General features: G+C 67.3%; 54 protein-coding genes (2 of these 54 cut by a window edge). 31 read left to right on the top strand and 23 right to left on the bottom strand.

Features of this window, described 5'->3' with window-relative positions; translation table 11 throughout:
- From AB0H61_RS01795 to AB0H61_RS01775, 5 genes are all read right to left on the bottom strand, one after another.
- Positions 1–412: the 5' portion of a methionine ABC transporter ATP-binding protein gene (locus AB0H61_RS01795; RefSeq protein WP_357297952.1), read on the bottom strand. It extends 605 nt beyond the left edge of the window; 412 of the gene's 1017 nt are visible here — the first part of the coding sequence; the start codon lies at positions 410–412; the stop codon falls past the left edge of the window.
- A complete protein-coding gene (locus tag AB0H61_RS01790; protein ID WP_357299800.1) occupies positions 409–1227 on the bottom strand; it encodes a MetQ/NlpA family ABC transporter substrate-binding protein in 819 nt (272 codons plus the stop codon). Before AB0H61_RS01790 ends, AB0H61_RS01795 begins: the two co-directional genes overlap by 4 nt.
- A gap of 349 nt (positions 1228–1576) precedes the next feature.
- The gene (locus tag AB0H61_RS01785) at positions 1577–2560 is read right to left on the bottom strand and encodes a 2-oxoglutarate and iron-dependent oxygenase domain-containing protein (protein ID WP_357297950.1); all 984 of its coding nucleotides are present in this window, start codon (positions 2558–2560) and stop codon (positions 1577–1579) included.
- A 147-nt stretch (positions 2561–2707) separates the two neighbouring features.
- Entirely contained in the window at positions 2708–3238 is a 531-nt protein-coding gene (locus AB0H61_RS01780; RefSeq protein WP_357297947.1) for an SRPBCC family protein, read from the bottom strand.
- The gene (locus AB0H61_RS01775; protein WP_357297945.1) at positions 3235–3570 is read right to left on the bottom strand and encodes a metalloregulator ArsR/SmtB family transcription factor; all 336 of its coding nucleotides are present in this window, start codon (positions 3568–3570) and stop codon (positions 3235–3237) included. The genes AB0H61_RS01780 and AB0H61_RS01775 overlap by 4 nt, the downstream gene beginning before the upstream one ends.
- Positions 3571–3787: 217 nt before the next feature.
- Here AB0H61_RS01775 and AB0H61_RS01770 point away from each other — a divergent pair, with 217 nt between their 5' ends.
- On the top strand, positions 3788–4408 hold the full coding sequence (locus AB0H61_RS01770; protein WP_357297943.1) for a hypothetical protein: 621 nt from the start codon (positions 3788–3790) through the stop codon (positions 4406–4408).
- A gap of 11 nt (positions 4409–4419) precedes the next feature.
- Here AB0H61_RS01770 and AB0H61_RS01765 read toward each other — a convergent pair whose 3' ends face one another.
- The gene (locus tag AB0H61_RS01765) at positions 4420–5253 is read right to left on the bottom strand and encodes a helix-turn-helix domain-containing protein (RefSeq protein ID WP_357297941.1); all 834 of its coding nucleotides are present in this window, start codon (positions 5251–5253) and stop codon (positions 4420–4422) included.
- Positions 5254–5341: 88 nt separating this feature from the next.
- On the opposite strand from AB0H61_RS01765, the gene AB0H61_RS01760 reads away from it, so the two are divergent.
- Positions 5342–5740: a nuclear transport factor 2 family protein gene (locus AB0H61_RS01760; RefSeq protein ID WP_357297939.1), complete on the top strand. Its 399-nt coding sequence runs from the start codon at positions 5342–5344 to the stop codon at positions 5738–5740.
- 95 nt (positions 5741–5835) lie between these two features.
- On the opposite strand, the gene AB0H61_RS01755 is transcribed toward AB0H61_RS01760, so the two are convergent.
- Positions 5836–6396 carry a GNAT family N-acetyltransferase gene (locus AB0H61_RS01755; protein ID WP_357297937.1) on the bottom strand — a complete coding sequence of 187 codons (561 nt, stop codon included), beginning with the start codon at positions 6394–6396 and terminating at the stop codon, positions 5836–5838.
- Positions 6397–6492: 96 nt separating this feature from the next.
- Between AB0H61_RS01755 and AB0H61_RS01750 the strand changes: the two genes are divergently transcribed.
- Positions 6493–6996, top strand: coding sequence for a GNAT family N-acetyltransferase (locus tag AB0H61_RS01750; protein ID WP_357299797.1), 504 nt, complete (start codon positions 6493–6495; stop codon positions 6994–6996).
- Here the strand turns inward: AB0H61_RS01750 and AB0H61_RS01745 are convergent.
- The 5 genes from AB0H61_RS01745 to AB0H61_RS01725 all read right to left on the bottom strand — a co-directional run bounded on the left by AB0H61_RS01745 (position 6993) and on the right by AB0H61_RS01725 (position 12202).
- Complete coding sequence (locus AB0H61_RS01745) at positions 6993–8549, bottom strand: polyamine aminopropyltransferase (protein ID WP_357297935.1); 1557 nt, start codon at positions 8547–8549, stop codon at positions 6993–6995. The genes AB0H61_RS01750 and AB0H61_RS01745 overlap by 4 nt on opposite strands.
- A 5-nt stretch (positions 8550–8554) precedes the next feature.
- Positions 8555–8974 (bottom strand): DUF4247 domain-containing protein, encoded by a 420-nt coding sequence (locus AB0H61_RS01740; protein WP_357297932.1) that lies wholly within the window; start codon positions 8972–8974, stop codon positions 8555–8557.
- A gap of 76 nt (positions 8975–9050) precedes the next feature.
- Positions 9051–9962 (bottom strand): Ku protein, encoded by a 912-nt coding sequence (locus AB0H61_RS01735; protein WP_357297930.1) that lies wholly within the window; start codon positions 9960–9962, stop codon positions 9051–9053.
- Between the two features lie 211 nt (positions 9963–10173).
- Entirely contained in the window at positions 10174–11325 is a 1152-nt protein-coding gene (locus AB0H61_RS01730; RefSeq protein WP_357297928.1) for a lycopene cyclase family protein, read from the bottom strand.
- A 112-nt stretch (positions 11326–11437) separates the two neighbouring features.
- Positions 11438–12202: an SDR family oxidoreductase gene (locus AB0H61_RS01725; RefSeq protein WP_357297925.1), complete on the bottom strand. Its 765-nt coding sequence runs from the start codon at positions 12200–12202 to the stop codon at positions 11438–11440.
- Positions 12203–12461: 259 nt separating this feature from the next.
- Here AB0H61_RS01725 and AB0H61_RS01720 point away from each other — a divergent pair, with 259 nt between their 5' ends.
- The 3 genes from AB0H61_RS01720 to AB0H61_RS01710 all read left to right on the top strand — a co-directional run bounded on the left by AB0H61_RS01720 (position 12462) and on the right by AB0H61_RS01710 (position 15094).
- Complete coding sequence (locus AB0H61_RS01720; RefSeq protein WP_357297922.1) at positions 12462–14093, top strand: ABC-F family ATP-binding cassette domain-containing protein; 1632 nt, start codon at positions 12462–12464, stop codon at positions 14091–14093.
- 83 nt (positions 14094–14176) lie between these two features.
- Positions 14177–14410 (top strand): helix-turn-helix domain-containing protein, encoded by a 234-nt coding sequence (locus tag AB0H61_RS01715; protein ID WP_357297920.1) that lies wholly within the window; start codon positions 14177–14179, stop codon positions 14408–14410.
- Between the two features lie 117 nt (positions 14411–14527).
- Complete coding sequence (locus tag AB0H61_RS01710) at positions 14528–15094, top strand: dihydrofolate reductase family protein (protein ID WP_357297917.1); 567 nt, start codon at positions 14528–14530, stop codon at positions 15092–15094.
- Positions 15095–15101: 7 nt separating this feature from the next.
- Here the strand turns inward: AB0H61_RS01710 and AB0H61_RS01705 are convergent, their stop codons facing one another.
- From AB0H61_RS01705 to AB0H61_RS01690, 4 genes are all read right to left on the bottom strand, one after another.
- Positions 15102–16061, bottom strand: coding sequence for a hypothetical protein (locus AB0H61_RS01705; RefSeq protein WP_357297915.1), 960 nt, complete (start codon positions 16059–16061; stop codon positions 15102–15104).
- Positions 16062–16073: 12 nt separating this feature from the next.
- Positions 16074–16532 carry a hypothetical protein gene (locus AB0H61_RS01700; RefSeq protein ID WP_357297913.1) on the bottom strand — a complete coding sequence of 153 codons (459 nt, stop codon included), beginning with the start codon at positions 16530–16532 and terminating at the stop codon, positions 16074–16076.
- A 259-nt stretch (positions 16533–16791) separates the two neighbouring features.
- Positions 16792–17208: an acyl-CoA thioesterase gene (locus AB0H61_RS01695; RefSeq protein WP_357297911.1), complete on the bottom strand. Its 417-nt coding sequence runs from the start codon at positions 17206–17208 to the stop codon at positions 16792–16794.
- A gap of 73 nt (positions 17209–17281) precedes the next feature.
- Positions 17282–17695, bottom strand: coding sequence for a cupin domain-containing protein (locus AB0H61_RS01690; RefSeq protein ID WP_357299795.1), 414 nt, complete (start codon positions 17693–17695; stop codon positions 17282–17284).
- 204 nt (positions 17696–17899) lie between these two features.
- Between AB0H61_RS01690 and AB0H61_RS01685 the strand changes: the two genes are divergently transcribed.
- Both AB0H61_RS01685 and AB0H61_RS01680 read left to right on the top strand, forming a co-directional pair.
- Positions 17900–18406 carry a MarR family transcriptional regulator gene (locus AB0H61_RS01685; protein WP_357297909.1) on the top strand — a complete coding sequence of 169 codons (507 nt, stop codon included), beginning with the start codon at positions 17900–17902 and terminating at the stop codon, positions 18404–18406.
- Positions 18407–18519: 113 nt separating this feature from the next.
- Positions 18520–19314, top strand: a complete 795-nt coding sequence (locus AB0H61_RS01680) for a hypothetical protein (protein WP_357297906.1) — start codon at positions 18520–18522, stop codon at positions 19312–19314.
- A gap of 29 nt (positions 19315–19343) precedes the next feature.
- Here AB0H61_RS01680 and AB0H61_RS01675 read toward each other — a convergent pair whose 3' ends face one another.
- Both AB0H61_RS01675 and AB0H61_RS01670 read right to left on the bottom strand, forming a co-directional pair.
- A complete protein-coding gene (locus AB0H61_RS01675) occupies positions 19344–19910 on the bottom strand; it encodes a helix-turn-helix domain-containing protein (protein WP_357297904.1) in 567 nt (188 codons plus the stop codon).
- Between the two features lie 126 nt (positions 19911–20036).
- Positions 20037–22853 (bottom strand): aconitate hydratase, encoded by a 2817-nt coding sequence (locus tag AB0H61_RS01670; RefSeq protein WP_357297902.1) that lies wholly within the window; start codon positions 22851–22853, stop codon positions 20037–20039.
- 347 nt (positions 22854–23200) lie between these two features.
- On the opposite strand from AB0H61_RS01670, the gene AB0H61_RS01665 reads away from it, so the two are divergent.
- From AB0H61_RS01665 to AB0H61_RS01620, 10 genes are all read left to right on the top strand, one after another.
- Positions 23201–23776, top strand: coding sequence for a DUF6676 family protein (locus tag AB0H61_RS01665; protein WP_357297900.1), 576 nt, complete (start codon positions 23201–23203; stop codon positions 23774–23776).
- 265 nt (positions 23777–24041) lie between these two features.
- Positions 24042–25460 carry an NlpC/P60 family protein gene (locus AB0H61_RS01660; RefSeq protein WP_357297898.1) on the top strand — a complete coding sequence of 473 codons (1419 nt, stop codon included), beginning with the start codon at positions 24042–24044 and terminating at the stop codon, positions 25458–25460.
- 103 nt (positions 25461–25563) lie between these two features.
- The gene (locus tag AB0H61_RS01655) at positions 25564–26754 is read left to right on the top strand and encodes a MoxR family ATPase (RefSeq protein ID WP_357297895.1); all 1191 of its coding nucleotides are present in this window, start codon (positions 25564–25566) and stop codon (positions 26752–26754) included.
- Between the two features lie 32 nt (positions 26755–26786).
- Entirely contained in the window at positions 26787–27737 is a 951-nt protein-coding gene (locus AB0H61_RS01650) for a DUF58 domain-containing protein (RefSeq protein ID WP_357299791.1), read from the top strand.
- Positions 27734–28738: a VWA domain-containing protein gene (locus AB0H61_RS01645; RefSeq protein WP_357297894.1), complete on the top strand. Its 1005-nt coding sequence runs from the start codon at positions 27734–27736 to the stop codon at positions 28736–28738. The genes AB0H61_RS01650 and AB0H61_RS01645 overlap by 4 nt, the downstream gene beginning before the upstream one ends.
- A gap of 77 nt (positions 28739–28815) precedes the next feature.
- Complete coding sequence (gene fabG1 / locus AB0H61_RS01640; protein WP_357297891.1) at positions 28816–29538, top strand: 3-oxoacyl-ACP reductase FabG1; 723 nt, start codon at positions 28816–28818, stop codon at positions 29536–29538.
- 52 nt (positions 29539–29590) lie between these two features.
- Positions 29591–30424 (top strand): NADH-dependent enoyl-ACP reductase InhA, encoded by an 834-nt coding sequence (gene inhA / locus AB0H61_RS01635; RefSeq protein ID WP_357297888.1) that lies wholly within the window; start codon positions 29591–29593, stop codon positions 30422–30424.
- Positions 30425–30429: 5 nt separating this feature from the next.
- Positions 30430–31506 (top strand): ferrochelatase, encoded by a 1077-nt coding sequence (locus tag AB0H61_RS01630; RefSeq protein WP_357297886.1) that lies wholly within the window; start codon positions 30430–30432, stop codon positions 31504–31506.
- Positions 31507–31583: 77 nt separating this feature from the next.
- Positions 31584–31778 (top strand): hypothetical protein, encoded by a 195-nt coding sequence (locus AB0H61_RS01625; protein WP_357297884.1) that lies wholly within the window; start codon positions 31584–31586, stop codon positions 31776–31778.
- Positions 31775–32143 (top strand): hypothetical protein, encoded by a 369-nt coding sequence (locus AB0H61_RS01620; RefSeq protein ID WP_357297881.1) that lies wholly within the window; start codon positions 31775–31777, stop codon positions 32141–32143. The genes AB0H61_RS01625 and AB0H61_RS01620 overlap by 4 nt, the downstream gene beginning before the upstream one ends.
- Positions 32144–32202: 59 nt before the next feature.
- On the opposite strand, the gene AB0H61_RS01615 is transcribed toward AB0H61_RS01620, so the two are convergent.
- Together AB0H61_RS01615 and AB0H61_RS01610 are read right to left on the bottom strand one after the other, a co-directional pair.
- Positions 32203–33492, bottom strand: a complete 1290-nt coding sequence (locus AB0H61_RS01615) for an SPFH domain-containing protein (protein ID WP_357297879.1) — start codon at positions 33490–33492, stop codon at positions 32203–32205.
- Entirely contained in the window at positions 33492–33923 is a 432-nt protein-coding gene (locus tag AB0H61_RS01610; RefSeq protein ID WP_357297877.1) for an NfeD family protein, read from the bottom strand. The genes AB0H61_RS01615 and AB0H61_RS01610 overlap by 1 nt, the downstream gene beginning before the upstream one ends.
- Positions 33924–34133: 210 nt before the next feature.
- On the opposite strand from AB0H61_RS01610, the gene AB0H61_RS01605 reads away from it, so the two are divergent.
- The 13 genes from AB0H61_RS01605 (at position 34134) to AB0H61_RS01545 (ending at position 54538) form a co-directional block, all read left to right on the top strand.
- Positions 34134–35348, top strand: coding sequence for a hypothetical protein (locus AB0H61_RS01605; RefSeq protein WP_357297874.1), 1215 nt, complete (start codon positions 34134–34136; stop codon positions 35346–35348).
- A 57-nt stretch (positions 35349–35405) separates the two neighbouring features.
- Positions 35406–36230: a DUF3097 domain-containing protein gene (locus AB0H61_RS01600; protein WP_357297873.1), complete on the top strand. Its 825-nt coding sequence runs from the start codon at positions 35406–35408 to the stop codon at positions 36228–36230.
- A 141-nt stretch (positions 36231–36371) separates the two neighbouring features.
- A complete protein-coding gene (locus AB0H61_RS01595) occupies positions 36372–37184 on the top strand; it encodes a hypothetical protein (RefSeq protein WP_357297870.1) in 813 nt (270 codons plus the stop codon).
- 117 nt (positions 37185–37301) lie between these two features.
- Positions 37302–37535, top strand: coding sequence for a hypothetical protein (locus AB0H61_RS01590; protein ID WP_357297868.1), 234 nt, complete (start codon positions 37302–37304; stop codon positions 37533–37535).
- A 410-nt stretch (positions 37536–37945) separates the two neighbouring features.
- Positions 37946–38464 carry a hypothetical protein gene (locus AB0H61_RS01585; protein ID WP_357297865.1) on the top strand — a complete coding sequence of 173 codons (519 nt, stop codon included), beginning with the start codon at positions 37946–37948 and terminating at the stop codon, positions 38462–38464.
- A 150-nt stretch (positions 38465–38614) separates the two neighbouring features.
- Complete coding sequence (locus AB0H61_RS01580) at positions 38615–39910, top strand: ABC transporter substrate-binding protein (RefSeq protein ID WP_357297863.1); 1296 nt, start codon at positions 38615–38617, stop codon at positions 39908–39910.
- Positions 39907–41724 carry a hypothetical protein gene (locus tag AB0H61_RS01575; RefSeq protein WP_357297861.1) on the top strand — a complete coding sequence of 606 codons (1818 nt, stop codon included), beginning with the start codon at positions 39907–39909 and terminating at the stop codon, positions 41722–41724. The genes AB0H61_RS01580 and AB0H61_RS01575 overlap by 4 nt, the downstream gene beginning before the upstream one ends.
- Positions 41721–43334 (top strand): tetratricopeptide repeat protein, encoded by a 1614-nt coding sequence (locus tag AB0H61_RS01570; protein ID WP_357297858.1) that lies wholly within the window; start codon positions 41721–41723, stop codon positions 43332–43334. The genes AB0H61_RS01575 and AB0H61_RS01570 overlap by 4 nt, the downstream gene beginning before the upstream one ends.
- Positions 43335–43846: 512 nt before the next feature.
- Positions 43847–44035 carry a hypothetical protein gene (locus AB0H61_RS01565; RefSeq protein ID WP_357297857.1) on the top strand — a complete coding sequence of 63 codons (189 nt, stop codon included), beginning with the start codon at positions 43847–43849 and terminating at the stop codon, positions 44033–44035.
- Positions 44036–44037: 2 nt separating this feature from the next.
- On the top strand, positions 44038–44988 hold the full coding sequence (locus tag AB0H61_RS01560; RefSeq protein WP_357297854.1) for a CorA family divalent cation transporter: 951 nt from the start codon (positions 44038–44040) through the stop codon (positions 44986–44988).
- A gap of 375 nt (positions 44989–45363) precedes the next feature.
- Entirely contained in the window at positions 45364–51696 is a 6333-nt protein-coding gene (locus tag AB0H61_RS01555) for an SDR family NAD(P)-dependent oxidoreductase (protein WP_357297851.1), read from the top strand.
- Positions 51693–53111 carry an MFS transporter gene (locus AB0H61_RS01550; RefSeq protein WP_357297849.1) on the top strand — a complete coding sequence of 473 codons (1419 nt, stop codon included), beginning with the start codon at positions 51693–51695 and terminating at the stop codon, positions 53109–53111. Before AB0H61_RS01555 ends, AB0H61_RS01550 begins: the two co-directional genes overlap by 4 nt.
- Positions 53112–53143: 32 nt before the next feature.
- A complete protein-coding gene (locus AB0H61_RS01545) occupies positions 53144–54538 on the top strand; it encodes a condensation domain-containing protein (protein ID WP_357297846.1) in 1395 nt (464 codons plus the stop codon).
- A 65-nt stretch (positions 54539–54603) separates the two neighbouring features.
- On the opposite strand, the gene AB0H61_RS01540 is transcribed toward AB0H61_RS01545, so the two are convergent.
- The 3 genes in view from AB0H61_RS01540 to AB0H61_RS01530 are tightly spaced (at most 50 nt apart) and all read right to left on the bottom strand, a layout consistent with a single transcriptional unit that may run on beyond the window.
- Positions 54604–55749, bottom strand: coding sequence for a ferredoxin--NADP reductase (locus tag AB0H61_RS01540; protein WP_357297844.1), 1146 nt, complete (start codon positions 55747–55749; stop codon positions 54604–54606).
- Between the two features lie 50 nt (positions 55750–55799).
- Positions 55800–56819 carry an SDR family NAD(P)-dependent oxidoreductase gene (locus AB0H61_RS01535; protein WP_357297842.1) on the bottom strand — a complete coding sequence of 340 codons (1020 nt, stop codon included), beginning with the start codon at positions 56817–56819 and terminating at the stop codon, positions 55800–55802.
- Positions 56816–57671, bottom strand: the 3' portion of a protein-coding gene (locus AB0H61_RS01530; RefSeq protein ID WP_357297840.1) for an NAD(P)/FAD-dependent oxidoreductase. Its footprint extends 689 nt past the window's final position; the window shows 856 of its 1545 coding nt (coding positions 690–1545); the start codon falls outside the window, past its right edge — the gene reads right to left on this strand; its stop codon occupies positions 56816–56818. Before AB0H61_RS01530 ends, AB0H61_RS01535 begins: the two co-directional genes overlap by 4 nt.

Genomic DNA, 57671 nt, shown 5'->3' with positions numbered 1-57671 from the left:
AGAGTCCGACGAATTCCAGGAGTTCGGTGACCCGGGCCTTACGCGCGGCCCGCGGCCACCGTGCCACCTTCAGCGGATATTCGATATTGCCTGCTGCGGTGCGCGACCGGAAGAGATTGAACTGCTGGAACACCATTCCGATATCGCGCCGCAGCCGCCGCACCTCGGACTCCGGCACACCGGTAATGGGCGTGCCGGAGATCTCGATGGTGCCTTCGGTCGGCTTCTCCAGGGCGTTGACCAGTCGCACCAGGGTGGACTTGCCCGCGCCGGAATAGCCGATCACACCGAAGATTTCGCCCTGCTCGATGCGCAGGTCGATAGCGTCGAGCGCGACGTGACGATTCGCGCCCTTACCGAAAACCTTGGTGACGGACCGGAACTCGACCGCGGGAACGTTCGTGCCGGTCACTTGCCGTCGCGGATGGTCTGCTGCACCCGCGCCAGGATCTGTTCCAGCTCCGCCGCCGGACGGTTCACCGGGGCGGCCGTGCCCTTGGTGACGTCGCTGTGCGCCTGCTGCACGGCCGGATCGCGCCAGATCTCCACGAGCTGGAGGTAGAGCGGGTTGTTCTTGTCCTCGGCCCGGGTGACCAGCGCGTTGATATACGGCTCGGCGGCCGGGTTCTTCGGGTCGTCCTTGTACAGCGCCGAATGCGGGTCGACGCCGGAACGCTCCAGGAAGGTGTTGTTGATGACCGACCCGTCGACGGAGGCCAACGACAGCGCCGTCTGAGCGGCATCCACCGGGGTGACCTTCACCTTGGAGGCGCCCTTGTCGATATCGGCGGGGGAGGGCTGACGGGTGTCCGAGGACAGCTTCAGCAGCCCGGCCGCCTGCAGCACGAACAATGCCCGGGCCTGGTTGGTCGGGTCGTTCGGGATGGCGATCTCACCACCCTGGGGGATATCCGCGACGGACTTGTGCTTCTTCGAATACAGCCCCAACGGCACGATGTAGGTCGAGCCGATGGGGGTCAGGGTGTCGTTATTGGCGACGTTGTAGGCCCCGAGGAACTGCAGGTGCTGGAAGAGATTGATATCGATCTGCTTCTGGGCCAGCGCGAGATTGGGCTGCTTGTAGTCGGAGAAGTTGGTGATCCGCAGCGTGATGCCCTTGTCCTTGGCCTTCTGCTCGAAGACATCCCAGGCCTTGTCCTTGTCGGTGGTGCCGATGCGCACCACCCTGTCGGAGGAAGCCGCGTCGTCGTTGCCGCACGCCGTCAGGGTGACGGCCGCGGTCGCTACCAGGACCGGGATCACCAGTACCCGATGGAATTTCACTCGTGCTCCCGAAATGCTTGTCGCAATAGGCGGTGACTCGGACCTGCGTCCGACCGCTCTCTGAACCGGGGTAATCCAAGCGACACGCGCCCACCCTCGACAATGGTTTGGATTTCCTCGAGTCGAATCCTGACCTGGAGTTGGACGGTCGTCTAGGTTGCCGATAATGCGACTTCTGCGCCGTCTTTCGCGCAGTCCCTGGAGAGTGTGGACGTCGCATTCGTCGACGCCACCTTCGCGCTGGCTTGCGCCGGGCACTCGCGGACCGACGCTCCGGGCGGCGGTTATCGGGTCAGTGACGCACCAGCGGCGGCTGCGCGTGGGTATTCGACTGCGGCGCAGACGAACCCGCCGACCGCGCGCCCCGGTGCTCGGCGACCGAGATCGGCGAGTACCGGCGCCCGGTGGCTCGACAGGACGGGAGCGTCTCGAGCACCGCATCGGCATTGCCGTTGTAATGAAACGCGGCGCTGCGTCGGCGTTCGATCGTGCCGCGCACCACCGGCGGCAGCACCCGGTGCGGGGTCGAGAGCCACCGATTGTCGGTCCAGCGGGCCATCAGATCGCCGATATTGATCAGCAGCGCGTCGTCGGCGGGCTGCACATCGTGCCAGCGTGTGTCGAGTCCGAGGATCTGCAGGCCGGGGACCTGATCGGCCCACAGCAGGGTGACCAGGCCCTGATCGGTGTGTTCGCCCATGCAGCGGAAGCCGGTGTCGGCCGAGTCGGCGGGCGGCGTGTAGTTGTGCATGCGCAGCGCATCCGCCGAGTGGTCGGTGAAGCGGTCGAAGTAGCCTCGGGGCAGGCCGAGGGTGTCGGCGAAGATCGTGGTCAGGGTGCGGGCCACCCGCGCCGCCTCGGTGTAGTACGTCCACACTCGCGCCCGGAAGCCCGGAAGCCGTTGCGGCCACACATTTTCCGGGTAATCGGCGGGTGACAGATCCAGGGTCGGGTAGTCGGCGGCGCCGGCGCCGACCCGGAACGCCTCGAAGTAGTCGTGGGCGTCGAGAGTCTCGCCGCGCGGTGGGCAATACCCGCGACCGACCTCCGGCGCGGTCCGGTATTGCCGCTTCTCGGCCGGGTCGAGCGCGAAGAAATCGTCGAGGGCGTCGGCGAAATCGTCGAACACCCGCGGCCGGATACCGTGTCCGCGCAACTGCATGAACCCGACCGTGCGGGCGGCCTCGTCGACGCGACGAGCAACGCCCTCGCGGGCCTGCGCGCCCCAGTTGTCGACGTAGGGCGTGATATCGATGACGGGAACCCGGAACACCATGGTGCTGTCCTTCCGGCCGACGCTGACAGGTAACCGCTATCAGGATGTCGGCCGATGGCTGCGGCGAGCGGTCATCGGCGTCACGATCTCGTGAATCCGGATGACCACCCGCCGACCTTGCCGTTCCGTCGCCGGTGAGCTCCGGATCTACTCCGGGATGCGGGCCGCGTACTCGGCCTCGAGCCGGGTGAGCTGGGTCCAGAACGGTTCCGGGGTCCGCCCCGAGACCTGGGCTACCAGCCGGTCGAGGTGGGCGTGCCAACCGCCGGAGACACCGAGCACGGCCGAGCGGTCGGGCAGCTTGCGGTGGGTCAGTTCGAGATGGACCCGGTCGGAGGTGGGCGTCAGGGTGAAGGTGACGACGGAACCGTCGCTCCAGGTGAAAGACAGCAGATTCGGGGGATCGCAGGCGAGGACGGTGCCAGGCTCGCGGTGTTCGCCCGCGTACTTCTCGGGTGCCGGGTCGTCGGGTCCGGTCATTTCGCTATTGCGGAAGACCAATTCGACGTGCCCGCCCTCGTGCAGCTCCATATCGCCCGCGGCCAGCCAGGTTCGGCGCAGCTCGGCGTCGGTGATATAGCGCCAGACCCGCTCGATGGGGCCGGGCAGCAGGCGCTCGAGCCGGACCGCGCCCGGTTCGGTCAGGGTGCCGTAGTCGGAGAGTTCTTGTGCCGTCATATTTCATCCTCGGTTCGCAGGAGTTCTTCGAGGCGGTCGAGCCGCTCGGACCAGAAGCGCTCGTAGTAGCGCATCCATTCGGCGCCCTCCCGGATCGGCCGGGCGTCGAGGCGGCAGAGATGAACCCGTCCGTGCACGCTCCGCTGCACCAGCCCGGCCCGTTCCAGCACCTGCACATGCTTGGACGCGCCCGCGAACGTCATCGCATACGGTTCGGCCAGCTCACCCACGCTGCACTGCCCACCCGCGAGCTGCCGGAGCATCGCCCGGCGGGTCGGGTGTGACAGGGCGTGGAACAGGCTGTCCAGTCGCCCGGATTCATCTTCAACCACATGGTTGAGTATGCACCCATGTGGCACGACGGTCAACCACTTGGTTGAATGTTCATCGCCTTCGCCTCGCGGAGCGTGAGGAGAGCGGGCCGAGCGGCCGTCCCCGCACTGTGGGGTCTGGTCCCGGCGCCCGGGCAACCGATGCTGTCGGCCAGCACATCGCCGCGGAATTCGCGATTAGCGTCGGAGCGCGGTCGCTGTCGGAGATGATTCGGTGGTGGACGAGGCAAGGTATCGGGAGACGCGCGAGTCGCTACACGGCGTGGCGGAGTTGTTGATCGCGGGACCGCAGTATCGGGCGCACGGGACCATCCGGCTGCGCGTGGTGCTGGGGGGATTCGGGGGTGCGAAGCTACCGGTGTCGGTGGTGGGTGCGGCGCTGGTCGGACGCGGTGGTCGGGTTCCGCTGGACGGGAGTTTCGACGCGATCGCTAAGGCGGCGGGAATCGTGCCGGGCGCGCCCGAGGGGGTGTACGCGGATACCACCGGATTGCGCCTGACGGATGAGGTCAGGGTGGATGCCGACGCGGCATCACTGATCGAGGATTGGTTCGCCACCGGTGATGCGGCGCTGCGCTGCCTGGCGCCGAGCATCACGCCCGTGCTGTGGCCGGAGCATTTCGATCTGTCCAGCAGTCTGGCCGAGGTGAATTACGGTGTGTCCCCTGGGGATAGCGCGCATCCGGAGCCGTACGCGTACGTGGGACCGTGGACGCCGCGCACCGGCGATTTCTGGAATGCGTCCTTCGGCGCGCTGCGTCCATACACTCAGGTGAGCACGGCAGCGGAATTGCTGGCGTTCTTCGAGGAAGGACGGGCGCGCGCCGCTGCGGACTGAGCCGCCCGAAGTCAGCGGGATCGCGCACCATTGCAAGACATAGATGGTGCCGGAGCATAATCGGTGTCCCGGGCGAGCGCGTGCAGGTGGTCGGCGGTGACCGCGTCGGCGGGGAAGTAGGCCTCGATCGCGATCTCGTCGAGTGTGACATCGAAGGCCGCGCCGAAGGTCGTGATCGTATTGAAGAAGCACAGGCTCGCGCCACGATGCCGGATCTGGATAGGCAGTGCCACCTCGGCGGGGTCGGGTGCCGCCGGTGCGGATTCGGTCGCGTAGGCGATCAATTCCTCGTGCAGCGAGGCGAGTTCGAAATCACCGGTCTGTGCGGCCTGGCGGGCCAGCCGCGGCAGCAGGTAGCCGCGCACCTGATTCAGATTTCGCAGCCGAGACGCAAATCCTTTGGGATGCAGTCCGAGCCGCATCATATTGATCGGTGGCCGCAACAGGTCCGCGTGCACGCCGTCGAGGAAGATCTCGAACGCCGCATTGGCGAACAACAGATTCCAGCGGCGGTCGACGGCGAGCGCGGGATACGGTTCGTGTCCATCCAATACGCGCCGCACCGCCGTAAGGGCCGTATCCAGGTCGGGATCGTCCAGTGGCCGATGCCGATACGAGGGCGCGTGACCGGCCGCGACCAACAGTCGATTGCGCTCGCGCAACGGAATGCTCAGATGCTCGGCGAACCGTTCGAGCATGGCCGGGCTGGGGACGGTGCGTCCGGTTTCCACGAAACTGACGTGCCGGGTGGAAATGCCGGACTGCACCGATAATTCGAGCTGGCTGAGCCCGCGCCGCAGCCGCCACTCGCGCAAGAGAACACCGACCGGACGATCCTGCTCCATCGCTCCAGTATTACCGCCGGTATGGCGGCGTGGCCATGACATACCTGGTAATCGACAGGCACACCGTGCTGCTGCGACGGTTTCTCACATGACGAACAAAGTCACATCGAATGATTCGGATCCGTCCACCCGCAACAAGGAACTGGTGCTACACGGCCTCGCCGAGTTCGCCCGCGGCAATACCGAGGTCCTGCGCGACCTGCTCCGCGAGGATTTCATCGAGCACAGCCCCGGCAATCCCTCCGGCCGTGACGAATTCCTCCGGTTCATCGCGAACTCCCCGGTCGCCCGTGCGCGCCTCGATATCAAACGCGTGATCACCGACGCCGAATACGCGGTCGTCCACTACCACATGGTCGAACCGGACGATGACCGCGGCACCGCGGTGATCGATATCTGGCGGCTGGTGGACGGGCAGATCACCGAACACTGGGACGTCGTGCAGCCGGTCCCCACCTCCGACCAACTCCCACACGGCATGTTCTGAGCCGGTCGGCGCGGGTCGCCCGGTTCGTCTCGGCCGGGCGATCCGGGGATACCCGTCATCGCCTCGCCGTGGGGTCCGTCGGCACTGCGCGGCGACTAGCGCAGGTGGGTTGCTCGATTGTCTCCGGCCAGGCGGCCACGGCGGATGAGCGCGCGCTTGGTGCCGGGGGCGATGGGCGGTAGTGCGGCGTCCGACTCGGCGTCCGGTTCCTCCGGGTTCGGGCGGACGAAGAGGGTGACGGTGGCGGCGGGGGTGAAGCCGCTGCGGGTCATGAGGGTCGCCGACGCGCTGTTGTGGTTCTCCACATCGGTGACGATGCGCCGGGCGCCGCGGGCGAACAGGGCGGTCGAGCAGGCGTCGACCAGGCCTCGGGCCACGCCTTGGCCCTGCATATCCGGGGCGACGGCGATCCATTCCAGGTAGCCCCAATCGTCGCGCAGCTCGAATTCCATGGAGCCGAGTACGAACCCGACTATCCGATCCGAATCCAGCGCCACCCAGCACGCGCCGTCGGGGCTGTCCAGGTGTTCGGCGACCGAGGTCAGTGACCACGACGTGTACGGCTTGGCAGTGACGTCGAAAACCTCGTGACCCAGATCGAGCACCTGGCGTAGGTGGCCGAGGCCCATCGGGACGATCACTATGGCGGGGTCCATACCGCCCAGTTTGCCAGGAGTGTGCCACGGCATGGCTCCTGTGTTGCCGATCGAACTTCGGGAACAGGTTGCCGAACCGTGATCTTGGTGACGATCATGGAAGATGTGTTGCTCTCCGACGGCGTGATCTCGCTGCGACCGATCACGGTGGCCGACGCCCAAGCGCACCTTGCCGGTGAGGACTCCGAACTGGTGCGCTGGTCGGGCGGTGGCGCGAGCACCCTCGAAGGCGTGATAGCCGACTTCGAGCGCGGCGCGGATGAGGCCCACACGCGGACCTTCGCCATCGTGGAACTGGCGGACGACACTATGGTCGGCGGGTTGGGCGTGCAGACCAAGCGGCCGTATCTGGCCGCCGGGCAGGCCAGCCTGGTCTACGGGCTGTACCCCGAATGGCGGGGCCGAGGTCTGGCGACGCGCGCGGTCGTGCTCGGGTGCCGGTTCCTGGCCCGCACTGGGCTGGCGGAGGAGGCGGTACTGCGCATCAACCCGGCCAATACGGCGTCGGTGTTCGTTGCCCATCGAGCCGGGTTCCACTTCTTCCGCAGCAGCAACGAGCCCGAGGAGGGCCCGCTCGACTGGTACTACCAGGCTGTCTAGCGCCACTCGCGCAATTCGAGGTCGACGATCACCGGGTGCATCAGGGTCGAGACGGGGGCGCCGGAATTCCGGCGATCGGGCGGGAAGACCGCGGCGGCCGCAAGGCTGGGTGGGTCGAGGGAGCGCAGCGCGGCGGCTGGGTCCAAGCGCAGCCTCGGTTCGGTGTCCCGGGTGGCGAGTACGAACCCCCAGTCACCGAAACTGGGCACGTCCACGTGATACGGCAGGGTCCGCAGCTCCGCGGCCCGAACGGTGGTCTCGATGCACCAGAACGACCGTGGCGCGAAGAAGGGTGAGCCGGATTGGATCACCATGGTGCCACCGGGCGCGAGTACCCGGCCCGCCATCGCGTAGAACTCCTTGGTGTACAGCTTGGCGATCGAGGTCTGGTCGGGATCGGGCAGGTCAACCAGTACCGCGTCGAAGACACCGGTATCGGTGCGCAGCCAGGCGAAGGCGTCGGCGTTGATCACCCGGACCCGGGGGTCGTCGAAGGCATGGCGATTCAACGCGAGCAGCCGTGGTTCGGTGCGGGCGAGCCGGATCATTTCCGGATCCAGCTCCACCAGCGTGACCCGTTCGACATCGGGGTAGCGCAGGATCTCCCGAAGCGCCAAGCCGTCACCGCCGCCCAGGACCAGGACCGTACGCCGGGCGCCCGCCAGCGCCGGATGCACCAGCGCCTCGTGATAGCGATATTCGTCGACCGAGGAGAACTGCAGATCGCCATTGAGGAACAGCCGGATATCCGGGGTGCCGAACGGCGAAATCGACTCGGTGAGCACGATGTTCTGATATTTCGTCTGCTCGTGCCGCACGATCGGATGCGCGAACAGCGCCTGCTGCGCGGTCGCCTCGAACCGGTCCGCGTAGAGGTAGCTGCCGACCAGTATCACCGCGACCACGCCGGTGAGGGAGCCGAACAGCCAGCGCGACCGACGGCTCAGTTCGGTGCGGAACAGCAGGAATACCAGCGTCAATCCGGCCACCGCGTTGACGACGCCGACGATCAGGCTGCCGCGGATCTGGCCGAAGATCGGAAGCAGCAGGAACGGGAAGGCGAGCCCGCCCAGTAGCGCGCCGACGTAGTCGGCGGCGAACAGGTCGGCCACCGCGCTGCCCGGCTCCTGCCTGCGGATCTGTTGCAGCAGCTCCATCAGCAACGGAATCTCCGCGCCGACCAGGACTCCGAGCAGGGCCGCCGTGAAAATCAGCGCCGCGGTGTAGATATCGAGCCAGGCGTAGGCGGCATACAGTGCGAGGACGGAGAGGCCACCGAGCAGGGCAAGCGCCAGCTCGACGCCGACGAAGGCCACCGCGGCGTACGGGCGCAACGGTTTGGCGGCGAGCGCGCCGATCCCCATCGCGAAAACCATGACGCTCAACGTGATCGAGGCCTGCGCCGCGGTATCTCCGAGCAGATAGCTGCCGAGGGTGACCAGCGACAGTTCGTAGACCAGGCCGCAGGCCGCGCATACGAAGGCGGTGGCCAGCAGCGCGATTCGGGCAGCGCGCGGGCGCGATAGTCCCGGGCGCTCGATAACCGCAGGCACCGGGGCTATTTCCCGCCTTCACTACGGTATTGATCACCGGGCAGGTTGTTCGCCCATCCCCAGCCGGAGACGGTCGACTGGTGCCGGTTGTATCCGTTGCGGTACTGGTCGACCACGATCAGTGATCCGGATCCGTTGGGGGACACCGTGATGATGTCGTTGCGGTACTGCAGGAAGGTTCGATCGCCCGCGCGACGGTTGTCCAGTGGGCGGGATGCGCCGGTGATCGCGCTGGTCACCGATGCGGGGGCCTGCGATGTGGTGTAGGCGCGCCCGTCGTTGATCTGATCCAGCGTCGTCGCGCGAGAGTATTTGTGGGCGACGAAGTCTCGCGCGGTTTCGAAGTCGTCACCGCAGCCGACGATCGACAGCGGCAGGATGGTCGCCGCGACAAAGCCGGTGACCGTTCTGCCCAGGCGTTTCATGCGTATCCCCCGTAGAGCGCCGGACATCGATTCGCCCGGTGGTGAAGCAACTGGACGGGGACTCTATCACCGTGGGCTAGGCCCCCTTGCGGGCCGCGGCTTTCTTGGTGGTCTTCTTCGCGGGCTTGCCTGCGGTCTCGCTCGTGGACTTGGCGGCGGCTTTCTTGGCCGTCTTCTTCGCGGGCGCGGACTCGGCGGCGCGGCGGCCGCTCGCCTCGAGGCTGCGCTGCAGCGCGGCGACGAGGTCGACCACCTCGGCGTCCATGGCGGCGGGCACGGCTTCGGCCTGGGCGGCCACCTTGCCGGTGCCGCTGGCGATGGCCTCGTCGAGCACCTTCTTGAGCTCGATCTGGTATTCGTCCTTGTAGAGGGACGGATCGAAGTCGTCGGACATGGTCGAGACCAGGGTCTCGGCCATTTTGATCTCCTGCGGGCGCGGCTCGGACGCGTCGTCGAGGGATTCGAATTCGACGGCACGCACCTCGTCGGGCCATAGCAGCGTCTGCAATACCAGCATGCCCTCACGCACCCGCAGCGCGGCCAGCCTGGTCTTCTGCCGCAGCGTGAAGTGCACCAGGGCGGTGCGGTCGATGCGCTCCAGCGTGGTGGCCAGGAGCACATACGCCTTGGGCGTATTCGAATCCGGCTCCAGGTAATAGCTCTTGTCGAACAGGATCGGGTCGATTTGATCCGACGGGACGAACAGCAGCACCGGGATCTCATGCTTTTCCGCGGCGGGCAGTTTCGCGAAATCCTCGTCGTTGAGGATGACCTTGTCCCCGTCGGGGGATTCGTAGGCTTTGTCGATATCGGCGTACTGCACGGAATTCCCGCAGGCCGTGCAGACCCGGTCGTATTTGATCCGGCCGCCGTCCTTGGCATGTACCTGATGGAACCGGATGTCGTGGTCCTCGGTGGCGGTGTACACCTTGACAGGGACGTTTACCAGCCCGAATGCAATCGAGCCCTTCCAAATAGCTCGTGCCATCACTCCATGATGGCGGAACCCATTCGAATACGCGAGCGAATCGGGGTCCGCGCGTCGTCGGGGAGTTCGAATAGGGCGGTATCGGCGGGGTATCGACCGTGACATGGGGGCGATGCGCTCATCGTGCACTTTTCGACGGAAATGAGTGAAAACGCCTCGAGTCGGCGAAAAAGTGCATGCCAAGGCCGGGGCAGCGTCACCCGAAGTTCGATTACCGCCCCCGCTCGGATGTCGGCCCCGAGCTCGGCGACCGGGGTAGACCCGCGGTGATCACGGTGCGGCGCAGGCGCGGGGGCAGCGCCGCGAACAGCGCGTTCATGGCGGTAGCGGTGCCGCGCAGGTCATCTCGCCCGGACAGGTACGCGCGTTGGAGCGGTGTCGGCAGTGTGAAGAAGGCGTCGAAGAAGACCGGGATATCGGTCGGTGGCAGCGTGAGCAGGACCCGCAGGCCCGCAGAGCGCAGCGCGTACACCATTCGGGCCGCGGGAGGCCATACCGAATCGCCCGCCGCCACCGCATCGGCCGCGGTCAACGCCGCGGCAACGCTGTATCCCGTTGCCGGATGGATGAATCCGCCCGCCGCGCCGAAGCGGCGCCGGCCCGGCCGCCCGCCCTGGACCGGAAATCGCACCCGCTCGACGGTCTCCGCGCCATCCAGTTCGATACCGCGCGAACGCAACCTGTGTTCCAGTCGTGCCCGCAACTCGATTCCGTCGAGTGCGGGCCGCCCGGCCAGGCAGGTCTCCTCCAGCAGCATCTGCCCGCCACCGAGGGGTACGGCGTACAGAAATGACCGCGGTGCACCGGGATCCGCGCCATTGTCCGGTCGCCAGTCCATGAACATCGGTTCGATACCGGCACCGCGTTCCGCATCGACGATCACGCCGTAGGCCGTCTGCTCGGCCAGCGCGGGGGAGCGGGCGATGCCGCGGGCATCGATCACCCGGGCTCCGGTGGCAACGGTCCCGGACGACGATGTCACCGTGTGCCGCCCCAATTCGATCGCACGCTCGGAAATCACCCGTGCGCCAGTGATATCGAGTGAATCCCACAGACGCGCGGTATCGAGTACAACGTAGGGTCGATCGACCTCGTGGCGGCGGGTGGTCCAGGCCACCGGTCGCTGGACGGTCGCCGCCCGCACGCCGGAATCGAGCCATTCCGGCAGCTCGTCGGCCCACGCCGCATAGGTCGCCGACCACCGTCGATCCGGGGCCGGGTCGATCACGGTCACCGAGAGCCCGCACGCGAGGCAACGATGGGCCAGCGCTCGACCGGCCGGGCCGAGCCCGCAGATCACGATGTCGGCGGTCACCGCGGCCACCGGCCGCCAGGTGACGCCAGCAGCCTTGTCCTGCGACACACCTCGGGATCGGGTCCGTGCATCGGGGTCGGCCCCTTCCGGTCGGCGATGGTCCACGGCAGCCTAATCGGCTCCCGGTGCCGTCCGGCCGGGTCGCTGCGGGCCGACGTGCTCAGATGCCGCCGGTGGAGAGCAGACCGCCGTCGACGCGAATCGTTTCGCCGGTGATCCACGCGGCCTCGTCGGAGACCAGGAAGGCGATGAGCCGGGCGACATCCTCCGGCGATCCGAGGCGCTTCATCGGATATACGGCGGCGGCTTTCTCCTCGTCCGCGGAGTAGAGCGCGTCGGCGAATTTGGTCTTGATGACGCCGGGAGCGACGGCGTTGACCCGGATATTCGGGCCGAGCTGCCAGGCGAGCTCATCGGTGAGGCGGATGAGCGCGGCCTTGGAGGCGCCGTAGGCGGCGATCACGCCGGTCGAGCGCAGACCCGCGACACTGGCCACGTTCACCACCGCACCGCCGTGGTCGCGCATCCACGCCTTGTACGCCTCCTGCAGGTAGCCGAGCGCGGCGACGACGTTCACGTCGAAGATCTTGCGGACCGCGTCGAGGTCGGCGTCCATCAGTGAGCCGTAGACCGGGTTGATGCCGGTGTTGTTGATCAGGATGTCGAGCGAGCCGAATTCGGAGACCACCCGTCCGACCGCGGCGGCCCGGCCGTCCGCGTCGCCCGAGTTCCCGGCCAGCGTGATGACCTCGCCCTGGTGCCCGAGCGCCCGCAGCTCGGCGGCCGCTTCCTCGAGCGGTTCCGGTTTGCGCGCGGTGATCAGCACATTCGCGCCGCGACTCAGCAGTTCGGCGGCGACGGCCTTGCCGATTCCCCGGCTCGCACCGCTGACCAGTGCGCTCTTGCCCAACAGATCGGTACTCATGTGACGGCACGTTACCGCAGTCACGTGTCCGCCCGGCCCGCGGTAGTGACCGATGTCGACGGGCTGGTCCGCGGAATCCACCGGGAGAACCCGTCGCGTGCCCGCCGATATCGGCACCCGGAGTTATTGCGGTCACATGCGGATCGCGGGGTGCATGGGGTGGCGTCGGGGCCGGGTAAAATCGGTGGTTCTTGTGCGTACTGCGTCGCACAATCGAGCAGCAACCGTCCAGCACCGCCAATCCGTGAGGAGCCCGTCTGTGATCACCGCGACCGACCTGGAGGTCCGGGCCGGAGTCCGCACCCTGTTGTCGGCCCCTGGACCGGCGCTGCGGGTGCAGGCGGGCGACCGGATCGGTCTGGTCGGGCGCAACGGCGCGGGTAAGACCACGACGCTGCGCGTTCTCGCGGGCGAGGGTGAGCCCTACGCCGGAAAGATTCTGCGTTCCACCGAGATCGGTTATCTGCCGCAGGATCCGCGTGAGGGCGATCTGGATGTGCTCGCCCGCGACCGGGTGCTGTCCGCCCGTGGCCTGGACGCCCTGATCCGGGATATGGAGAAGCAGCAGGCGCTCATGGCCGAGGTGGCCGACGAGAAGGAGCGCGAGAAGGCCGTGCGGAAGTACGGCAGGCTCGAGGAGCGGTTCTCCGCGCTCGGCGGTTATGTCGCCGAGAGCGAGGCGGCCCGCATCTGCCACAGCCTCGGCCTGCCCGACCGCGTGCTCGGCCAGGCATTGCGCACCCTCTCCGGTGGTCAACGCCGCCGAATCGAGTTGGCGCGCATCCTGTTCTCCGCCTCCGACGGCAGCGGCGGCCGCTCCGATCGCATCCTGCTGCTGGACGAGCCGACCAACCACCTCGACGCCGACTCCATCACCTGGTTGCGCGGCTTCCTGCAGAATCACGACGGCGGTCTGATCGTGATCAGCCACGATGTGGAGCTGCTCGAGGCGGTCGTCAACAAGGTGTGGTTCCTCGACGCGGTGCGCGGCGAGGCCGACGTCTACAACATGGGCTGGAAGAAGTACCTGGACGCGCGCGCCACCGACGAACAGCGCCGGGTCCGGGAACGCGCCAACGCCGAGAAGAAGGCCAGCGCCCTCAAGGCCCAGGCGGCCAAGTTGGGCGCCAAGGCGACGAAAGCCACTGCGGCACAGAACATGGCGAAACGAGCCGACCGCTTGCTCGCCGAACTCGACGACGTGCGCGTCGCCGACAAGGTCGCCCGGATCAAGTTCCCCGAGCCCGCTCCCTGTGGCAAGACACCGCTGATGGCGGAGAACCTGACCAAGCTCTACGGCTCACTGGAAATCTTCACCGGGGTGAATCTGGCCATCGACCGCGGCAGCCGGGTGGTGATCCTGGGTCTCAACGGTGCGGGCAAGACCACGCTGCTGCGCCTGCTGGCCGGGGTGGAGACGCCGACGGCGGGCGGCCTGGTGGCCGGGCACGGCCTGAAGATCGGCTACTTCGCCCAGGAGCACGACACCCTCGACGACCAGGCCACGGTCTGGGAGAACATCCGGCATGCCGCACCGGATGCGGGTGAACAGGATCTGCGTGGCCTGCTCGGCGCGTTCATGTTCTCCGGGCCGCAGCTGGAACAGCCCGCGGGCACCTTGTCCGGCGGTGAGAAGACCCGTCTGGCATTGGCCGGTCTGGTGTCCTCCGCCGCGAACGTGCTGTTGCTCGACGAGCCGACCAACAACCTGGATCCGATCTCCCGGGAGCAGGTGCTGGACGCCCTGCGCACCTATGCGGGCGCCGTGGTGCTGGTGACCCACGATCCGGGCGCCGCGGAGGCATTGTCGCCGGAGCGGGTCATTCTACTGCCGGACGGCACGGAAGATCACTGGTCGGCCGAATATCTGGAACTGATTCAGCTCGCGTGAGTTTCATCACAGTGACCCGTTGATCACGGCCCCTCGAGTGCTTAGCCTGGAAAGACGCGCTGCTCGGCGACTCGGAGGAAGCCATGAGCGACAGGCCCACACAAAGCAAGTCCACATTGGGTAAGGGCACCCGTGTCACGGGGAAATCACGTGATCGGCTACAAACCCAGTTGAAGAAGCAATACGAGGCGGGCGCCAGCATCCGATCGCTAGCGCGCTCGACGGGACGCTCCTACGGCTTCATCCACAATGTGCTGGTGGAGTCGCATGTGCAGCTCCGTAGCCGCGGCGGTGCCAATCGCCGGAAGAGCCAATAGGCCCGTCGACTCGAATCCGGCCTCGGCGCAATGGTGTTCGCCGAAGCCGCGATGACTTCTGATCGTTCCGCCGGTCTGTTCCGACAGGGAGACCCACGGTACGGAAGGAAGGTCGACATGCGGGCATTGATTCTGCACATGATGGTCACGCTCGACGGCTATGCGGCGGGCACAGACGGTGATCTGGACTGGATCGAGGTCGATGACCCCGAGCTGGACGCCTATCTCGCCGAATTGCTCGGCAGCGTCGACGCGCAGATCTTCGGCCGGGTGTCGTATGAGTTGCTCGCGTCGTATTGGCCGCAGGCGCAACGGAATCCGGCGACGCCCGGCGACGCGATGCTCGCGCCGCTGGTGAACGGACTTCCGAAGCTGGTGCTGACCTCGCAACCGGAGCCGGAGCTGCCGTGGCAGCCCGCGCGTCGGATCGGGGCGGACCTCGCCGCGGAGATCGCCGCGTTGAAGGCGGCGTCGGGTAAGCCGGTGGTGGTATTCGCCGGGATCACGGCCGCGCGGGCGCTGCTGCGCCTCGGCGTGGTCGACGAGTACCGGCTGCTGGTCTTCCCTGTGCTACTGGGCGCGGGCCGGCGGCTGTTCGACGGCGGGGAGCGGCAGGATCTGCGGCTGGTGCGGTCGCGGGCATTCCCGAAGTCCGGGGTCGCCTTGCTGCGGTACACCCGGTGAGTGCCGTTTACCTCGGCACCGTGCCGTCACCGTGCACCAGTAGGTTGCTCAGGCTGTGAAAGATCGGCAGGCCGGTTTTGATCTCCAGGTAGGCGAACTGGCCCTGCGGGTTGACCTCGAGAAAGTAGTACTCACCGTCCAGGCCGAGCCGCAGATCCAGCACCCCGAAGCTGAGCCCGAGCGCGCCCATCAGGGTGGCGAGGGACTTGCTCACCGAGGCGGGCAGCTGCTCCGGGGCGAAGTCGACGGAGGTGTCCAGGCGGGAGTCGACCCGGCCCACCCCGGCCTGCGAGTCGATGCGCACCGTCCATTCGACCCCGTCCACCCAGACCACCCGCAGATCGCAGTCCGCGTCGACGTAATCCTGGAAGGTGGTCGGCGCGGAGCGGATGCCCGCCAGCTTGCCGAAGTCGGTGCGATGGATAATCCGCGTTTCCGCGAACTCGGCACGACCGGTCCCGGTGCGCTTGTAAACCACTGGGCCGGGCCGGGATTCGGCGAAGCTGCGAGCCTCGTCCGGGTCATTGGTGATCAGCGTTTCCGGAACCGCGAAACCGGCCCGCTGCGCGGTCTCGAGTTGCACGATCTTGCGGCTGGCGGTGCGGTCGGCGCCGGGGTCGTTGACCCAGGCGGCCGGAATGGACCACAGCACGCCCTGGATGAAACCGTCGCATTCCGCCTGGCGGTAGGCGTCGTCGCTGGCGCGCACACCGCCGGGCACCCGGCAGGGATGCGGCCTGCGCCACCACACCGACTGCACGTCATCGAGCCCGATGATGTGCGACATCGATCGTGTGGTGCCCAGCCGGTCGAGCCGGAAGCTGCCGGATTCCCGCGGAAAGTCACGCAGGTCGAGCTGAATCGGGCTGAGCCCGTGGTGTTCTCGCAACGTAGCCGCCATCGCGGTGCCGTGCAGGTCATCGGATTCGGAGACGATGAGGACCGATCCCGGTCGGCGCGTCACCATGCGCAGATCCGTTCAGTCGAGACTGTCGCAGTTTATGCCGTCGTCGCTACCGTCGAACGATTTTGTCTGGCAATAGGTATAGGTCGCACCGCTGGTGCTGGGGCAGTCGACCAGCTGCAGCCGATCCGCCCACGAGGTCGTGAGTTGTTGCAACAGTTCATCTCCCAGCGCGGGGGAGGGTTCCGCCGCGATCGTCATGGGGCGGTCGACGAGTTCGATGCGCAGCCTCCGGGTGAAGTCGGCGGTGGCGCCGGGGCGAATGTCGACGAGTACCTGCCTGCCGTCCGGGGCGCGCCCTTCAGGGGCGGCCGAATCGAGCAGACGGAGCACATCGTCGCGACGGAAGGTCCACGTTCCCTCGGCGACGCGGACGGAGATATCGCGTTCCGACTCGGCCACAAGCAGGCCTTGCAGTGCGGGAACGCGGTCACCCGTCGGCGCGGTACCGGGGAGGTGGATTGCGTCGGTCATGATGTGCTCTCCGATCTGCTCGCGATTTGCCAGGACCCCCGAGCGTGAACTGGATCATAACGCGCAGAGGGCCTCGCCCGGCTCGGATCGGAAGATTTCACGGCCGGTGGCAAACAGGGTAGCGGCCCGGGATGCGCTTGCACCGAAAGATTTTCGGTAACCCGACCCCCGGAATTCCGCAACCATTCAGTTAATTTCATTTGGAGGTAGTCGCCGGGTATTGCCCGAGATTGGCGGCCTTGCAGATATGCCTGCGGCCTCAGAGGCCGAGTAGGTCGGGCCGCTCGGCGAGGGCCCGGAAATTCTCACCCGGATCCGCGACGAGTTTGCGCGCGGCGAGATCGAGCAGACCGCCCACCACCGCGACTTCGGCCGCGACGGTGCCGTCGAGTTTGCGGATCTCCTGGCGGATCTTGAAGATCTTGCCGCTGGACCATTCGAAGTCGCAGGTGATGGTCACTTCGTCGCCAGCGCGCAACTCGCGCCGGTACTTGATATTCGTCTCGAGCACGACGGGTCCGACCCCGTTGGCGATCAACTTCTCCTGTGCGACTCCGGCCGCGCGCAGCAGTTCCCAGCGGGCGTGCTCGGAGTACTGCAGGTACACGGCCTGATTCAGGTGGCCCTGGGTATCGAGTTCGTAGCCGCGGACCAGCACGGGGACGGAGAAGGTCATGATCTGTCGAACCTTCGCGCGCGCGAGGTTTGTTCCCGATTCCGCCGATACCTACATCACAACCGATCTGGGCCTACCGCCGCTGGGCGTTGCGCTCGGCCCACCAGTGCGGGGCGTCCACGAAATGGTTGTCGAACTCGTCCTGAGCTGCGGCCAGATCGGCCAGGGTGGCCTCGCCCTTGCCGATGCGGTCGAGCAGCCGGAAGTACTCGAAGCGTTCGACGCCCGGCATCAGCGCGATCATGATGCGGGCTCCGCTGTCCGGTGTGGCGCCGAAGGCGTGCGGCATGAGCTTCGGAACCACAATGGATCCGCCCGCCGCGACGGTAACGATCCGGTCGCCCGCCAGCAGTTGCAGTTCGCCGTCGGCGACGTAGAACAACTCGTCGGACAGTGTGTGGTAGTGCGGCGTGGCTCCGTCCGCGCCCTGCGCCATGGTGACCTCGAGTGTGCTCACCGCGCCGCCGGTCTCGTTGGAGTCGATCAGCAGGCGCACCCGCGCCTGCTCGGTGCCGAGGGTCTCGGCGTCCTGCGGCTGGCGGATGGCAACTTCGCGGTGGGTGGTGACGGTGCTCATGATCGCTCCTGATGTTCGGTATCTGATTGTTCTGCATCCGACTATTCGGCTGATGACTGTTTGATGCTTTATAATTCGATACCGAACTATATACCGACGAATAGGATCTTGTCCATGGGTGTGAAGAAATCCGATCCGGTCGACGCCATCGCCGCGCAGTGGCGCCGGGAACGGCCCGATCTGGACCTGGAGGCAATGGCGATCATCGGACGCCTCGGCAGGCTGCTCGTCGTCGCGCAGCGCGAGATCGAAGCGGTATTCACCGCGCACGGACTCCAGCGCGGTGAATTCGATGTGCTTGCGGCGCTGCGGCGTTCGGGAGAGCCGTTCGAACTGAACCCGTCGGTTCTCGCCGACACGCTGATGCTGTCCCGCGCGGGTATGACCGGTCGGCTGGATCGGCTGGAGGCGGCGGGACTGGTGCGCCGCACCGCGGATGCCGAGGATCGCCGCGCGATCCGCGTGGTACTCACCGAGATCGGCCGCGAACTGGTGGACAGGGTGGTCACCGACCACACCGAGAACGAGACCCGGATGCTGTCGGTACTCACCGCCGAGGATCGCGACGCACTCGACCGCATCGCGCGAATTCTCTTGGAGAGTATGGAACAGCGCGAGTGAGCGGCCTGCCCGCCTCCGGAATCGAGTAGTCCGCTACGCGGGCGCCCGGTGCGTCACGGGTTCACCCTGGGGTTTCGCGCCGCAGCCTGCGGCATCGGGCGAAGGGGAATCCGATGATCGACATCATCACGCTCCGGGGTACCGGCGAGCCCCGCAATGCGAACGGGACACCGGCGGGCATGTTGCACGACGTCACCAAGCTGCTCGATACGAAGAGGTTCGCGGCCTTCGAGCCGGACTGGCCCGCCTCGGTGGGGCCGTCCCCGGACCTGTGGGGTCCGTCCCTGGAGACCTCCGTACGCAAGGGCGTGGCCGCGGGCGTCAAAGCGATTCAGGACTCACCGAATGTCTGCGGGCTGCTGACCTATTCGCTCGGTGGCATCTGCGGCAGCAGGATCCTCGAGGGTGTCCGCGCCGGCAAGTACACCAACACCGACGGCTCCCCGCTGGAGATCGCCTTCACGGTCAATATCGCGAATCCGCTGCGCAGAGCGGCCCAATCCGTCGGAAACCTCTGCCCGCCGACAACCTTCGGCCTGCACGGGCAGCGCGGCGCCTGGCCGGGGAACGTCGCGGTCCGCGAATACGCGAACCCCGGCGACATCATCACGTCCTCACCCGCCGATTCCCCGCTGCGCATCATCGACGTCGGGATCTCACCCTTCTCGTTCGTGGAGGGCGCGCGAATCGGCAACCTGACACCGCTGATCTTCGCCGAACTGCTGCGCTTCCTGATGAACGACCCGATCGCCAACCTCAACCGCTACACGGAAGCCGTACAGGGCGTCATCGGCTACCTCACCCCCTGGCCCGACGGCCAGCATGTGCTCTACTCCGGCCGGAATATGCCCGGCACCAACAAGCTCTGGACCACCCACGCCGCCGACTACATCAACGCGACATTCTGACCGATGGCGGCGGGGGCCGAACCGCGGACTCACTCCCTGCGGCGAACCGACGCTTCCACGAGATCCAGTACGGCGGACAGGTTTTCATTGGTGTGGCCGGAGGCGATGCGGGCGATCAACCCGTCCAGGACGAGATCCAGATAGCCGAGTAGAACGTCGGTGGGGACGTCGTCGCGCAATGCGCCCGCGGCCTTGCGGCGCTCGAGACGCGCCAGCGTGGCCGCGGTCAGTTCCGCGGACCGCTGGGTCCAGCCCGCGCGGAATTCCGGATCGGTGCGCAGCCGCCGCGCGATCTCCAAACGGGTTCCGAGCCAATTGAATTGCTCAGGATGGGCGAGCATATCGCGCATGACCTGCACGATGCCCTGGTTGGCGGCGACGTCGGCCATCCGCTCCGCGTCCTCCTGAGCCAGGGCGAGGAAGAGGGCGTCCTTATCGCGGAAGTGGTGGAAGATCGCACCGCGGGACAGCCCGATCGCCTCCTCCAGGCGGCGCACGGTGGCGCCGTCGTACCCGAATTCGGCGAAACAGGCCCGCGCCCCGTCGAGAATCTGACTGCGCCGGGCGGCGAGGTGATCTTCACTGACCTTGGGCATGCGGGCTCCTCCAGGGATGTGAGAAGTCCGCGCACCGCGAAACGCGGTGCGCGGACCCTCTACAACGGCACTGCTGTGATCAGCCGCGGATGATCGGATCATCCCCGCGTACGCGGGGAGCGCGGTCTAGCCGCGAATCATGTTCCGCAGCACGTACTGCAGGATGCCGCCGTTGCGGTAGTAGTCGGCCTCTCCGGGGGTGTCGATCCGGACCACGGCGTCGAAGGTGATCTTGTCACCGTTCTCCTTGGTGGCCGTGACCTTCAGGGTCTTCGGAGTCGCACCCTCGTTCAGCTGGGTGATGCCCTCGATATCGAAGGTTTCGGTGCCATTCAGCTTCAGCGACGCGGCCGACTCGCCGGCCGGGAACTGCAGCGGGATGACGCCCATACCGATGAGGTTCGAGCGGTGGATGCGCTCGAAGGACTCGGTGATGACGGCCTTCACGCCCAGCAGGCTGGTGCCCTTGGCGGCCCAGTCACGCGAGGAACCCGAGCCGTACTCCTTGCCGCCCAGCACGACCAGCGGGATGCCCGCGGCCTGGTAGTTCTGCGAGGCGTCGTAGATGAAGGCCTGCGGGCCGCCGTCCTGGGTGAAGTCACGGGTGTAGCCACCCGAGACATCGTCGAGCAGCTGGTTGCGCAGCCGGATGTTGGCGAAGGTGCCGCGGATCATCACCTCGTGGTTACCGCGACGCGAGCCCAGGGAGTTGTAGTCCTTGCGCTCGACGCCGTGCGAGTCGAGGTACTGCGCCGCCGGGGTGCCCGGCTTGATCGGACCGGCCGGGGAGATGTGGTCGGTGGTGACCGAGTCGCCGAGCAGCGCGAGCACGCGAGCGCCCTTGATGTCGGTGACCGGGGCCGGCTCCATCTCCATGCCGTCGAAGTACGGCGCCTTGCGGACGTAGGTCGAGTTCTCGTCCCACGCGAAGGTGTCGCCCTCCGGGGTGTTCAGGTTCTGCCAGCGCTCGTCGCCCTTGAAGACCGAGGCGTAGGACTTGGTGAACATGTCGCGGCTGATCGCCGACTTGATCGTGTCGTCGATCTCCTGCGGCGACGGCCAGATGTCCTTCAGGAAGACGTCGTTGCCGTCGGTGTCCTGGCCGAGGGCGTCGGTCTCGAAGTCGAAGTCCATGGTGCCCGCGAGCGCGTACGCGATGACCAGCGGCGGCGACGCCAGGTAGTTCATCTTCACGTCGGGGGAGATGCGACCCTCGAAGTTGCGGTTACCGGAGAGCACCGCGGTGACCGACAGATCGTTGTCGTTGATCGCCTTGGAGATCTCGTCCGGCAGCGGGCCGGTGTTGCCGATGCAGGTGGTGCAGCCGAAGCCACCCACGTAGAAGCCGAGCTTCTCGAGGTACGGCCACAGGCCGGCCTTCTCGTAGTAGTCGGCGACGACCTGCGAGCCCGGCGCCATGTTGGTCTTCACCCACGGCTTGGAGGACAGGCCCTTCTCGACCGCGTTGCGCGCCAGCAGGGCCGCGCCCAGCATGACCGACGGGTTGGAGGTGTTGGTGCAGGAGGTGATGCCCGCGACCACGACGGCGCCGTGATCGAGCACGAAGTCACCGCGCTCCGGATCGGAGACCTTGATCGGCTTGGACGGACGGCCGGTGCTGCCGTTGGCGGCGGACGGCAGGATCGCGTCGTCGTCGGCGAAGGACAGCACGGCCGGATCGCTGGCCGGGAAGGACTCCTCGACGGCCTCGTCCAGGTGCGAGTGCGGGGTCACGGCGGCGGGGCCGCTCTCCGCGTCGCTGGTGTAGTTGTGGATGTCCTTGCGGAACGCGGTCTTGGACTCCGACAGCAGGATTCGGTCCTGCGGGCGCTTCGGGCCCGCGATGGACGGCACCACGGTGCTGAGGTCCAGCTCCAGGTACTCCGAGTACGCGGGCTCGTGGTCGGCGTCGTGCCACATGCCCTGTTCCTTGGCGTACGCCTCGACGAGCGCGAGCTGCTCGTCGGTGCGGCCGGTGAGGCGCAGGTAGTTGATGGTCTCCGCGTCGATCGGGAAGATCGCGGCGGTGGAGCCGAACTCGGGGCTCATGTTGCCCAGGGTGGCGCGGTTGGCGAGGGGCACCTCGGCGACGCCCTTGCCGTAGAACTCGACGAACTTGCCGACCACACCGTGCTTGCGCAGCATGTCGGTGACGGTGAGCACGACGTCGGTGGCGGTGACGCCCGGCTTGATCTCGCCGGTCAGCTTGAAGCCGACGACGCGCGGGATGAGCATGGAGACCGGCTGGCCGAGCATGGCGGCCTCGGCCTCGATGCCGCCGACGCCCCAGCCCAGCACGCCGAGGCCGTTGACCATGGTGGTGTGCGAGTCGGTGCCGACGCAGGTGTCGGGGTAGGCCTGGCCGTTACGAACCATCACGGTGGGCGCCAGGTACTCGATGTTGACCTGGTGCACGATGCCCATGCCCGGCGGGACGACCTTGAAGTCGTCGAAGGCGCCCTGGCCCCAGCGCAGGAACTGGTAGCGCTCGCCGTTGCGCTGGTACTCCAGGTCGACGTTGCGCTCGAGGGCGTCGGCGCGGCCGAACACGTCGAGGATGACCGAGTGGTCGATGACCATGTCGGCGGGGGAGAGCGGATTGACCTTGTTCGGGTCGCCGCCGAGGGCGGTGACGGCCTCACGCATGGTGGCCAGGTCGACGACACAGGGCACGCCGGTGAAGTCCTGCATGATCACGCGGGCCGGGGTGAACTGGATCTCGGTGTCCGGCTGTGCGTTCGGATCCCAGTTCGCGATCGCGCGGATGTGATCGGCGGTGATGTTGGCGCCGTCTTCGGTACGGAGCAGATTCTCGGCGAGAACCTTGAGTGCGTAGGGGAGTTTCTCGGTGCCGGGCACGGCGGAGAGGCGGAAGATCTCGTAGGAGTTGCTTCCGACCTCGAGGGTGCCCTTGGCGCCGAAAGTATCGATACTTGTCGTCACGTCAGCTCCACTCGTCTGTGAGGGTTGGCCACCGGCGGGGCTGTGCCGATGACTCGAGTCTTTGGAGGGGCTCCGGCGCCGTCAGGTGCCGGTTCCTCGCGCCACGACTCTAACAGTACGCTTGTCCTATGAAATACCGGGGGGCCGCTCGGCGTGGCGGGGCCTGCTACTGCGACAGTCGGTCGCGTACTGTGCTTTCGAGCTAGCGCGGCGGTCGGATTCGAATCCGGTCGCACGCTCCTGGGGTGGCCGAGCTCCACCCGGGTCGGACAGGAGCAATGCTCACCCTGCAGTGTTGGATGCCAGTCGCCTCGCGTGCCGATGCGACTCGACAGACCGGATGGAAGATGGCCCCCTTGCACACCTCGGTTTTCCCACCCATGGCCGCGGAAATGCCGCCCGGCATCACGGACAGCGGCTTGCAGGCGATTCTGGTCGACGTGGCGAACAATCACGTCGCGACACCGAAGGGTAAGGATCAGACCGGGCTCGAAGCAGTCGTCGCGGACGCGCGATCCCATGGGATCCCGCTCAGCATCGTGGTGATTCCCGGAAATCCCGGCCACGACTCCAATCTACGTGACCTGGCCACCGAGGTCGGCAAGCAGCAGCACGGAACCGTGGTGGTGCTCAGCGACGACTGGGTCGGTACCTACAGCGATGTGATCAGCCGGGTGAAGCTGGAATGGGCCGAGGACGCGGCCAAGAGCAAGCAGGGGAATTCGGTCGAGGCGGCGCGGATCTTCGTCGGTCGGCTGGAGGAGCCGGAGCCGCTGTCCTGGACCGCGATTACCGGTGTGTTGCTGGCGGGCACGGTGCTCGCGGTGGGCGGACTGTACTGGGTGAAGGCGCGGCGGGCTCGTCACGAGTCCGCGCCGGTGGGGGTTTCGGAATCTTCCGACAACAGGGAGACCGGTCGGTAAGCGGTATCTCCGCAGCAACTTTTCCTGACGGTCGGTTTGCTCCGACCCTGCGAATCCGCTAGCGCATCCGGCTAATTTCGGGCAATGCGCAAATTACCCCCTTGTGATTCTGTTGCCATAGTTCTCTTGGTGACGGAAGTGTCGTACGGTTCCAGTCGTAACTGGTGGGGAACAAGTGTTGCCAGGGCCATACGTCGACCACTGAGCTGATTGGTTCGGCAGGGGCTCGTGAGGCTTTGCCGGATTCGGGTCCTCGGGAGGTGCGATGCGCAGTTACGGCCATATCGGTTATCGACGCCCGCTATCGATCGCTCTGGGATTGCTGGTCACCGTGGTGGTGCTCGCGACCGCGGGCACCACCACCGCCGTCCCGCCCGCGCCGCCCAACCCGAGCGACGGCGAGATCGCCGACGCCGGAGCCCAGGTGGACGCCAGGGTCGGCGAGGTCGGGACGCTGATCAATCGGGTCGCCGCGGTGGATCAGCAGTTGCAGCAGCTCGACGACGAGGTGGCGCGCAAGCGCGAAGAGGTCAACAAGGCGCTGGTCGACCTGCAGAATGCGCGCGACGCCGCGGACGCGGCCGCGGTGGTGGTGGCCGATACCGCGCGCGAACTCGCCGACGCGGGCATGCAGGTCGCGCGGGCCAGGCAGAACTTCGACGAGTTCGCCACCCAGGCCTACACCCGGCCCACCTCCGGTTCGATGGTCACCTACCTGGCCGCGTCCACCCCCGGCGGCGCCATCGATCGCGCCCAGATCCTCGGCCTCGTCTCGAAGAATCAGCAGCAGGCGATCGACGGTCTGCGCCGAGCCCAGATCGCACAGGGCAATAAGAATTCCAGTGCGCGCCAGGCGAAATCGGAGGCCGATGCGGCCGCCGCGGTCGCCGAGCAGAAGAAGAACGACGCGGAACACGCGGTCGCGGCGGCCAAGGCCGAGCTGGACGCGCAGACCGTGCAGCGCGACAACCTGTTGCGGGAGCGTGCGGCCGCACAGGGCAGGCTGGACGCAGCGCGCACGAATGTCGCGGGCCTACAAAGTCAACGTGAGGCCTTCCTGGCATGGGACCAGCAGCGCAGGGCCGAGGAGGCCGCGCTGCAGGAGGCCGCCCGCGCGGCGGCCGCCCGGGCCGCCGCCGACCAGGCCGCCCGTGACCGCGCCGCCCAGCTCGGCGAGGGTAGACGCCCGCATACCCAGCTCGAGAATTCCGCGCCACCGCGGCGCAGCAGCCCGCGCTCGTCGGCGCCGTCGGTCACCGGATCGGCAGCGGTCGAGACGGTGGTGGACCGGGCCATGTCGCAGCTCGGCGTCGTCTACGCCTGGGGCGGCGGCGACGAGGACGGCCCGACACTGGGCATCCGTGACGGCGGCGTGGCCGATAGTCATGGCGATTTCAATAAAGTCGGCTTCGACTGCTCCGGCCTGATGATCTATGCCTTTGCCGGAATCGGCGTTTCACTGCCGCACTACAGCGGCTACCAATACAACGCGGGCACCCGGGTGCCGGTGGATGAACGAGCCCGCGGCGACATGCTGTTCTGGGGGCCCAACGGCAGCCAGCATGTCGCGCTCTACCTGGGCGACGGCAAGATGGTCGAGGCGCCGCAGTCCGGTGACGTGGTGAAAGTATCCCCGGTGCGCGAGGGCGGAATCATGCCCTACGCCGTGCGGATCGTCCCCTGAGAATCCAACACGAATTCGCCTGATACCGGCACCGGTTGCGGCATGTGCGGTGATTACCTGGAATAGTTGGGGCAGCACGCACAGGACCAAGGCGAAAGCGGGGATGTTGGTGACTTCGACGGATGGTGTGAGCGGGGCGAAACTGGCGAAGGATGTGCCGGAGCCCGCGTCCACCCTGGCGCGTGACGTCCAGACCCTGGAAAAGGCGATCTACGAGGTCAAGCGGGTTATCGTCGGCCAGGATCGGCTGGTGGAACGGCTACTCGTCGGTGTGCTCGCGCGTGGCCATGTGCTGCTCGAGGGTGTCCCCGGTATCGCCAAAACCCTTGCGGTCGAGACGTTCGCGAAAGTGGTCGGCGGTTCGTTCGCCCGCGTCCAGTTCACCCCCGACCTGGTGCCCACCGACCTCATCGGTACCCGCATCTACCGACAGGGCCGCGAGGAATTCGACACCGAGCTCGGCCCGGTGGTGGCGAACTTCGTGCTGGCCGACGAGATCAACCGCGCGCCGGCCAAGGTGCAGTCGGCGCTGCTCGAGGTGATGGCCGAGCGGCACGTGACGATCGGCGGCAAGACCTACCCGATGCCCGATCCGTTCCTGGTCATGGCTACGCAGAACCCGATCGAGAGCGAGGGCGTGTACCCGCTGCCCGAGGCGCAGCGCGATCGGTTCCTGTTCAAGGTGATGGTGGACTACCCCTCGGTCGAGGAGGAGCGCGAGATCATCTACCGGATGGGTGTCACCCCGCCGGAGGCCAAGCCGATCCTGGCGCCGACCGAGCTGATCCGGCTGCAGCAGGTCGCGGCCAACACCTTCGTGCACCACGCGCTGGTCGACTATGTGGTCCGGGTGATCGCCGCGACCCGCAAGCCGGCCGATTTCGGCATGCCGGATGTGGCGAGCTGGATCGCTTACGGCGCCTCGCCGCGCGCCAGCCTGGGCATCATCGCCGCGGCACGCGCGGTCGCGCTGATCCGTGGCCGCGACTACGTGGTGCCCCAGGACGTCGTGGAGGTGATGCCGGATGTGCTGCGCCACCGCCTGGTGCTGTCCTACGACGCGCTCGCGGACGAGATCTCGCCGGACGACGTGATCAAGCGGGTGCTGCAGACGGTCGGCCTGCCACAGGTCGCACCGCAGGCGGTGGCCCCGAGCGCGCCCGCCGCGCCGACGCCGGGCGTGCCGCAGCCGCCGCAGTCACAGATCCCGCAGCCGCCCGCACAGCCGCAAGCGATGCCGCAGTCGCCGGTCGGCCAGATGGCCCCGGCCGTCGGCAATAACCAGCCGAAGTGACGGCCGCACCAGATCCGGTCTCGCGAGTGCCGATGTCACCCCACACACCGCCGTCGTTCCGATCGGGTGAATTGACCGACCCGAGGTTGACGGCGGCACTGAAAACGCTCGAGCTGACCGTGCGCCGCCGCTTGGACGGTGTGCTGCACGGTGACCATCTCGGATTGATCCCCGGCCCCGGCTCCGAGCCGGGGGAGGCCCGCGCCTATCAGCCGGGTGACGATGTGCGGCAAATGGATTGGTCGGTCACCGCCCGCACCACCCACCCGCATGTACGGCAGATGATCGCCGACCGCGAGCTGGAGACCTGGATGGTGGTCGATCTGTCGGCCAGCCTCGATTTCGGTACCGCGGCCTGTCAGAAGCGTGATCTCGCCATCGCGGCCGCGGCCGCCATCACCCACCTGACCAGCGGCGGCGGTAACCGGATCGGCGCCGTGGTGGCGACCGGCGAGCAGCTGGTGCGCATTCCGGCCCGCAGCGGCCGGGTGCACGCGCAGTCGCTGCTGCGCGGCATCGCCACCACCCCGCACGCCCGCGACGGTGTGCGCGGTGATCTGCGCGGCGGCATCGAGTCGTTGCGCCGTCCGCAGCGCAAGCGCGGACTCGCGGTGATCATCAGCGACTTCCTCGGCGATATCGACTGGCAGCGGTCGCTGCGCGCGATCTCCGCGCGTCACGATCTGCTCGCCGTCGAGGTGCTCGACCCGCGTGATCTGGAACTGCCCGATGTGGGCGATGTGGTGTTGCACGATCCGGAGACCGGTCGGACCCGGGAATTCAGCGTGACTCCCACGCTGCGTGCCGATTTCGCGGCCGCCGCCCAACGCCATCGAGATCAGGTCGAACAGGCATTGCGCAGCTGCGGGGCACCGGTGCTGACGCTGCAGACCGATCGGGACTGGATCGCCGATGTGGTCCGGTTCGTCTCCACCCGGCGCCACAGCTTCGGCGCCCCGAGCGGACAGGCCCCGCGCCAGTGAGTATTTCGCATTTCACCGCGCTGATCTGGCTGGCCTTCCTCGTCGTCGTCGGCATCATCGCGCTGGGCTACGTGCTGGTGCAGCGCAGCAGGCACAAGCACATGCTGCGGTTCAGCAATATGGAGTTGCTGGAGAAGGTCGCGCCGTCGCGGCCGAGTCCGATTCGGCATGTGCCGATCGCGCTGATGCTGGTGGGCTTGTCGTTCCTGACCATCGCGGCGGCGGGTCCGACGGCGGTGCAGAAGGTGCCCCGCAATCGCGCGACAGTCGTTCTGGTGATGGACGTTTCGCTGTCGATGGAGGCCACCGACGTGCCGCCGAGCCGACTGCAGGTGGCGCAGAAGGCGGGCAAGGAATTCGTCGACGGGCTGACCCCCGGCATCAATCTCGGCTTCGTCACATTCGCGGGCACCGCCTCGGTGATGGTGTCGCCGACCACGAACCGGGAGGCGGTCAAGGCCGCCATCGACAACATCAAGCTCGCCGAGCGCACCGCCACCGGTGAAGGTATTCTCACCGCGCTGCAATCCATCGACACCCTGGCCACTGTGCTCGGCGGTGCGGAGACCCCGCCCCCGGCCCGAGTCGTGTTGATGTCGGACGGCAAGCAGACCGTGCCCGACGACAAAGACACCGATAACCCGCGACACGGGTTCACGGCCGCACGATTGGCCAAGCAGAAGGGCATCCCGGTCTCGACGATTTCGTTCGGCACCGAATGGGGTTCGGTCGAGATCCCGGACCAGGACGGCCAAGGCGCCCAGCGCGTCAAGGTGCCTGTCGACAATGATTCGCTGCGCGAGATCGCGAAGCTGTCCGGCGGTGAGTTCTACACCGCCTCCAGCCTCGAGGAACTCACCGCGGTCTACGACACCCTGGAAGAGCAGATCGGTTATGAGACGACCAGGGGCGACGCGAGTCGTCCGTGGCTGCTGCTCGGCATGCTGCTCGTCGCCGCCGGCGTCGTAACCGGATTGCTCTATCGTCAACGCCTGCCGTAGACCGGCGTGATGCGGCATCACACTAGGGGTGGTGCCCGCGCGTCGGCGCGCGAACTCGAACAGATAGGTTGATGCTTATGTCCAACATCACATCCCGATCGGTACTGGTCACCGGTGGAAACCGCGGCATCGGTCTCGCGGTTGCCCAGCGTCTGCTCGCCGATGGCCACAAGGTCGCCGTCACTCATCGAGGATCGGGGGTGCCGGAAGGGCTGTTGGGCGTGAAATGTGACGTGACCGACACAGAGTCGGTGGATCGGGCCTTCGCCGAGATCGAGGAGAAGCAGGGTCCGGTCGAGGTGCTGGTCGCGAACGCGGGCATCGTGGACAACACGCTGCTGATGCGGATGAGCGAGGAGCAGTTCACCCGGGTCATCGACGCCAACCTGACCGGCGCCTGGCGCTGTGCCAAGCGCGCCAACCGCGCGATGCTGCGCGCGAAGTTCGGCCGGATCATCTTCCTCGGCTCGGTGGTGGGCCTCAAGGGCGGACCGGGACAGGTCAATTACGCGGCCTCGAAGGCTGGTCTGGTCGGCATGGCCCGGTCGATCACCATGGAGATCGGTTCCCGCAACATCACCGCCAATGTCGTCGCTCCGGGCTTCATCGAGACCGATATGACGCGCGAGGAGGTCAGCGACGAGATGCGCGAGCTGGTCTTGAAGTACGGCATTCCCGCCCAGCGCATGGGCCAGCCCGAAGAGGTCGCCGCGGCGATCAGCTTCCTGGCCTCCGATGACGCCGCGTACATCAGTGGCGCGGTCATCCCGGTCGACGGCGGCATGGGCATGGGCCATTGAGGCTCGGCGACCTTCCGGACTCGACACACTGACAGAGGAGAAGCACACACTCATGGGCGGACTGCTCGAGGGCAAGACCATCCTGATCACCGGCATCATCACCGATGCCTCGATCGCGTTCCACGCCGCCGCGGTGGCACAGGAGCAAGGCGCGCGCGTCATCATCACCGGCTTCGACCGGCTCCGGCTGATCGACCGGATCGCGCAGCGGCTGCCGAAGGAGGTCCCGCCCGCCATCGAACTCGATGCGACCAATGAGGAGCACCTGGGCACCCTCGCGGACCGGCTGCGCGCGGTCGCGCCGGAGGGCATCGACGGCGTGCTGCACTCGATCGCCTTCGCGCCGCGCACCCTGATGGGCCCGGACGCCAAGCCGTTCCTGGACGGTCCCGGCCCCGATGCGGCCAAGGCGTTCGAGATCTCGGCGTGGAGCTACGCCTCGCTGGCCCGCGCCGTGCTGCCCGTGATGAACGAGGGCGGCTCCATCGTCGGCATGGACTTCGATCCGCGTACCTCGATGCCGTACTACAACTGGATGGGCGTGGCGAAGGCCGCGCTCGAGTCGGTGAACCGCTACGTCGCGCGGGAAGTCGGCGCGGCCAAGAAGATTCGCTCGAACCTGATCGCGGCGGGCCCGATCAAGACCCTGGCCGCCAAGGCCATCGCGGGTACCGCCACCGATGACGCGGCCAAGATGAACCAGCTCAACACCTACTGGGACGGCGCCTCGCCGATCGGCTGGGATGTGGACGACCCGACCGTTGTCGCCAAGTCCATCTGCGCGCTGCTCTCGGACTGGCTGCCGGGCACCACCGGTTCGATCGTCTACGTCGACGGCGGCGCCAGCCACAACACGTGGCTGCCGGAGGATCTCCCGACGGCCTGATCGTGATGAGCGAGCGATCGGTCGGTAGCACCTACGACGCGCTGCTGGTCCTCTCCTTCGGTGGCCCCGAACGCCCCGAGGACGTGATGCCATTCCTGGAGAACGTCACTCGGGGTCGGGGCGTGCCGCGCGAACGTCTGGAGGAGGTCGCGCAGCATTACCTGCACTTCGGTGGGGTCTCGCCGATCAATGAGCTCAATCGCGCCGTCATTGCCGCGGTCGAGACCGAATTGGCCGGTGCCGGAATCGAATTGCCGGTGTACTTCGGCAATCGGAACTGGCATCCGATGGTGGAGGAGACCGTCGCGCGGATGGCAGCCGACGGTGTCGGGTCCGCGCTGGTCTTCCCGACCTCGGCGTGGGGCGGGTACTCCGGTTGCCTGCAGTATCACGAGGATATCGCCAGGGCGCGTACGGCTTTCGGCGGAGGCGCACCGAACCTGGTGAAGTTGCGCCAGTACTTCGACCATCCGCTGTTCATCGCGGCGTTCGCCGATGCGATTCGCGCCGCGCTGGGTGAGATCCCGGCTGATCGTCGCGACGGTGTCCGGTTGGTCTTCACCGCGCATTCGATCCCGGTGTCGGCGGATATCGCGGCGGGTCCGCCCGCCGACGGTGGTCGCCTGTACAGCCGTCAGGTATCCGACGCGGCCCGATTGTGTGCGGCCGCAACCGGATTCGCCGAATACGACCTGGTATGGCAGTCACGTTCGGGTCCGCCCAGGATTCCGTGGCTGGATCCCGACATCGTGGATCATCTGGAGGATCTGTCGGGCAAGGGTGTCGAGGCCGTCGTGGTCTGCCCCGTCGGCTTCGTCTCCGATCACCTCGAAGTGATCTGGGACCTGGACAACGAGGCGAAGGATAAGGCGGCCGAACTCGGCATGGCCTTCGCGCGGGCCGCGACCCCGGGCACCGATCCGCGCTTCGCCCGCATGGTGGTGGAGTTGATCGGCGAGCATATGACGGGTGGTGCGACCCGGCGGCTGGGTGAGGTCCCCGGCTACGGATGTACGGCCGACGGTGTGCCGTGTGCGGTCGGTTGCTGTGCGGTGCGCAGGCCCGCGCCCGCGGCGGAATAGGACGCGGCGGAACGAATCGGGCTGCGATGCCCTAGGATTCGGCGAGTTGTTCCGAAGCGTGCCCAGGGGGAAGCCCGTTGTCCTATGTCGATTTGCTGACCAATGCGAATCTGCTCGATGCCCAGGTCTGGTCCGAGCACACGGTGTGGAGCACCGCGCTGGATTCGATCGAGGCGCGCCGCGGCGGCGGTGGGGGCGGAGGCGGCGTGTACGACATCGCGTCGGTCCGGGGTTGCGGTGCAGTATCGGAACGTCCCGGGCCTTCCGGATGACGGACGGGCGTATCCCTTTCGCGGATTCGATATCGCTGCGGATAGCACGGCCTTTTCTGGGGCGACGGGTCGCACTGGTCATCGATCGGCCGCTGGGGAGCAGGCATCCACGGTGCGGGTTCCGGTACACGGTCAACTACGGATTTGTGCCGGGCACCTCGGCGCCGGACGGCTGTGAGCTCGACGCCTATCTGCTCGGCGTCGGCGAGGCGGTGGCGCGGGGTGAGGGTGTCTGCGTGGCGATCGTGCACCGGTTCTTCGATGACGATGACAAGCTCATCGTGGTATCGGAGGGGGTCGAGGCACCCGATGACGCCGCGATTCTGGCGGCGGTGGCTTCCAGGAGACGGCAGGGGAGCACATGATCGTGCGCGAATAGCCGATTCGGAAGCGGGCTCGCGCGGTCGCAACGGCGATCCGGCGTCTACTGCCGGTAGTTCTCCGGCGGTTGCCACGGACGACCGTACGGATCGTCGGGGCGCGGCGGAGATGGCGGCGTGGTCGGCGGTTGCGGTTGCTGAGGCTGTTGGGACTGCTGAGGCGGCTGGTAGGCCTCCTGCGGCGGGATCACCGGCTGATGCGGGGACGGCTCCGGCGGGTGGGTGGGGGTTACCCCGAGCCCCTCCACCGAGCTGCGGGCCGTGGCTTCGGCCGCGCGTACGGCGCGTTCGATGGTGGGGTCCGGCGCGGTGTCGAACCAGTCGGCGACGTCGGAATCGTCCTCGACCTTCACCTCCGCACCGTCACCAGCGGGTGGTTCGTACCGGAACACCCCGTCCTCGCCCTGGGTGCCGAAGCTCTTGGCGAACCCCTCCAGCGCCTTGCCGAAGTCGCTGGGCACCAGCCACACCTTGTTCGCGTCGCCGCGCGCCACCATTGGCAGCGTCTGCATGTATTGGTAGGCAAGCAGTTCCGGTGTCGGCTTGCCGGATTTGATTGCGGCGAAGACCTTTTCGATAGCCTTGGCTTGGCCTTGAGCCTGCAGATAGGAGGCGGCGCGTTCACCCTGTGCGCGCAGGATACGGCTCTGCCGTTCACCTTCCGCGGACAGGATGGACGACTGCTTGGCGCCCTCGGCGGACAGGATCTGCGCCTGCTTGGCGCCCTCGGCCGTTTTGATCTGCGATTCGCGCTGGCCCTCCGCGGTGAGGATCATGGCGCGCTTCTCGCGGTCGGCCTTCATCTGCTTCTCCATCGACTCCTGAATCGACGGCGGCGGATCGATGGCCTTCAGCTCGACCCGGGCCACCCGCAGTCCCCAGCGGCCGGTGGCCTCGTCGAGTACCCCGCGCAGCTGGTTGTTGATCTGGTCGCGGGAGGTCAGCGTCTCCTCCAGGGTCATGCCGCCGACCACGTTGCGCAGCGTGGTGACGGTGAGCTGCTCCACCGCGGCGATGTAGTTGCTGATCTCGTAGACCGCGGCCTGCGGGCTGGTGACCTGGAAGTACACCACCGAGTCGATCTGCAGGGTCAGATTGTCCTGGGTGATCACCGGCTGCGGTGGGAACGAGACCACCCGCTCGCGCAGATCCACCTTGGCGCGGATCCGGTCGGCGAAGGGCACCAGGAAGGTGAGCTGCCCGGAGACGGTGCGCGAATATCGCCCGAGCCGTTCGATGACGGCCGCCTCCGCCTGCGGCACCAGCGCGATCGATTTGAAGACCACCACCACGATCAATAAGACGAGGACGGCAGCGACGATGAGTACAGCCATTACGGCCCCTTCCAGACGACGGCGGTCGCGCCGTCGATCCTCATGACGTACACGGTCGTGCCGGGTTCATAGGTTTCGTCCGGGTTCATCGGCCGCGCGGTCCACACCTCGCCGCCCAGCTTCACCGTGCCCGAATGCGCGGCGACCTGATCCAGCACCAGCGCCGACTTGCCCGGCAGCGCATCGACATTCGTCGGAATCGGTGGCGGGGTGCCGAACCTCCTGCGCAGTACCGGCCGTACCCCGAGGATCAGGACCGCCGAGATTATGCCGAAGACCACCGCATCGGCGACCAGCGAGGTGTCCGCGACTGCGCTGACACCGGCCGTGCCGAGCGCCGCGACGCCCAGCATCAGAAGCGTGAGGTCCCCGGTGAGCATCTCTGCCGCCGCGAGCAGGATGCCCGCGACCAGCCAAGCAATTGCGGCCACTGCATCACTGTAGTTCGCTCGCCTTGATCTCGGGCCGAACAGCGGTAACTGCGGATCTCGCGCTGATCACGGATTCGGAGAACGGACCGGGAGTCTTGTCGGCCCGGTTGCGCCGCCGCCGTCCCCCGCGATGACGGAGTAGAGGCATCGGCCATGGCACACGGGTCGCATTGCCGTTCATTTATTCGCCAACCCACGTAAGGCCCCGACATGGTTCGACGATCACGCATAGCGATGCTTGCCGCCGGTACGGCCGTGGCGGGCCTGCTGACCGCCTGCGGCATCACCGGGACACCGGTGGCGAGCGAACCCGATGTCCGCGCACTCGAGGTCGGTCCCTATCCGGTCGATCGACACCGGTATGACCAGGATTCGCACGGTAGGGGCGCGGTACTGGAAGGCCTTCGGATGGCCGATGCGGTAGTGCCGACGGTCGGCATCGATCCGGCGCTTTCGGTCGGCGTGGACGCCGGGGTCGTGGCGGACAGTGATACGGCGGTCCAGGGCTATCTCGCGGGCGTGTCGAAACCGGTGCTCGACCGGCACAAGATGGTCGTCGCCTATCGCGCGATCGGCGCGGATCGGCCGTACGAACCGTTCCAGGTGGATCAGGCAGGGGCCGGTCCCGACGTCACGATCGTGATGCAGATGCTGATGCGATTCCCCAGCGCCACCGATGCGACGCAGGCCGCCCGCGAACTCGAGGAGGTCGACTTCCAGGTGGCGCCGGACCAGAATCGGCGGTTGCGGCACCCCGACTACCCCGACGCGCTGATCCACTGGCGGCCCGGTGTGTCCAATATCGGCGCATTCGTCGCGTACCGGGAGTTCGTGCTGTTCACATTCGTACAACGCCCGCGTGCCGACGAACAGGATCTGCTCGGTTGGGTCGGCACCACATTGCGGGCCGAAATGCCCACGCTGAAGGGTTTTTCGGCGACGCCGGTGGATCGGCTGAACGGGCTGCAGGTCGACCCCGACGGGCTGCTCGCCCGAGTGACGGTGCGCGACCGCAACCGCGAACTCGACCCCGATCTGTTCAGTGCCCAACCCCCGGTCTCGCTCGTGCATACGGCATCGAACCAGGCGGCGGCCCGCCGGACGATCGAGGAGTCGGGTATCGACGGCTACGCGACGATCGACAACAGTGCCGTATTCCGGGTGCGTGACGCCGACAAGAGTCCGGCGCTCATCGCCGACCTCAGCTCGGGCGCGGGTGACGAATTCGATCCGGTCGACGCGCCGCGGGATGTGCCAGGCGCGACCTGCCAGCGATTGAACCGCCGCGGTGACGTCGAAACGCAGTACAAGTACCGCTGCTATGTCCCGTACAAGCGGTATGTGGCGATCGTGGCGGGCGATAGCGAGGCCGATGTGCGGCAGCGGGTGGCGGCGCAGTACGCGCTGCTCGCCAACAGCCTGTGACCGCCACACCATCCGGTCCTGCGCCGCAATCCGATGCGGCGGTGTTAGTTTCGGGCGGTGAGCGGGCGCGACAAGTATGGCGACATCTTTGCCGGACATTCCCGGGCGAAGAAGCGGGTGGTGCCGACGGTCACCGCCGAGCGGGAGCTGGTGGTGGAGGACGCGGCCAGCGGATTCTGCGGCGCCGTGGTCGGATTCGATCGTAGCTACGACGGCGAATTCGTGAAATTGGAGGACGCGCGTGGCGCGGTGCGGTTGTTCGCATTGCGTGAAGCCGCCTTCCTGATCGACGGACAACCTGTCACCCTGGTCCGGCCCACCGCGTCGGCGCCGAGGCAGCCGACACGGTCGGCCTCCGGCTCCACCCGGGTGGAGGGTCTGCGCGCCAGGGTCGCCAGGACCAGCCGTATCTGGGTGGAGGGTGTCCATGACGCGGCGCTGGTGGAGCGGGTGTGGGGACATGATCTGCGGGTCGAGGGTGTGGTGGTGGAGCATCTCGAGGGCCTCGATAATCTGGCCGAGCGCCTCACCGAATTCGGACCGGGTCCGGGCTGTCGGGTCGGCGTGCTGGTGGATCACCTGGTGACCGGCTCCAAGGAGACCCAGCTGACCACCGGGCTCGGCCCGCATGTGCTGGTCACCGGGCATCCCTTCATAGATGTCTGGCAGGCGGTGCGTCCGGCCGCGGTCGGAATCGCGGGGTGGCCGGAGGTGCCGCGCGGTGAGGATTGGAAGACCGGCATCTGCCGTCGCCTCGGCTGGGGCACCCCGCAGGAGGGCTGGCGCAGGGTCTACAACGCGGTCGAGTCCTTTCGCGACCTGGAGTCGCCGCTCATCGGCGCGGTGGAGCGGCTCATCGACTTCGTGACCGAACCCGAGTAGGCGAGGGGCATTCCGGTGCCGCTACATCAAGGGGACTGGATATCGGTGCGGCCAATTCCGGCGGTTCGGGGTGATCCGCAGCTCACAAGGGTTGTCATGCTGCTGCCCACCACCGCCGCACACCGTTTATGCTCGATGATTATGTGCTCTCCTAGTGCCACGCTGACGGTGTGGGCCGGCTCTTGGCTGGCCGGGAACAGCGCGCCCGACGATGTGCTCGAAGCCTTGCACGCGTGGGCGCCGAAGCACACCATCGCCGCGGGCGATCCGGCAACCGGCGGCCGCTCCGACCTGCCATGGCCGTCTCGTGGCAATCAGCCGGGTTTCGGAATGATGGCGCTGCTCAAGGTGATCCGGGAGACCATGGCTCAGCCCGGCGCGCAGCTGCGGCTGGTGCTCCCGGTGCCCGGTGATGTGCGCGGACTGCCGGTGGGCACGGTTTTCGCCGCCGACGCCATCGAGGCCGAGGAGGGCCTGATTATCGGTGTGCCCGGTGCGGAGGGCACCGGCCTGATCCCGCTGTGGGTCGATGACGACACTGTCCAGTGGACCCTTTACAGCACCCCGATCCCGCCCGAGCCGGGGCCGGATATGTCGCTGGGTGAGGCCGAATACACCATGCGGGAAGCCGTCAGGGACGCCGCCGACGCGCTGATGAAGTTGCACACCACCGCGGTCGGCGCGGCCGACTCCGATCCGCGCGAACTGATCGAAGCCGAACTCGCCGACTACTCGCGCCACGACTACCCGGAGTCGATTCCGTTGCGCGCCAGGCGCATTCTCGATACCGCCGATCATGTCGCCGCCATTCTCACGGTGGCGCAACGGGAACCCGCGTCCTCGCCTACCTCCGCCACCGCGATCGGCGCCCAGGAGACGCTGCTTCGCCCACTCTGGGATGCGATCCGCGCGGCCCGCCTTGTCGCCGTCCACGCCGCGGCCCGCGGCCGCTAGCGTTGTGAGATCACCGGTTTCGCGGCGATCTATTTGCTGCTGAGGCATTGAGGACCAGGTCCCGTTTGTCGCACGAGCGGCCGCCACTGTGCTGCCGCGCACCGGGTGCGGCCGCTGGTGCTGGCCGACTACGGCTGTTTCCTGGTCGGTTTCGGCTGGCTCGCGCACGCCCACGCCGCCAGCGGCTACGTCACCGGCGTGCTCGGGCCCACGCTGCTCATCGCGGTCAGCACCAGCCTGACCTTCCGCACCCTCATGGCCGCGGCGGCCGCCGACGTTTCCGAGGGCGACGCGGGGATCATCGGCGGCCTCGCCAACACCGCCGGTCAGGTGGGCGGATCGGATCGGTAGGCCTGGCGGTGCTCACGACGGGCGCCAGCGCCAGAGCGGCGACCGAGGCGGACGTAAGTTTCCCCGCCGACGCCCTCGCCGCCGGTTGCGACCTTGGCTTGCTCATGGCCGCCGGGCTCGGCTCGGCCATCGCTGTGGTCAGCGTCCTGCTGCCGCGGCACCGGCGCGGCTGACGCGCCGTGCTCGCTCCGGTCGGCATGGCGTTCATCGCCGCCTGCGATGTCTGCGGTGAACGCGTCGGATCCCGGGATTCCGGTCGCCGTCGTTCGCGCGGGTCCGGCGGCCGCTGCGCAGCTCGTGTGACCACTCGGGTAGTCGATTACTCACGTTTCCCGGGCGTTGGGGGACGAAGATGAATTCGTATCTCCGTCGAGATGTCAAAAGAACCCCGAGAGCTGGAGGTGATCGATATGGCTGTCAAAGCAGTACTGCAGAAGAAATGCCCGCCGTCCGGGACGGTCTACATCGTGCCTGGATTCCTCGACGTCCGGAACGGGTCGGACCTGATCACCGCGGCCGGCCGCGGAGAGATCATCGTCGACATAATGCCTACTGGCGTGGCAAGAGCGAAATTCGTCAATCCAACGGCAAAACTGCGTCTCATCGAACCCGCTGGATGCGAGTTCCAACTCCCCACCGTCGCCAACGTCCCCCACGACAGAAAGTGGACGTATTCCATTGCGGGAGACAAGACTCGGATCGAATGCGTGATCTTCGGGGAGCGGGAGATCAACCGAGACCTCGGCAACTCACTCAGCTACCGGTTCCCGATTACCGGTCGCGCCGGACGCGAGTGCAAGGTCGAAGTTCTCATGACCGCGGAGCCGATCGAGGTGGTTACCAATTCCTGCCTGTGGACCGTATCCGGTCTCAACACCGACACCACCAACATCGGGAACAAGCCCCTCGACGCTGTCGTAAGTGGTTGACGAGCGCAGGATTCGTTCGTGGCCAGGGTGTTTCCCCCTGTTGGGAAGCCGTCATAATTGGAGGCGCGGCGGTTGACGGAGATCGCTCACGCATGTCCGCTGTCGCGGGGATAATCGGAACCGACTGTCAGGTAACGACATCGGGGACGTATGGGAACGCGCAGAGCGTTGCTTCGGGCGGGAACGGTACTGCCGCTGCTCGCCGCCTGTGCCCCCGACCTGCTCGGTAACTCCGATACGGTGCGGATCGGGGTGTCCTGGAGTGGCGCCGAATTGGCCGCCTTCCGCGATGTGCTCGCACACCTGCGGCCCGGGCCGCCGATCGAGGTCGTGCCGCTGGGCGACGATATCGGCACCGCGTTCACCGCGGCCGGTCGCGCGGCGCCCGATATCGTGATGCTGCCGCAGGCGGGGCAGGTGCGGGAGCTGGCGGCGGACGGCAAGCTGCGTCCCGTCGCCGAGGCGCTGTGGCAGGTCTCGCGACCGGACGAACCGTCGCGGTATCCGCCGTACTGGCGACAGCTGCTGTACCACCGCGGCAAACCCTACGGGGTCCCATTCAAAGCCTCCGCCAAGTCGCTGGTCTGGTTCGACCGCGAATCCGTCGAGCGCCATCGCCTGGGCGATCCGCAGCGATGGACCGTCGCGGACTGGATCAATCGCACCGAAGTGCTGGCGGGCACGCCGATCCGGCTCTTCGCGCTCGCGGCGGCGGACGGATGGGTGCTGACCGATGTCTTCGAGAATATGCTGCTGGCCGAATCTCCCAGGGACTATGACGCTTTGGCGTCGGTCACCGCGGATCGGCGCTGGGATCGGACCGCCGTCCGCGAGGCGCTGCGGCATCTCGGATCGTTGTGGGGCGGTCGGTCGGCGTTGCCCGGCGGGACCGGGCACGCGCTGACGCGGCAGTTTCCGGATGCCGTGCGGGAGGTTTTCGACCGGAGGACCGCGGTGATGGTCGTGATGCCGGACTTCGCCGAACCGATCGTGCGTCGCTGCCTGCGCCACACCGGGCGCACCGACGATGTGGTCGGTACCACGTGGTTCCCGTCCGTTCGGGCCGACTCGCCACGGCCGAGGATCGTCGGAGGCGACGTCATGGTGGTCACCGCCCATGCGGGACCGGCCGTCGCCCGCGTGGTCGACGCGCTGGCCGCGCCGCAGGCCCCGGTGCCCTGGATCGAGCGTGTCGGCGGCTTTCTCGCGCCGAATCAGCGCACCGCCGTGACGTATTCCTCGATACTGCGGCCGGTGGCGGGGGAGTTGGTGTCGCACAGCGCCTTCGATCTGTCGGATCGGATCGGGGCCGTCGGCGGTCGCGACGGTCTGTGGCGGGTGCTGACCGACTTCCTGGTCGAGATCGGCGATGCGGCGGGCGCCGTACCACCGGCGATCGATCGGGCCGTGCGCGCACTCGACGAATTCGAGAGGCGGCGGCGATGAACTCCGACATCGAAATCAACGGTCTCCGTATGGAACTCGCCACCCGGCCGATGCGCGGAGCGCTGGTGCCCGGCGCTCACCCGCGGCGGTGGGTGAGCTGGACCTGGTTGATCCCGGCGGCGGCGCTCATGGCAGTGCTGGTCGTGCCCGCGATAGTGACGGCGGTCCAGGCGGTGCGCACTCAGCCCGCGGTTCCGGTGTGGTGCGTTGTCGCGGCCGGTGCGTTCGTCACGCTCATCGCGCTGTTGCGCCGTCCCGGGACGCCGACCCGGGCTCGAGTCGCATCCGAATTCGCGCTCGGGGTACTTGCCGCCGCCGCGGTGGTCTTTCTCGGCCGAGCGCTCACGCCCGCGGGTGCGTTGCCGTACCTGTACACCCTGGTGCTGGTGGCCGCGGCGGTCGTATTGCTGCTCGGCGCATTGCTGGTCGCGTGGTCGATGCGCGGACGCTGGTGGCTGTGGTTGCCGCTGATCGTGCCGTGCGGGGTCGCCGCCCTGGTCTCCGGAGTCGCGTTCCGGCTGATATTCCAGCGGCTTGCCGACGGATTCGGGTTCGGCGGCGTCGAATCCTATCGCTGGTGGTTCGCGGCCTTGCCCGTCGTCGCCTTCCTGTGGACCTGGTTCGGCTTCGTGACCGCGCTCCTCCACGACGGTATCCGTGCCGTGGAGAACGATCCGGTCCGGTCCGGATATCTGCGGCGGGTGAGCGGCCGCACGCGGCTGATGCGGCTGTTCGAGCTGCTGCGACCGGTGATGTTGATCGTCGGCCTTGTGGTCGGCATCGCGGCGGCCCGGGCGTTCGACGTGATCCTGATCGGCGTGCCGTGGTCGCTCCAGGACCGGGTCGACAGCGCGACGGTGCGCTGGTGGCGGCTGGCGGGCGATCCGGAGGTGGCCGCGGGTACGGCGGCGGTCTACGCCTTCCCGCTCGCGGCGCTCGTCGGGGTGGTGGCCTGGTGGCTGCAGACCGATGTCAGCAAGCACCGCATCAGCGTTGGCGCTGCCGGATCACCGGAGCCGCGTGACACCAGGTACCGGCCCGGCGCCCTCCGCTGGTTCGGTGGCTTCCTGGTGCTCGCGTTGATCGGCGGGCCGATCGTGGTCCTCGGCATCGCGGCGATATACGGCCCCTACGGCTTCCAGCTCGAGGCGATCACCGGGCTGTGGGGTGATCAGACGCTGTGGCATTCGCTGCTCACCTCCGGGTGGGTGGCACTGCTGGCCACGCTGCTGGTGGTGACGGCGGCCGTCCCGGTGGCACACCGGCTGGCGGCGGTTCCGTCGGATCGGTGGATCGCGCGGATCGCGGTCGTATGCCTCGTTGTGCTCGCGGTGCTGCCGGTGCAGAGCTATCTCGGTCCGGTCGACGCCGTCATCGACGATTGGGGCCTGTCAGGGACGCGGGTGCCGCTGATCCTGGTGCACGCGGCAGCGGGCCTTCCGATCGCCGTCCTGATCCTGCGCGCGGCACTGCTCGCGCCGCCGGACAGTCGGGCCGCGGATATCTTGCACGGACTGGCAGGTCACGGCACCACGGTGCGGCGCGTACTCGGCACCGCGGGGCCCGCGCTGGGCGCGGTGGCGGTGCTGGAGCTGATCCAGGTGTGGAACGACTTCTGCGTCGGACTGATGATCAGCGGCGCGGGCGCCAATCCGTGGTCGCTGCTGCTCTGGGGTGAGGCACGGCAATTCGAGGAGAACGCGGCGCGGCTGGCCGCGGGATCGCTGGTCTCGGCGGTACTCCCGGTGCTGCTGCTGGTGCTGACCTGGCGTCGCTGGCTGGTGCCCGGATTGACCGGAGGTGCGCTGCGTTGACCGAACAGCCGGACCGTGGCGCGGGCTTCGCGCGCGGTTCCGGCACGCCCAGATCCTCACTGTGGCGCGGGATTCTGGGCGGAGCGCCGGTGGTGTCCTCGGCGGTGGCTCTGGAACTCGGCCGCGATCTGGTGGTCAATTCGTTCGGTGACACCGAAGTGATCAAGACGCTCGCGACCACCTTGCGGTCCCTCGCGGTGCTACTGGTCGCCGGTGGGCTGTTGTACGCGGGATACCGGTGGTACGCGCGGCGTCACGAGAATTCCCGGGCCGCAAGGCAGCTCGAACTGCTCGTGGATTTGGACGAGCCGGGTGTCGTGGTGGCGGGACTGCCCGCCCCGGCCTCACCAGGGCCGCGGAACCCGGATCCCGGACTGAACAATCGCGAGGCCGCGGTATTGCGCGAGCTACCGATCCGGCACTTCGACAGCACCGCCGTACTGGCCGTGCTGGCCGCGATCATCGAGGTGCCCGCGCGACTGCCGGAGTCGGCGCCACCGCCGCGGTTCCCCGGCGCGACCGCGCTGCTCGATCACCTGGTGGACTTGCGCGTACTGACATTGCTGGACGCGCAGCGGTATTGGCTGAGCAGGGAGCCCACGGTGCCCGCGCGTGCGGAGATCGTCGCCGAGCCCGCCTGGGCGGCCGCGGTGTGGGCGCTGGTGCACGACTGCGCGGAGCGGGCCAGCCGATGGTCGGTGGCCGTCGAATCCACCCGGCACGCGCCCGCGGCCCGGCGTTGGTTCGAGTCGGCCGAACCGATGCTGCATGAGCTGGTACTCGGCTGCGCGCGAGAGGATTTCGCCACTGTATTGCCCGCGGCGGCCTTCCCCGAACTCCTGCGCATCGTCGACGCGTTGGATGTCTGGTACGCCAGGATCGGTTCGACCGAGACGGCTGTCCTCTGCGCCGAGCTCGCCACCCTGTCCCAGCTGGATGACTTTGTTCTGCAGCGCGATCTGATCCAGTTGCGCGCGGGACGTCTCGCCAAGCCGCCGCCACGGTATCGGCCACTGCGCTGGGCCACCAGTCTGCTCGCGCGCTGGGAGCACGATGCCGCACTGCGGGCCCTGGCCGCGCCGACGCCCGATCTGTCCGCTGCCGCCGACCGGCTGGCGCGAGCCTGGTGGTTGCTGCCGCGCGCGGATGTGGGCGCGGAGGTGTGTGCGTTGATCAACCTCGCCGTCGTCGCGCTTCGGCAGGGTCGGCTCGAGGCGGCCCAGGACCGGCTGGATCTGGTCTTCGCCCACACCGGGGGCGGTCGTGAGCCCGGTGGGCGCACGCACGCGCACGAGATCATGGGCATCGTATGCTGGGCGCGGGGCGAGCCGCGGCGTGCGCTGCGGTGCTGGCAGCTGGCGCTGACCGGATACCGGGCGTTGGCCGACGACGTCGGCATCCGGCGTTGCCTGCGTCACCTCGGCGGCGCGCTCATGGTGGCGCCCGAGCACGGGCGCGTAGTACTCGGTGCGCCGCCGCCGGATGGCGCGCAGGTGCGACGGCAGGCCGCGGGCTGGCTGGCCACCGCCGCCTCATCGAATCCACCGGATCGGGAATCCACGATCGATCGGTGGCCGGAGCCGGTCGCCGATCCGGACCTGGAGCCGTAGTTCGCGGCACGGCCGCATGGTCGCCGCTCGTGGCGAAAGTTCGTTGTGCCCGGTCACTTCCGCTCGCACCGTACGGGGTGGCGCGCCTCGCAATACTCGCGCAACTGATTGACGTAGCAGCTGTGCGGGTTTCTAATGAGGGATGGCGCAGTTCGTGCGCGGTCAGCAAATAACGAAGCGGGGTGAGCGGCAGATGCCGGATGACAGTATCGACGTCCAACGCCGGGTTGCTCTCGCGAAACGGGTTGCGCCGCTGCGTCGTTGATCTGCCCGTGCGGTCCGTCGGCGTCGTGTCGCCGACCGACCGCCTGATGCGGCACAGATTTACGAATTCATATTTCGACCCGACCGGTCGGCACCTTCGATTCGGTGCTGCCCGGTCGTACTGTGCGGCGCGGCCGATCCGGTCGCCCGCGGTCCGGGTGGGACGCGATATCGCCCTGCCCCCGCGTGTCCGCTCGCGGTAGCGCGGACACTACCATCGACGACGATCCGAACCCTGGAGTTCCGCTATGGCGAGTCTGTTCATGAAGCCCGAAATATCGCACCGCGCACCGAATCTGGAGAGGCAGGCGATCTGGTTCACGATCGGGCTCTACTTGCTGATCAGTGCGGGGCTGTTGACCATGCACTACGCCCATCCCCAGCATCCGGTCGGCACGTCGTCGGTGTCGCCCGCCCACTCGTCACCGGGCCGGTAGCGGTGCGCGCCCTCACCGCGCCCCTGCCCGGCGCCGCCGATCGCTTCGACACCGAGGTACTCGGTCAACACTGGATTCCGCTATCGGCCACCGATGCCGAGACCGCAGTGGTGCTGCGCGAGCGGCTCGGCGTGGATTTCACCGCGGCTCGCAATCGTGTCTGGGAGACAGACGATTTCATCTACCTACCGGTCGTGGTGAATTACAAACGCGGCGATACCATCGAACGCGAGACCATCGTCTTCGCACTCGGCGACGAGTTCGTGGTGACCTTGCAACCCGCGGAGCCCTTCACTCCCTTCGATAAGGCCATCGCGAAGATGCGGCGCAATCCCGCGCTCACCGGATCGGCGCACGGCGTCATGTACGCGCTGCTATGGGCACTGAACGAGGCCTCCGAGCGGGTCATCCTCTACGCCAGCGACGCGCTGGAGGCGATGAACGACGACATCGAGATGGCGACCAACGGATACGACCGCCGCGGCCGTGAGATCGGCGTGGCGGATATGCGCGGCACCATGTCCCGCATGAACGCCGCCGAGGAGATCGTCTCCCGGGTCCAGGAGAGTCAGTTACAGCTGGCCCGCGCCGCGCGCCATCTGCGCACCGATATCGCCGGGCGCACAGGCGAACTCGACAGCGTCATCGCCATCCTGATCGCGGACATCGATGGCGTCAAAGAACACGCGGGCTTCGAACACGACAAGGTCCGCTATCTCCAGCAATCGGTGATGACGTGGCTGGATGTCAAACAGAACCAGATCGTCAAGGTCTTCACCATCATCACCGCGGTCTTCCTGCCGCCGACTCTCATCGCGACCTTCTACGGCATGAACTTCACCTGGATGCCGGAACTGGAGTGGCAGTACGGCTTTCTCGCCACCACCGTGATGACCCTGATCGCCGCGGTCATCCCGCTCGTCTACATCAAACGCAAGGGCTGGCTGCGCTGAACCGCGGATAGCGGCATTCCTTCCGGGGCGGCAGGTCGCTGTCGCGCCCGGGAGACGCCCGGCATGGCTCCGAGGCCGGTGACGCGGGCGCGGCGGATCCTACCCGCAATCCATATCGTGACGCTGGTGGCTGGGCCGGTTCACAGTGCGCGTATCGGCGCGGTTGTGGGACTGACCGAATCTGCGAACGAGAGTGCTCGCGGCGCCCGTGTCCGTGGGTACGATCGAGCCAATCCAGCAGTGGCGCAGGACAATTGCGCACTGCCAGTGGGTTGCCCGCGGTGGTCGGTCGCCGCGGAACACCGAGTCGAGTGTCGACCATTCCGCGAGTATCGGGAATGGCGCCTTGTGTTGCCCGAATTCGGGAGGATCTAGATGTCGGATATTGCCATCGTCGGTATCGGCTGCCGTTTTGCCGGTGGCATCGACTCACCGGAGAGCTTCTGGGAATTCGTGGTGGATAAGCGGGACGCGGTGGTGGAGATTCCCCCCGACCGCTGGGACTACCGGCGCTACTACGACCCGGACAAGCGGGTGCCCGGCCGCAGCTACACCAAGCGCGGGGCGTTCCTGACCGGTGATCCGTGGAAATTCGATCCCGACTTCTTCGGGATCTCGGTACGGGAGGCGACGGGTCTGGACCCGCAGCAGCGGTTGCTGCTGGAGGTGACCTGGGAGGCGCTCGACGACGCGGGCGTCGCGGGCCGCGCGGCGGGTGAGTCGGTCGGCGTCTACGTCGGCGGGTTCGTGGTGGATCAGTCGGTGGTCGGCGTGGTGGGGCCCGCGTTGGCGCATGTCGATATGCACACGGCGGCGAGTGCGTCCTACACCATGCTTTCCAATCGAATTGCCTACGCGCTCAATCTGATCGGTCCGGCCCTGACCGTCGATACGGCATGCTCCTCGTCGCTGGTCGCCTTCCACCTGGCGTGTCAGGCATTGGCGAACGGGGACTGCCGGGTGGCGCTGGCCGGGGGCGTGAACGTCATGTTGCAGCCGGAGACGTTCGTCATGATGTGCAAGGGTGGCTTCCTCGCCGCTGATGGACGCTGCAAATCCTTCGACGCGTCCGGCGACGGCTACGGGCGTGGTGAGGGTGGGGGCATGGTGGTGCTCAAGAAGCTCGACGACGCAGTGCGTGACGGCGACCGGATCTACGCGGTGGTCAAGGCGACCGGGTCCAACCAGGACGGGCGGACCACGGCCATCACCGTGCCCAACGCGGATTCGCAGGAATCGCTGGCCCGGGCGGTCTGTGCCCGCGCTGGGCTCGCACCGGAGCAGATCACCTATGTGGAGGCGCACGGCACCGGTACTCCGGTCGGCGACCCCATCGAATTACGCGCGCTCGGCCGCGTGTACGGCGCCGACGCCGGGCGTCCCACCTCGTTGGGCGTCGGCTCGGTCAAGGCCACCCTCGGCCATACCGAGGCCGCCTCCGGCATCGCGAGTGTGATCAAGTCCGCCTTGGCGATCCGGCATCGGACCATTCCGCCGCAGGGGTGGCTCGACCAGCCCAATCCGGATATCCCGTTCGGGGAATTGGGATTGCACATCCAGGTCGAGCCGGAGCCGGTCGGACCCGATATCGAGCGAATGACGATCGCGGTCAACGGTTTCGGCTACGGCGGTACGAATGCCCATGCGATCCTGCAGGAGTTCCTACCCGAACCCGTCGTGCGATCCGGCCCGGCCCGGCATTTCGGAGTGCTGCCGCTCTCGGCACGCAGCGCGCCCGCGGTCCGGGCACTGGCGGGCCGCTTCGCCGACCTGCTCGCCGCGGGCGCCGATGTCGATCACCTGGCCGAGGCGGCCTGGACGCGACTGGCGCACCATCAATTCCGCGGCGGCGCGCTCGTCGGTGACTCGGCCGACCTCATTCGGGATCTGCGGCAGTTCGCGGCGGGCGAGGGCCGTGACGCGACCCGCACCATATCCCGTCGCACCGCGGAGCCGGTGTTCGTCTTCTCCGGTATGGGTCCGCAGTGGTGGGGTATGGCCCGGGAATTGCTCGGCGCCGGTGGCGTTTTCGCCGCGGCAGCGCACGAGATCGATGAGCTGTTCGGCGAGCTGGCCGGTTGGTCGATCATCGAGGAGCTGCTGCGCCCCGAGGAGGAGTCCAGGGTTTCGAGCACGGAGGTCGCACAGCCCGCCAACTTCCTGGTGCAGGTGGCATTGGTGAGCGAGCTGGCGGAGTACGGCATCGCTCCGGCGGCGGTGGTGGGGCACAGCGTCGGTGAGGTCGCCGCCGCCTATATCGCCGGCATGCTGTCGCTCGAGGATGCGGTGCGAGTGGCCTATCATCGAGCCCGGCTACAGGCCACCACGGCGGGTGCCGGCGGCATGCTCGCGGTCGGTCTCACCAGGGAACAGGCCCTCGAACTCATCGGCGACGACGCGGCGGTGGATATCGCCGCGGTGAACAGCACGAGCTCGCTCACCCTCTCCGGCAACGTCGACCGCCTGGACGAGATTGCCGAAAAGCTGACGGAACAGGGCGCTTTCGCGCGGCGCCTACGGGTAGAGGTGCCGTATCACAGCAGACTGATGGACCCGATCCTGGACGACCTGCGCACCGAGCTCGCCGAGCTTTCCCCGCATGTGCCCGCCATCCCGCTGTACTCCTCGGTCACCGGCGCTGCGGTGACCGAGGCCGACTGGGATGCCGAGTACTGGTGTGCCAATGTCCGGCAGCCGGTGCGGTTCGCCGATGCGATCGGCGCCCTCATCGGCGCCGGCAGCCGGGTATTCCTCGAGGTCGGTCCGCATCCGGTGCTGTCCGGCAGTATCCGCGAAATCCTGCTCGGCGCGGGCGATAACGGCGCGACGGTATCCACCCTGGACCGCAAGCAGTCCGATTCCGAAAGCCTCCGCAAGACCCTCATCGGTCTCTACGGCGCGGGCGTGCTGGACCTGGATGTGCTTTTCCCGCCCGGATTTCCGGCCACGCCACACCTGCCGCTGCCGCGCTATCCGTGGCAGCAGACGCGGTTGCATGCGCCGCTGCCCATCTTCGAGCAGCTGCGACTCGGCACGCCGGGCGGTTACGCCATGCTCGGCGACCCGGACTTCGAGGGAAGGGCGGGATGGCAGTTGCAGATCGGCACCGAAAAGCTGCCGTGGCTGGCCGATCACGTGGTCGGTGGGGTACGAATCCTGCCCGGCGCGGCATATCTGGATGCGGCGCTCAGCGCCGCGGTGAGCCGGATGGCGGATAAGCGCGTGGCACTCGAACAGGTGCGTTTCGTCGCACCGCTGATCATGAGCACGCCCGATGTGCCGCTGCTGGAGTTCAGCATCGAAGAGTCCAGTGGGCGCTTCCTGATCCGATCCCGCAGCGCGACGGGGAGCGTCTGGACCGTCAACGCCGTCGGCCGGCTGCTGTCGGGAATCTACGAACCGTCGAAAACCACACTGCCGGAATTGGATTCCGCAGTCGACTTCGCACCGGACCTGTTCTATGCGGCACTGGCCGCCCGTGGGTTGCAATACGGCCCGGCCTTCCGGCGGGTGACATCGGTGCGGGCGGCTGCTGATACCGTTGTCGCGACCGTCGACGGGACGATCGCCGCCGATTCAGGGCATCTCGCGCATCCCGCGGTGGTCGACGCGGCGATGCAGACGGTGGCGCTGCTGTTCGCGGCCGACAGCTTCGGCGAGGGTGCCATGGTGCCGGTCGGGGTGCGCGCCGTGCGGATGTTCGCCCCGCTCGCGGATGAGGTCACCGTGGTCGCCCGGCGCGACCCGGCCGCCCCATTGCGCGCCGATGTGGATCTGCTGGATGCCGAACAGAATCTCTGCCTCCAACTGGTAGGCGTCCAGGTCGGCGCGCTGACCCCCGGCAGGAGCCCGCTGCACCGAATGGTCGACTTCTTCTACGCCGACACCATGGAGCGGCGGGACCCGATCGATCCGAGCGGGCTGCCCGCCGCCGAGATGACCGCGACCGTGGTGGTCGGACTCGGCGGCGGCGCCAGGGCCGAGCAACTCGCCGCGGCGATCCCCGGTTCCCGATTCCATCTCACTGCGGAGGAGGACCAGGATCTGGAGGCGGAGCTGAACGCCCACCTGCGGGCCGCCGCGATGCCGGGCGTAACGCGGCTGCATGTCTGTGTGGTGGCGGGAGCCGTCGAGGACGACCTGGCCGACCTGTGGACCCTGAAACGAATCGCTTTGGCGGTGGACGCCTTCGTGGAGGCAACCGATACCGAAGTATTGGCGGGCATCGGCGATGGATCGTGTCATATCACCGTGGTGACCGAACGGGCATTCACTCTGCCCGACAGTGCGGCCGTGCCGAATTCCGCGCACGCGGCGCTGGCCGGTGCCCGGCGCGTGCTGCTGAATGAGCAGACCCGGCTGCGGTGGCGGCTGATCGATGTCGAACCCGGCACCTCCGTCGCGGATCTGGTCGCGGAACTTCTGGTTCCGGGCGCGTTCTCCTACGACAACTCCGACGAGGTGCTGTTGCGCGAGGGTGTCCGCTGGGTACCGGTGGTCACCAAACCGCTCCAGGAACGCATCGATACGCTGGAAACCGCGCAGCCGCTGACGGATTCGGAGGCGGATTTCGAGCTGGAACTGCCGCGTTCCCGGCTGCTGTCCGCGCTGGCCTGGCGCCGTTGCCCGCGCCGCGATCCCGGCCCCGGTGAGGTCGAGGTGCGGATGCGGGTCATCGGGCTCAATTACAAGGACCCGCTCAAGGTGATGGGCATTCTCGGCGAACGCGAGCTGGCGGGCACATTCTTCGGCACCTCGCCCGGTATGGAGGGTGTCGGCACGGTGGTGCGGCTCGGGGCCGGAGTCGAGGATGTGGCGGTGGGCGATCTGGTGGCGATCGCCGCCAAGGGCATGATGCGGCGCTACCACATCGTCGGTCAGCATGCGGTGATCCGGCTGCCCGAGGGGGCCGAGCCCGGATTCTGTACCAGCACTACCGCCTTCGGCACCGCCGAATACGCGCTACTGGATCTGGCGAGGCTGCGACCGGGGGAGACGGTCCTGATCCACGGCGCGGCGGGCGGCGTCGGGTCGGCGGCGATCCAGGTCGCCCGCGCAGCGGGGGCTCGCATCATCGGCACGGCGGGTACCGACGAGCGGCGTGCGCATATCCTCGCGCTCGGCGCCGACCACGCGCTGAATTCGCGGTCGCTGAACTTCGCCGACGACGTACTCGGGTTGACCGACGGCGCGGGCGTCGATGTCGTACTCAGTACGGCACCGGGCGAGATTCTGCGGCAGAACTTCAAGGCGGTCACGGAATTCGGGCGGATCGTGGAGGTCGGCAAAGCCGACGTCTATACCGGCGGCCTGCTCGAGCTGGCCAACTTCGACAAGAACCTGGCGTACTTCTCGGTCGATCTGGACCGAATGTGTGCGGTGCGTCCGGCCCAGCTCGCGGATCTGCTGCGCCGGGTCTACGACAAGATCGAGACCGGGGTGTATCACCCGCTGTCGTACGAATTATTCGAAATCCACGAGGTGTCCAAAGCTTTCGACGAGGTCATCCGCTCGACGCGGATAGGCCGGGTGGCGATCAGCATGGACGAACCGGCGCCGCCCGTCCGACCGCAGCTGCCCGAGGTCGAGATCGACGGTGCCGCAAGCTATCTGATCACCGGCGGTTTCGGTGGTTTCGGCCTGGCGACCGGTCGCTGGCTGGTGAGCAAGGGCGCGCGCAGGCTCGTTCTGGTCGGACGTGGCGGCGCGAATTCCGAAGCGGCCCGCCAGCAGCTGACCGCGTGGCGGGCGGGCGGTATCGATATCGTCGAGGAACTCGCCGATGTCGCCGACTTCGACGCGGTGGCGGCCATTGTCGGCCGGGCGCACAGCGCAGAGCATCCGCTGCGGGGCATCTACCACGCGGCAGGCGCGGTGTCCGACAACCGGGTCGCGCTCATGGACATCGATCAGCTGACGAAGGTGTATCGGCCCAAGGTACACGGCGCCAGGGTCCTGCGTCGCGCCGTCACCGAGGCGGGTATTCGGCTGGACATGTTCGTCCTGTACTCCTCCGGCGGTTCGATGTTCGGCATCTTCGGCCAATACAACTACTGCGCCGCCAATGTCGCGGTGGAGGCACTGGCCGAAGAGTGGGCCAGGGCGGGGGATCGCGTGGTCTGCGTCGGCTGGGGTCATATGTCGGGTGCGACCGGTGGTATGGCCGCCGATGACAAGGTCGCGAAGTATCTCGAGGTGGTGGGCTTCGACCCCATCGACATGACCGACGGCACCGTCTATCTGGAGCAGGCGCTGCGGCTGGGCCGGACCAGGGTGGCGATCATCCCCACCGACTGGACCAAACTCACCGCCGCCTTCCCGCAGCTGAGCCGCACCGGCAGGCTGGCCGCGCTGGCCGCGGCCTCGGTCGAGGACAATTCGGCGGCGGCGAAGATGAGGGCCGAGCTGGCGGCGCTGGACGAGGGTAAGCGCGGCCAGGCGGTGGCCAGGATGCTCGCCGATCAGCTCGCCGTGGTGATGGGCGTTGCGCCGGAGTCGATCGACCTGACGGTGCCGGTGCCGGAGCTGGGGTTGGATTCGCTCATGGCCGTGGAGTTCGGGACGCGGGTGAGTAAGTCGCTCGGCATCGAGCTGATGTCGCTGCAGATGGGGCGCTCGTTCAGCCTGGAACAGGTCGGACCCAAGGTGGCCGAGCTCATTCTCTCGGATTCTGCCGGGGTGGCCGCACCCGCCGAGGCGCGGCCGTGACCGAGGTCGGTACTCGCGCGTCCGCCGAATCGGCGGAGGGTGAGCGCGCCGCCTGGCTGGCCTTCACGGGATGTCTCCTCGCGGTGTTCATGCAGATGATCGATGTGACGATCGTGAACACGGCCCTGCCGAATCTCACCGCGGACCTGGGGGCCTCGCGGTCGGCGCAGCTGCTGGTCATCTCCGGTTACTCGCTCGCCTTCGCCTGTACGCTGCTCACCGCGGCCGGGCTGGGCGAGCTGGTGGGCCGCCGCACCATGTTCCTCGCCTCGGTGACGGCCTTCACCGCAGCGTCGGTGTGGTGTGGGATATCCACCGGCGCTACGGAATTGGTGGTTGCCCGGGTCGCGCAGGGGATGGCCGGGGCAGGGATGGCAGCGCAGACGATCGCCATTCTGACGGCGAGCTTTCCGCGCGGTAGGCATCAGCAGGTCTTCGCGCTGTACGGTGCCACGGCCGGATTCGCCGGCATGCTCGGACCGATCCTCGGTGGAGCCCTGATCACCGCCGATATCGGGGGATTCGGCTGGCATTCGGTATTTCTGATCAACCTGCCGCTGGGGATCGTCGCGTTCGCGCTGGCATTCCGGTACCTGCACCTCGGCAAGCCGAGCGAACGCGAGCGCCTGGATCTGGTCGGCGCGGTGCTGTCCACCGTCAGTCTGTTCGCATTACTCGGTGCGCTCGCCGATCTTCAGCAGAATGGTTGGCGGCCGGGGCCTTTCGCGACAATCGCGGGTGCGCTCGGGCTCGCGGCGGTGTTCCTGGGGCATCAGCGCCTGCTGACCCGGCGCGGTCGCGCGCCGCTGGTGCGGTTGGATCTGTTCGCGGACCGCGGATTCCGGGTCGGCGCGATCCTGGTGACGATGTTCTTCGGGTTGTTCACGGCGTTCGTCTTCGCGATATCGATCACGCTGCAGGACGAATTGCACTTCTCCCCACTGCGTACCGGGTTGGCGATGACACCGTTCGCCCTCGGCGCCGGCGCCGGCGCATTGGCCTCGCCGTGGCTGGTGCGGCGCTGGGGTGTGCGGGTGCTCGCGGCCGGAATCGCGGCGTACGGCGGCTGCATTGCCCTCGGCGCGGGGTATCTTCAGCTCACCGGCGGGGTCGTCGACCTGGCGACGGCGGTGGGACCGGTCTTCATTTCCGGGCTCGGCGTCGGCCTGTTCGGGGTGCAGTTGCAACCCCTGATGCTCGCGGGTCTGGATCAGCGTCGGATGGATGCGGCATCCGGGCTTCTGCCTACGATCGAGCAGATCGGCAATGGAGTCGGTCTAGCGGTGCTGAGCACGATCTTCTTTCGTGCGCACACCCTCGGTGGCAGCGTCACTATGCTGTCGGCTATCGCGGTGGTGGCCATCGGCATGGGCGTCCTGACCCTCGCGCTGCCCGACCTTCCCGCGCAGCCGTAGCCCTCCATTTCGGATCGAATCGAGGTACCCCCGTGGTCAGTTTCGGGCTAATCGACGAATGGGATCCGGCCCCGGGCCGTCTCGTCAGCTGGACGGCGTCGCCGGAGTCGGTGGCACGCGCCGCAGCGGCGCCGGTGCATCCGACGCCGCCGTCGCATCAGCAGGAGGCGTACCTGCGGGTGGCGCACCGTAATGCGGCCGCGGAATTCCGCTACTCCGGGCTGTGCGTAGTCACCGCCGAGGTTCCCGGCCGCCTCGACCAGGCGGCGATGACTCGCGCGATCAATGCATTCCTGGTGCGCCACGACACCTTTCGGACATGGTTCGCCATCGAGGCCAGTGGCCGGGTGCGCACACACTTGGTCGCGCCGGAGGTAATCGACTTCGTGGCCACCGAGTACGGCGAGATCGACAATGCCGAGGCCATTCGCGAGCATGTTCAGAAGCAGACACCCGGTCCGTTCCAATGGGATTGCTTCACCTTCGGCATCGTCGAGCGCGAGGAGTCGACCACCGTCTACATCGCGGCCGACCACCTGCACACCGACGGTGTCGCGCAATACCTTTCCTGCTTCGACCTGGCGCAGCTCTACGCCAGGGAGGCGTGGGGACACAGCGACGAACTACCCGTTCCGGCACGTTACCTCGAATACCGTGCGCGCGAACGTGATCACTCCGACCAGCTGACCCTCGCCTCGCCCGGCGTCCGGAAATGGTTGGAGCTGGTACGCGGCAATGACGGCGAATTACCCTCCTTCCCACTCGATCTCGGTCGACGTAGCGATGGATACAACCGCAGCGCGCATCGAACGGTCCCGCTTTTCGACGAGTCGGCGGCGCTGCGCTTCGAACAGGTCTGCCGCGAGCGCGGCGCGGAGTTCACCGGCGGTATCTTCGCGGCGGCGGCACTGGCCGAACGCGAACTCACCGGCGCCGACTACTACTTCACCATGACGCCGATCAGCACCCGATCCTCGCTGTCGGAGTTGGCGTCCGTCGGCTGGTACGCGACTCTCATCCCGGTGGCCTTTCCGATCGGTGCGAGCGCGTCCTTCGAGCGTATCGTGATCGCCGCGCAGCGGGCCTACCAGAACGGGCTGCAGCTGACGTCCGTCTCGTTGCACCGGGTACTGGAGCTGGTGCCCGAGAATGCGGGAATCGCCGTGCGGCCCGGCTGGTCCAACCCGATGCTCTCCTATGTGGACGCCCGTGACTTCGCGGGCAGCGAGTTCTTCGATATCGCGCGCGGGGGCGTCTACGCCAACCGCGCCGCCGCCGAGGAGGTGCTCATGTGGATCAACCGGCTGCCCTCGGGAACCTCCCTGAGCGTGATCTACCCCGATACGCCGGTGGCGCACGAATCGGTGGATCGCTATGTGCGCGTGTTGAAGTCGGCATTTCGCGCGGTTGCGGACGGGACGCGCTAGATCGCGGTCGGCCGACGGCGTTCGAGTAGTGGTCGACCACCTTCTGTGACAAGGCATTACCGTTGCTATTGGTCGAAGGCGATGTCGACCCGCGCCGACTCCGGCAGCGTCTGGCAGGCCAAGGTGAGTCCCCGTGCGAGTTCGTCGTCGATGAGTGCCTCGTTCCGCACCATCCGGGTGCGGCCTCGTTTCACCGAGCAGACGCAGCTACCGCAGGCCGATTCGCGGCACACATAGGGAGCGTCGATTCCGTTGTCGAGTAAGACATCCAAGAGCCGGTGATGTGTGGGCCAGTCGAGTCGGTGCGTCGCGCCGTCGATCTCGACCCGGACCACGGCCACGGCGCCGATCGGTGTATCGGCGGAATCCAGGCTGTCGTCCGTGGTGTCGGATGCCGCCGACACCACGGCGACCGGCGCGACCGCATCGGCGACCTGCCCACCGAATCCCACGGCGGTGGTCACGGCTCTCGAACTCGATCCGGCCCCCTCGAACGGATTTCTGTCCAGCGAACGGAATTCCTCCCGGTGAATGCGGAAGCGCGATACCCGCAGCGCATCTGCGGCCGACTCCAGTGTTGCCACGAATCCGGTTGGACCGCAGAGGAACCACTCCCGGCGGGCATACGGTTTCAGCACCTTCGCCAATCCGCGAGCGGTGGGCAGTCCGCGCTCGGATTCCAGCCACTGCAGCACCCGCAGGCGGCGCGGGTAGCGGCGGGTCAGCTCGGCGAGTTGCCGGGCGAAGATCACCGAGTTCCGGTCCCGGTTCGCATACAGCACAGCGATATTTCCGCGTCCGATGCCGAGCATGGATTTGATGATCGACATGATCGGCGTGATGCCGCTACCGCCCGCGCACAGCAGCACATCGGCGTCGAACCGCCGCGGCCCGAAGTTGCCCGCCGGTCCCAGTACGGTCAGCAGATCGCCCGCCACCACGGTGTCGCACAGCAGATTCGAGGCGAAGCCGCCCGGCACGCGTTTCACGGTCACCGCGAGCCGCGCGTCGCAGTGCGGGCTGCTGCACAGCGAGTAGCAGCGGGCCACCGAACCGGTGCGTTCGCTGGGAACCCGCACCGTCAGGTATTGGCCCGGGCGGTAACCGAATCGGTCGGTGAGATCGTCGGGAATCTCCAGCACCAGGGTGCGGGCGTCCGCGGTCTCGGCGATCACCTCGCGGACCTTCACGACGTGTGTGCGTGCGTTCATTCGGGTTCTCCGATCGTGTACACCCCGGTCCGACGGGTCCGGCCCTGGATTCAGCGCCGCCCGTTGTTCCGAGTCGCCCCCGATTCCGGTGCGGGCCGGATGCCCTGGTCGACACTGGTTTCCGCGGGTACCCGCCGGGATTCGCGTGTCGCCGGATCGATCCGCGATGATCCCGACCCGACGGCGTCCGCGATCCGCAGCGCACCTTCACCGAGCCGCCGCATCAGATCGATCGAGAACGGTTGGGCGATTCGGCGGTTCAGCCCGGGCGCGATACGGAGCAGGAAGTATCCCAGCCAAGCCTCCGTGCGCACCGGGACGATCGCCAGGTCGTAGCGCACGGCCCGCCGCACCGCCCGCGCCACCAGATCCGGGCTCAGCGGGGAGTACGGCAGGTTCGCCGCGGCCTGCTGAATGCGGTGGCTGATCTCCTTCCCCCGTGCGATCAATTCCTGATCGATACCGACCGTGATCGCGTGCTCGCCGATATTCGTATTGATCACGCCCGGGCAGATGGCGCTCACGCCGATACCTTTGGGCCCGAACTCGAGTCGCAGACATTCGGTGAGCATCTTCACCCCGGCCTTGGAGACCGAGTAGGCCGACATCACCGGCGTCGGCGTGAACGCGGCCGCGGAGGCGATGTTCACGATGTGTCCGCGTTTGCCGCTGTCGATCATCTGGGCGCCGAATACCCGGCATCCGTGCACCACCCCGAACAGGTTGACGCCCAACTGGCGTTCCCAGTCGGCGGGTGTGAGATCCAGGAATGCGCCGCCGACCAGCATCCCGGCATTGTTGACCAGCACGTCGGGCACCCCGTGATCGGCGAGTACATCGCGGGCGAAGGCCTCCCAGGCCACCGGATCCGTGACATCCAACCGGGCCGCCGACGCGCGCCTGCCCCGCGCGTGGATCATGGCCGCGGTGGCGAGCGCGGCATCGAGATCGATATCGGAGACCACGACGTGCGCGCCGTGGCGCGCGAAGCGGAGAGCGGTGGCCCGGCCGATCCCGCTGCCCGCCCCGGTCACCACCACCAGCTCGGGCCGCAGGTCATTGAACTTCATGCCGATCCCTCCAGGACGGGGCCGGTCTCGCGGACCGCGACGCCATGGCCGTAGTGGTAGTCGTTCAGATCGAAATGGCGGTTCTGCCAGTACATCTCGCCGTGTGTCGAGGGACGGAACGGCGAATCGCCGTGACTGTTGATGTAGTAGGTGTTCGATCCCGCGCAGACGTCGGTGAACAGGAAGTTCTTCTGCTGGCGCCGAAGGCATTTCGCGAAGTACTCGTCGTGTGCGGGTCGGCTGATCTCACAGACCGTCGCCCCGCGCCGCTTGGTCTCGGCGATGGCGCGGCTCAGATGCGCGGCGGTGGCTTCGATCATCCAGATGTAGGAACCGAGTACGAATCCGTACGGCCCGGTAATGCTGAACAAATTCGGGAAGCCGGGCACCGATACCCCGTGGTAGGCCTGGAACCGGTGCCGATCCCAGAACTCACCGAGATCGAGCCCGTCCCGCCCGACCACGGGGAACGGCGGCACCGAATCCTTCTCCCAGAGTTTGAATCCGGTCGCGCAGATCAGCACGTCCGCATCGTGGTGCGCGCCGTCCTCGGTGACCACACCGTGTTCGCCGATGAACCCGATCGGCTCGGTGACCAGACTGACATCGGAGCGGTTGAAGGTCGACAGGTAGTCATTGGACATCGACGGCCGCTTACAGCCCAATCCGTAACGGGGCGTGAGCTTATCCCGCAGCACCGGGTCGTGCACCTGGGACCGCATCCAGCGGCGCACCGGAATTTCGGCCAGCCGCCTGCCCGCGTCGGTCAGCCAGGACGGACCGGCCACCAGCCCGCCCATCCCGATCTCGGTCGCGACGGTGCCCGCGAACCGGATACCCGAGCGCAACAGC

The organism is Nocardia sp. NPDC050710, from assembly GCF_040654375.1.
In the GTDB taxonomy this organism is placed as follows: Bacteria; Actinomycetota; Actinomycetes; order Mycobacteriales; family Mycobacteriaceae; genus Nocardia.
The sequence above is the reverse complement of the archived record's forward strand: the minus strand, read 5'-3'. Positions and strand labels throughout refer to the sequence as shown.

Bases quoted from the DNA above. Each gene is read 5' to 3' on its own strand.
- AB0H61_RS01615 (WP_357297879.1), bottom strand. From the start codon at position 33,492: ATGGCTGTACTCATCGTCGCTGCCGTCCTCGTCTTATTGATCGTGGTG.
- AB0H61_RS01595 (WP_357297870.1), top strand. From the start codon at position 36,372: ATGTGCTCTCCTAGTGCCACGCTGACGGTGTGGGCCGGCTCTTGGCTG.
- inhA (WP_357297888.1), top strand. From the start codon at position 29,591: ATGGGCGGACTGCTCGAGGGCAAGACCATCCTGATCACCGGCATCATC.
- fabG1 (WP_357297891.1), top strand. From the start codon at position 28,816: ATGTCCAACATCACATCCCGATCGGTACTGGTCACCGGTGGAAACCGC.
- AB0H61_RS01675 (WP_357297904.1), bottom strand. From the start codon at position 19,910: ATGCCCAAGGTCAGTGAAGATCACCTCGCCGCCCGGCGCAGTCAGATT.
- AB0H61_RS01660 (WP_357297898.1), top strand. From the start codon at position 24,042: ATGCGCAGTTACGGCCATATCGGTTATCGACGCCCGCTATCGATCGCT.
- AB0H61_RS01750 (WP_357299797.1), top strand. From the start codon at position 6,493: ATGGAAGATGTGTTGCTCTCCGACGGCGTGATCTCGCTGCGACCGATC.
- AB0H61_RS01735 (WP_357297930.1), bottom strand. From the start codon at position 9,962: ATGGCACGAGCTATTTGGAAGGGCTCGATTGCATTCGGGCTGGTAAAC.
- AB0H61_RS01725 (WP_357297925.1), bottom strand. From the start codon at position 12,202: ATGAGTACCGATCTGTTGGGCAAGAGCGCACTGGTCAGCGGTGCGAGC.
- AB0H61_RS01620 (WP_357297881.1), top strand. From the start codon at position 31,775: ATGACGGACGGGCGTATCCCTTTCGCGGATTCGATATCGCTGCGGATA.
- AB0H61_RS01755 (WP_357297937.1), bottom strand. From the start codon at position 6,396: ATGGACCCCGCCATAGTGATCGTCCCGATGGGCCTCGGCCACCTACGC.
- AB0H61_RS01685 (WP_357297909.1), top strand. From the start codon at position 17,900: ATGGGTGTGAAGAAATCCGATCCGGTCGACGCCATCGCCGCGCAGTGG.
- AB0H61_RS01585 (WP_357297865.1), top strand. From the start codon at position 37,946: ATGGCTGTCAAAGCAGTACTGCAGAAGAAATGCCCGCCGTCCGGGACG.
- AB0H61_RS01575 (WP_357297861.1), top strand. From the start codon at position 39,907: ATGAACTCCGACATCGAAATCAACGGTCTCCGTATGGAACTCGCCACC.
- AB0H61_RS01535 (WP_357297842.1), bottom strand. From the start codon at position 56,819: ATGAAGTTCAATGACCTGCGGCCCGAGCTGGTGGTGGTGACCGGGGCG.
- AB0H61_RS01630 (WP_357297886.1), top strand. From the start codon at position 30,430: ATGAGCGAGCGATCGGTCGGTAGCACCTACGACGCGCTGCTGGTCCTC.
- AB0H61_RS01785 (WP_357297950.1), bottom strand. From the start codon at position 2,560: ATGGTGTTCCGGGTTCCCGTCATCGATATCACGCCCTACGTCGACAAC.
- AB0H61_RS01760 (WP_357297939.1), top strand. From the start codon at position 5,342: ATGACGAACAAAGTCACATCGAATGATTCGGATCCGTCCACCCGCAAC.
- AB0H61_RS01710 (WP_357297917.1), top strand. From the start codon at position 14,528: ATGCGGGCATTGATTCTGCACATGATGGTCACGCTCGACGGCTATGCG.
- AB0H61_RS01680 (WP_357297906.1), top strand. From the start codon at position 18,520: ATGATCGACATCATCACGCTCCGGGGTACCGGCGAGCCCCGCAATGCG.
- AB0H61_RS01605 (WP_357297874.1), top strand. From the start codon at position 34,134: ATGGTTCGACGATCACGCATAGCGATGCTTGCCGCCGGTACGGCCGTG.
- AB0H61_RS01650 (WP_357299791.1), top strand. From the start codon at position 26,787: ATGTCACCCCACACACCGCCGTCGTTCCGATCGGGTGAATTGACCGAC.
- AB0H61_RS01700 (WP_357297913.1), bottom strand. From the start codon at position 16,532: ATGACCGACGCAATCCACCTCCCCGGTACCGCGCCGACGGGTGACCGC.
- AB0H61_RS01580 (WP_357297863.1), top strand. From the start codon at position 38,615: ATGGGAACGCGCAGAGCGTTGCTTCGGGCGGGAACGGTACTGCCGCTG.
- AB0H61_RS01715 (WP_357297920.1), top strand. From the start codon at position 14,177: ATGAGCGACAGGCCCACACAAAGCAAGTCCACATTGGGTAAGGGCACC.
- AB0H61_RS01655 (WP_357297895.1), top strand. From the start codon at position 25,564: ATGTTGGTGACTTCGACGGATGGTGTGAGCGGGGCGAAACTGGCGAAG.
- AB0H61_RS01665 (WP_357297900.1), top strand. From the start codon at position 23,201: ATGGCCCCCTTGCACACCTCGGTTTTCCCACCCATGGCCGCGGAAATG.
- AB0H61_RS01540 (WP_357297844.1), bottom strand. From the start codon at position 55,749: ATGAACGCACGCACACACGTCGTGAAGGTCCGCGAGGTGATCGCCGAG.
- AB0H61_RS01780 (WP_357297947.1), bottom strand. From the start codon at position 3,238: ATGACGGCACAAGAACTCTCCGACTACGGCACCCTGACCGAACCGGGC.
- AB0H61_RS01565 (WP_357297857.1), top strand. From the start codon at position 43,847: ATGGCGAGTCTGTTCATGAAGCCCGAAATATCGCACCGCGCACCGAAT.
- AB0H61_RS01695 (WP_357297911.1), bottom strand. From the start codon at position 17,208: ATGACCTTCTCCGTCCCCGTGCTGGTCCGCGGCTACGAACTCGATACC.
- AB0H61_RS01740 (WP_357297932.1), bottom strand. From the start codon at position 8,974: ATGAAACGCCTGGGCAGAACGGTCACCGGCTTTGTCGCGGCGACCATC.
- AB0H61_RS01765 (WP_357297941.1), bottom strand. From the start codon at position 5,253: ATGGAGCAGGATCGTCCGGTCGGTGTTCTCTTGCGCGAGTGGCGGCTG.
- AB0H61_RS01705 (WP_357297915.1), bottom strand. From the start codon at position 16,061: ATGGTGACGCGCCGACCGGGATCGGTCCTCATCGTCTCCGAATCCGAT.
- AB0H61_RS01555 (WP_357297851.1), top strand. From the start codon at position 45,364: ATGTCGGATATTGCCATCGTCGGTATCGGCTGCCGTTTTGCCGGTGGC.